This window comes from Metabacillus sp. B2-18 (assembly GCF_021117275.1).
Lineage (GTDB): Bacteria > Bacillota > Bacilli > Bacillales > Bacillaceae > Metabacillus.
Genome location: NZ_CP088245.1, coordinates 2,344,362 through 2,402,032 on the forward strand (window position 1 = coordinate 2,344,362; position 57,671 = coordinate 2,402,032).

The following is a 57,671-nucleotide window of genomic DNA, read 5'->3' on the forward strand; positions in this document are numbered from 1 at the left end:
CAATACCATGATTTAACGACTGTACCTGATGTTTTTCATAGATACCACGAATGACCATCATAGCCTGTAATACTTGAATATCGGTGATGTGACGAGGATCTCGTGTGAATAAGGGCTCAAGTTCATATGGCTTATCTGCAACGACAACAAAATCTATCCAAGATCCGGGAATATCAACACGAGGCAATTCATCTGTTAATTCATTAACCTGTGCAATAACTATTCCATCTCGAAATGCAGCGGCTTCTACAAGTGTTGGTGTTTCTTCGGTATTAGGACCTGTATACAGATTGCCATGCTGATCTGCTTTATCAGCAGCAACTAGGGCGACTGAAGGAATTAAATCGATAAAGAGCCTGCCATATAATTCGATATAGGTGTGAATTTCTCCCATTGTTAATTGGCCATCTTCAAGCATTTGAGCCATTCGCAAGCTTTGAGGACCCGCATAAGCAAAATCTATTTTTTTTGCTATCCCTTTTTCAAATAAATCAAGATGCTCAGGTCTTGAAATACTTGACATGATCATGTGTAAATTAAATACTTTTCCAGGATTTAATTGGGCAAGTGCTTGTGATAGAAAAGATGCTTGTTTTTGGTTATTACCTTCTAAAACAACACGGTCACCAGGTTGGATTAAACTCTCCATAGCGGTTACGATGTGTTCTGTAGGAATCACCCTTCCATCCACTAAACTCTTGACACTCTCCAATCGTTTCTGTTTTGCATCAAAACGCGTTGACCATGATCTTTTTTGACTTACAGAATTTTTTAATGTTTCCATTCGTATTCTCCCCTTCCTCACTTCATTTGCTCACGTAATGCAACATATTGGCAATCATCAAAACCATTTTTCTCTATAGATAAAACTCGAGCATCAGGAAATGCCTTAATAGCTAATTGAGATAAAACATTCCCTGGCGGCATTTCGATAAATAGATTAGTTCCTTTTTCATATAAAACAGTTGCAGCATCATGCCATTGGACCGGAGAAGAAACACTTTCGGCAAGATCTTGACGAATATCATTTGGATCATATAAAAGCCTTGCTCTTCGATTACCTGCATATGGTATTTTAGGTGGATAAAATGGAATTTCTTTTAAAGCTTGCAAAAGTGCTTTAGAAACTGGAGTTAGTAACTGACAATGAGAGGGTGTACGAACGTTTAACATCCTGGCACATCTTATCCCCTTTTTACTTGCCTCTTCTAAAACTTTCTTTATACCAAAAATAGAGCCTGATATTGTTATTTGATCTGGAGCATTTTGATTCGCTATGTATACAGGAAACTTCTCATTGTATTCATCATGAACTATAGCTCTAAGCTGACGAACATCCATGCCAAGCACGACTCCCATTCCATAACCATCTGGATGTGTTTTTTCCATTAACTCTCCTCGTAAACTAACGATATTTAGGGCATCTTTGAAATCAATAACACCTGCGGCAACGGCTGCGCTAAATGCGCCGACCGAATGGCCTGCAACAAAATCCGGTATGACTCCTTCCGTAGCAAATGCTCGAGATACCGCTACACCAGAAACTAATAAACACAGCTGTACCGCTTTTGTAGAAACAAGTGCCGTTTCTGAATGGAGGTTGTATACGCTTTCATTTAGTATTTCAGATGCAGTTTCTATGACATCATTCACTGCATCACACTTTGGTAAATCGTTCAAAAAATTAGGTCTTTGTGATCCTTGGCCAGGAAATAAAAAGGCAACCTTCAACATGTTCACCTCCTTAGACATACTAAGAACGAAGCACTTTTTGAACACTTACTATCACATCTTCATTATGTTTTACTATCAAATCTGATAATTCATCTAACTTTTGTTCATTCAAAAGGTTAATGATAAGCTGATGCTCATTAATAGATTTTTCAATATTACCTTCATTTGCAAAAGATACACTTTGAATCCGTAATAATGGCCAGCCAAGACGTAAATACATATTTTTAACTGTTTCACTTTTACTCATATTAATTAAACACATATGAAATGAATGATTTAATTGCGTGTAAGAATAAACATCCTTAACTTCCTTCATTTGTTTTAGGATATTTTGCATTTCCTCTAACAATTCAGTGTCTATTCCATGTTTTTTAATACGTTCCATCCCCATGTTTTCAAGCATGTTGCGAATTTCTAGAAGATCATATATTTCATGCTCACTATACTCTTTTACTACAGCCCCTTTTCGTGGAATTCTTTCAACAAGACCTTCAATTGCTAGTAAATAAATTGCCTCACGTACTGGAGCCCTGCTTGTGCCATATTCTTCAGCATAGATATGTTCAACTAATTTTTCTCCTGGCTTTAGGTCACCGCTAATAATTTGATCTGTAATATGTTTAGCAATAGAATTAGATAATGCATGATTTTCAAAGTTCGTTTTCATATTGACGACCCTCCTAAATTGAAGTTCGGAATATTGTCGACTGTCGATTTCATTATACGAAATCCAAATGACGAATTCAATGTTTTTAGAAAATTTAAAATAGTATTTGCATTTTCTATCATTACCCTTTATGATAATTTACAGAATACAGTCGACTTTATACTCCTACTTTTGTAAACGCTTACTTACTTGTTCTCATCCTTCTACATACGGCTGTAAAAAAAACAGTGAGGTGTATACATGGTTATTTTTGGTGTAGCGTTACTGGCAATATGTATGTTGTGTGGTATTTTCTTAGGAGAAATTTTTGGTCTTTCTTTAGGAATTGAAGCAAATGTAGGTGGCGTAGGAATCGCAATGTTAATGCTTGTCCTTATTGTTGACTACCTAAAAAAACGTGAGAAATTGAGTCAGGCTGCTCAGGATGGTCTAGGTTTTTGGAGCGCGATGTATATTCCTATCGTTATTGCCATGTCAGCAAACCAAAATGTTGCGGGTGCACTTGATGGTGGTCCTCTTGCTATTGTAGCCGGTATTGCTGTGGTCATTATTAGCTGGATTTTTGTACCGATTTTAAGTAAAGGTAAGTTTCAAGCATCAGGTAATAGTGCTGTTGAAAATAGCCATATGAATGGAGGCGGAAATTCAAATGTTCGAAACATTAAGTAATGTTTTTACAGATAACCCACTCATCGTTTCTTTTGCTATTGTAGGTGTCACTATGTATATCGCATATGCTATTTCAAACAAATTAACAAAAGGTAGGATTCACGGATCAGCAATTGCTATTATTCTTGGTTTACTACTAGCATATGTAGGCGGTATAACAACTGGTGGAGAGAAAGGTCTATCTGATATTAGTATCTTTGCAGGAATAGGAATGATGGGAGGTGGCATGCTACGCGATTTTGCGATTGTTGCCACTGCTTTTGGTGCAAGCTTTGATGAAATAAAAAAAGCCGGAGTAAATAAAATGTACCCTTTGTAAAGGACAGTTTTAAAAAAAGGCATTAAGCAGCCTGAAGAAGATGATCTCTGTATTTTACAGGGGTCATCTTTTTTAGGTTCCATTGATATCTATGATGGTTATAGTAAGTGATGTATTTGTCTATTTCGCGTTTTAGTTCGTCCAAAGTTTTACATGGCTTAATATTTGCTTCGTCTTTAAGGTGGCCAAAGAATGATTCTATTGGTGCGTTATCCCAACAGTTTCCCCGTCTAGACATAGATTGCCGTAATCCCATTTTCTTCACAAGCTTTTGGAATCCTGGATGGGTGTAGTGAGTTCCTTGATCTGAATGAATGAGAGCGTCTTTAGCTTTCTTATAGTTTCGGTTCTTCTTTAACTTGTGCAAGGTGTTTGTAGCTAACTCCATGGTGATACGATCCGATAGATGATAAGCTAGAATTTCACCTGTTGATCCATCTTTAATTACTGATAAATAAGCTCTTTGGCCATTATGGTAATGCATATAAGTGATGTCAGTAAGAAGTACGTTATATGGAATCCCTTGCTTAAATTGGCGGTTTAATATGTTTGGCACAACGCGATGTTCTTGGGTTGCCTTCATCATTCTTTTATATGGGTTAGCTTTTCTAATAGGACAGAAAATATTGTATTTCTTCATAATTCTGCGAACACGTTTCAAATTAAAGACACACTGAAATTGACCCGCCAATGTCATCTTAATTTGGCGTGCCCCTTTCTTTCGACCTTTAAAGTGGAAGGCTTTTAAAATTAATGCTTTAGCTTCTTCATCCCTCACTTCCTGACGTTTCCTTTGTTCTTCGGACTTAGCTGAGAAATAATTATAGTAACCACTTCGTGACACCCCGGCAACGTCACAAAGGAATTTCACCATGTGTTTTAGGTTGTATTTTTCAATAACCTCACGAATAAGAATGTACCTCTGACTAGAAGGAAGCCTTACTTCTTCAGCCCCCTTTCTAACATACGAATCTTTTTTAGGAGTTCATTTTCTGCCTTTACAAGATTCATCTTAGCTTCTAATCTTGCATACTTCTCCTCAAGGGACAGTTCTTTTACTCGCGGTCTTCCAGAATTATTTTTCCTAGTGTCTTTAAGCCCCAACAAGCCTTCAGTTTTATAAGTGTTTCTCCAACGCTCTGAAGAAGATTTAATTCTTTGCATGCCAATAATTTCAACATCAAATCCAGCTTCTTCAAAGATTTGTCTTGAAAGCTTCCCCTTACTGAATTCAGATACAAAATGTTGTTTAAACTCATCCGAGTAAGTAATTCCCTTTGAACTGACCGATTTCACATATGGGTTTTTAGATAATAGTTTGATTTCTTTTTCTGTAAATAGCTTTTTACTCATGATTCTCCGTCTCCAAGTTATGTCTGTAGTTGTGATGCTTACATTATACAAAAAAGCACCCTATAGAGAGAGCACTTTTTTTAAGTGTCTACTCTATAGGGTACATTTTAAAATGGAGTTGCCTCCCTCTTCATCGGTGTTATTCTTTCTTTTATCGTAGGTGTATGTATCGCGCTTGCCTTTGGATACACAGATGCTATTAGCCTGACAACCATAGGTGCGGGCACAGCAACTTATATAGTAGGGCCAGTAACAGGTGCTGCGATTGGTGCTAGCTCGGAAGTCATTACAATTAGTATTGCCGCAGGTCTTGTTAAATCAATTTTAACAATGATTGGAACTCCTTTCGTGGCCAAATATATTGGTTTAAATAATCCGCGTTCAGCAATGGTATATGGTGGATTGATGGGTACTACTAGTGGTGTTGCTGGTGGACTAGCAGCAACAGATCCAAAATTGGTTCCTTACGGGGCTGTAACGGCAACCTTTTATACCGGCTTAGGATGCTTAATGGCACCTTCCATACTCTTTATCATAACGAATGCCATTTTTGGATAAGAAAATATAGATAAATACTATTAGATGTGTTAAATGTAAGGAGATAGTATGAACCTTTTTTGATGTATCCTATTAATAACTAGTTAGATGTCATATTAAACGATAGTCGTTTTATATATGACATCTTTTTTGTGTGAACGGAACATTTTCAACATAGAAGCCAATGATTAACCTTGTATTGATTTTCCTAGTTGATGGGGTTCTGGTTTTGTTTTTTTAATTGCTAACACAAATAAACTACCAAATCCACAAAAAATACCAGCTAAAATAAATGCCCATGTATAAGAATTAAACATCTTAAAAAGCAGTCCTCCCCCATATGCCGCTACTGCAGCTCCTACTTGGTGTGAGGCAAAAATCCAGCCATACACAATTACACTTTTCTCAACACCAAATACTTGTCTTGAAATACTGATTGTTGGTGGAACGGTTGCAATCCAATCTAATCCATAGAACACTGAGAAGATCACTAACAAGGTAAAAGAACCTTCCATTACCGCAAACGGTAGGAATAAAAGTGATGCTCCTCTTAAACTGTAGTACCAAAATAAAAGCCAGCGGTTATCAAAACGATCTGAAAGCCAACCAGAAAGAGTGGTTCCTATGAGATCAAAAATCCCCATAAAAGAAAGTAAAGAAGCTGCAGTCACTAACGGAATGCCAAATCCTATACAATATGAAACAAAATGAGTACCTATTAATCCGTTTGTAGAAAGCCCACAAATAAAAAAACTTCCGGCTAACAGCCAAAATTCTTTTACTCTAATAGCATCTAATAATACAGATAACGCAAGGGATATGGGGTTTTTCTTTTTACCTTGCTCAGGATCTAACACTTCTTTCGTTTGTCCATAAGGGAGAATTCCTAAATCCTTTGGGCTGCTTTTCATAAACAAAATAATCATCATAAACATTAACAAACCTATTGCTAAAATAGCGCCGATAGCAAAACGCCAGGAGTATTTTTCAATAATGAAAGCTAATACGGGAAGTAATAATAACTGTCCTGTAGCCGTGCTTGCCGTTAGAATTCCAACAGCAAGTCCCCTTTTTTCAACAAACCAATGATTTGCTACATATGGGCTTAAAACAGTAAGAAAGACAGCAGAACCAACCCCAATAATAACTCCCCAAATCAATATCAATTGCCAAGATTCTTGCATAACGAATGTTAGTAAAAGGCCAATAATCATTGTGATCATTGAGTAGATCATCATCTTTTTTAAGCCTATCACTTCGACTAGAGCAGCCATAAATGGGCCAGAAATTCCATATAAAAAAAGCCCTATGGCAAAGGCTAATGAAATAAGTGAGCGATCCCAGCCAAATTCTTGTTCAAAAGGATCAATAAACACCCCTGAAGAAGATCTTATAATACCTGCCACAATAATTGAAAAGAACGTGATAATTAATATGATCCAGCTGTAATGAATTCTTCTCGTTTTAACGCACCTCCCCTGTATTTAAGAAACCTTACAAATCATCAGCATATTCCCATCAGGATCTTGAATATTAAACGAATGTCCATGCTCAATGTTTGTCACAATTTCTACTCCTTTCTCTTGCAAAAACTGATAAGCTTGGTGAATATCATCAGTATTAAAATGAAACATCGGTGTTTTTGCGTAAGAATCCTTCATATAGATCTTACTATCTAGTACAATATTTAATCCATTATTGTCCATTGGAATGCAACAAAGATGATCAAACAAAATCTCATATGTAGGCTCTAAGTTTAATAGTGAGCAATACCACTCTCGAGCTTTTCTAATATCACTAACTGGTATAAAAATGGCTCCAACTTTATTTAAGATCATACTCAAACAAATCACTCCCCTATTAGTAATTGGAATTATTTCTTCAGTAACTTCCATACGTAACTACTTATCATATTTAAATAGATCTAGGTACACACTCACACCCAATAGAATTATATTCTCTTTATTTACTTTTTCACCTTTTTTATTGTGTAACTTTATTGTGAAACAAGAAAATTCGGGTAGTGACAGGCACCAAAAAAACAGGGCCTCATGAGAAGCCCTGCTAATAAAATAACTATGTGAGTGTCTATGCACGATTATCTACTGTACTAGCTCGTCTACTGATTGTTTTTCGTGAATTCGTTTAATCGCTTCACCTATTAAAGGAGCAACAGAAAGTTCAACGATTTTATCAATTCTTTTGGATTCTGGAAGTGTAATCGAATCTGTTATAACGAGTTCTTTAATGTTTGAATTTTGAATACGTTCGATTGCCGGTCCTGATAAAACTGGATGTGTACAACATGCATACACTTCTTTTGCACCATTTTCTGTTAATGCGTTTGCCGCTAACGTAATTGTGCCTGCTGTGTCTATAATATCATCGATAAGAATCGCTGTTTTTCCTTCGATGTTCCCGACAATATTCATCACTTCTACAACATTAGGTCTTGGACGTCTTTTATCAATAATGGCAATAGGAGCCTTTAGACGATCTGCTAATTTACGAGCACGTGTTACACCACCATGATCTGGTGAAACGATCACAAGATCCTCTAAATTCTTATCTAAGAAGTATTGCGAAAGGATAGGAACTCCTAAAAGATGGTCAATAGGAATGTCAAAGAATCCTTGAATTTGTGGTGCATGCAAGTCTAGAGCGATAACACGGGTTGAACCTGCTGTTTCAAGAAGATTTGCAACAAGCTTTGCAGTAATTGGCTCCCTTGCTCTCGCTTTACGATCTTGTCTTGCGTATCCATAGTACGGAATGACCAAATTGATTGTTTTGGCTGAAGCACGCTTAAGTGCATCTACCATGATGAGCAGTTCCATTAAATGTTCGTTTACTGGGTCACTGATTGATTGAATGATATAAACATCGCAACCACGAATACTTTCTTCAATATTTATTTGGATTTCTCCGTCACTAAAGCGAGTAACAGAACACTTTCCTAATTCAACTCCAAGGATTTCACTAATTCTTGTTGATAGAGAAGGATCAGAGTTTAGTGAAAAAATTTTCAAATTAGGATCTTCATAGTGATTAGACATGTTAATGAGTAAACCTCCAATAGCCATTCTTAATTTTAAGTTAGTTTCCAATTTACTATTTTACACTATATTTACCTTACATTAATAATTATTTATTAAAAAAAGCAGAGAAATTAATTAGGAAAATCTTCAGCCCCAAGATACGCTTCCTTTATAATCTTAAGGTGATGTAGCTCATGTCCTGCTAAAATAAAAACAAGTGCTTTTGCCGTTACTTCAGAACCAAGTGCTGTACCTTTTCTTTGTAAATCTTCTGAGGTAAGTGTTTTGATAAATTGTAAAGTGCTTTGACGAACAACAGAAAAATCTTCTAGCAACTTTTTAATAGACTTTCTATTAAAGTCAGCGTTTTTAATGTAGGCATCTTTATCATATCTATGAAGAGACATGTCTTCCCCTCTGGCGATACAAAGAAGGGTGAAACTTAAAATACGTTCGGTATCTGAGAGATGCCCAATCACTTCCTTGATACTCCATTTGTTAGGTGTATATTTAAATAACCCTTGTGTTTCAGAATAATTCTTAAGTAAGTCAATAGTTTCGTTATTTTGTTGTTGTAATAATTGGATAATGTCACCTTTAGGCACTATGTCTACATATTTTGCAAAATACGAATTAAATTCATCTGCAGCTGGTTTATTGATCATGTAATCTTATCCTTTCAACTGTAATTTTAGTTCATATTCTATGAAAAATAGCGGATTCCTCCTTTGTTAATTTTATCGAAAAACGAATATTCCGTTGAAAGCACCAAATAAAATGACAAAACTGCCTAATATATCTGTCAATCTTCAAATATCATCAAAAATTGGCAAATATATATGCGAAAACTCCCAATAAAAGGCACAACGTAATGCTGTGCCTGTTCATCTTATAAGCAGCGTCCGCTTATTTTTCTTACAATTTCCTCTTTAAATTCCTGAATAGATACACTTTCCGACTGATGACCTCCATACTTTCGAACATTTACTTTCCCATTTTCCATTTCTTGATCTCCCAATACAAGCATATACGGAGTTTTCTTCATCTGAGCTTCTCTAATTTTGTACCCAAGTTTTTCGTTACTAGAATCAATTTTTACTCTGACCAAAGCATCCTTTAGCTCCGCTTGAATCTGTAGGCAATAATCCAAGTGAACATGTGACACTGGAATAATTTGCACTTGTGTTGGTGCGAGCCAAACAGGGAAAGCACCTGCAAAATGTTCAATTAATATCCCTAAAAACCGATCGATTGAACCGAATATTGCACGATGAATCACAACAGGACGCACTTTTTCGTTGTTTTGATTAATATAAGACAAATCAAACTTATCCGGCATTTGAAAATCTAGTTGAATTGTTGCACATTGATGGCTTCTTTTTAAAGCATCTTTAATATGAAAGTCAATTTTAGGTCCGTAAAAAGCACCATCACCTTCGTTCAACTGATAGCTGACCTCCAAATCTTCAAGAACATTTTTTAATGCAGCCTCAGATATTTCCCATAGTTGATCATCTCCTAAAGAATCCTCGGGTCTAGTGGAGAGCTCAACAGAATACTCAAATCCAAAAGTACGATAAACTTTATCAATTAATTGAAACACCTGTTTAATTTCATCTTGAATTTGATCGTCACGAACAAAAAGATGTGCATCATCTTGACAAAATGTACGAACCCGAAGAAGTCCATTTAATGCCCCACTGTATTCGTGGCGATGAACTTGACCGAATTCAGCCATTCGAATCGGTAAATCTCGATATGAATAAAGACTATTTTTAAAAATAAGCATATGCCCCGGACAATTCATTGGTTTTAAAGCAAACTTTGTTGAATCAACTTCTGAAAAATACATGTTTTCATGATAATGATCCCAGTGACCTGATTTTTCCCATAACTGTTGATTCATCATAAAAGGAGTACGTACCTCGTCATAGTATGCTTCATTTTGAAGTTCACGCGAAAACCTTTCAAGTTCATTTCTAATAATCTGGCCATTTCGTAAATAAAATGGCATTCCTGGTGCTTCCTCTGAGAACATAAACAGCTCTAATTGTTTTCCTAGCTTTCGATGATCTCGTTTTGCTGCTTCTTCTAAATAAAAGAGATAATCCTTTAAGTCGTTTTTCTTTTTAAAGGCCACTCCATAAACTCGTTGAAGCACATCATTCTGGTTATCGCCTCTCCAGTAGGCACCTGATACACGAGTTAATTTAAATGCTTTTATAAAACCAGTTGATGGAAGATGTGGACCACGGCAAAGATCAATAAATTCACCTTGTTGATATAGTGACAGCTTTTCATTTTTCGGAATATCTTTTAAAATTTCTACCTTGTAATTCTCTCCCTTTTCTAAAAAAAGCTTTTCTGCTTCATCATAAGAAACTTCAATTCGTTTAATCTCTAAGTTTTCTTTGATGATGTTTTCCATCTCTTTTTCAATTTTTTCTAAATCATTTGATGTTAAGCTAAGCTCCTCCAGATTCATATCATAATAAAAACCATCCTCAATCACTGAACCAATTCCTAATTTTACATTTCCAAATACTCTTTTCACCGCTTGAGCCAACACATGTGCAGTTGAATGCCTTAGGATTTGCAAACCTTCTTCACTATCAAGAGTTAAAATTGAAACTTTTGCATCTTGTTCAAGTTTGTAGCTGAGATCAACCAAATGATTATTCACTTTCCCTGCTACCGCATTCTTTTTTAAACTAGAGCTTATCGATTCAGCTAGCATACTAACAGGAATACCTTTCTGACATTCTTTTATTTTCCCATCTGGTAATTCAATTTTCACAACATTCATCTTAGGTAAACACTCCTTTAATATAATAAAAAACACACTCATCCCTAGAGAAGGGACGAGTGTGTTAGTAACCCGTGGTTCCACCCAATTTCCCATAAGCAAAAACACTTATGGCTTTGGAGCTGTAACGTAGCCTAGACGATATCAGATACTACTTTTCCCTGATATAGCTCAGAAGGTGGTAAATGATTTTCCTAAGTTAGGAAGGTCACAGCATTTCCTTCCCTCTCTGGAAACCGTAAAAATCATTCATGTCCTCATCGCAGCTTTTTTCTTTAGTAAAATAAAAACGCACTCATCCCTCATAACAAGGGACGAGTGCGTTTTACCCGTGGTTCCACCCAATTTCCCATAAGCAAAAACACCTATGGCTCTGGAGCTGTAACGTAGCCTAAACGATATCAGATACTTGCTTTCCCTGATATAGCTCTAAGGTGGTAAATGACCTTCCTAAGTTAGGGAGTCACAGCATTTCTCCCCTCTCTGAAAACCGTAAACATCATTCATGTCCTTTTCATAGCATTGTATTATTTTTGGAAAACAAAAAACACACCCATCCCTGTACAAGGGACGAGTGTGTTATAACCCGTGGTTCCACCCAATTTCCCACAAGCAAAACACTCATGGCTATGGTGCTGTAACGTAGCATATACGGTATTGGATACTAATTTCCCCAATACAGCTCAAAGGTGGTAAACTACTTTACTGCGTTAGGAAGCTCTCAGCATATCTTCCCTCTCTGGAAACCGTTTAAAGTAACTCATGTCCTTATCATTGCGTTCAAAAGTAAAATTCGGATTTGATTGATTTTGATACTACAATAAAATGGAAAGAAATGCAAGAAATAATTTTCTATTTTGATTGAGACTAGAATAGTTCTTGACGGTAAAAAAACAATCCTGTTATTCTATGTCCATTGCTTACAATTACATATTACTAGTTCATAACGGAGGTTTACTTTTGAAAGATATGTCTAGGCAAATCATTTTTTATACTCTTTTAGTATTTTTCTTTATTGTTTCTATGTTTTTTGTACATAATAACTACTCTTTTTATGATCAACCTATTGCTAAAATTACTAAAACTCATTTAGTCGAAACAACTGAGACGGTCGATCCTCACGAAAATGTTGATAAGCTTTTTACTCAGCATATAGAAGCAGTGATAAAAAACGGAGAACATCGAGGAGAAACTATTTCCTTAACAAATGAGTATTCATCATCTGGAGCATATGATCAAAAATTCGAAGCTGGAAATGAATTGTTTATTTCGATAGATACAGAGGAAAGTTCGACTTTAACTGGAACGATCAAAGATGTAAAGCGTGATAAATATGTTGTATTCATAGCATGGATTTTCATCTTTACTCTACTGATTGTCGGGAAAAAACAAGGGCTTTTTTCAATCATTAGCTTGGCGGTCAATGCTGTTTTGTTATCGTATGCATTAGATGTGTATATGAATACATCAGGAGTTAGCTTGCTAGTAGTTTGTGGGATAAGTGCCATTCTGTTTACGATCATTTCTTTATTACTCGTTAACGGCTTTAATGGAAAAACATATGCAGCTGTTATATCAACAATACTTGGAACGTTTATTTCCCTTCTGATTGCGATTATTGTGATGTGGGTAACTGCTGAAGAAGGACTTCGTTATGAGGAAATGCAATTTTTAACTCGGCCTCCTCAAACAGTGTTTATAGCGGGAGTATTGATTGGGTCATTAGGAGCGGTTATGGATGTTGCTATTACCATGTCTTCATCTGTATACGGTTTGTATGAAGAAAATCATAATATTTCAATTAAAGCTCTGAAAAAGTCAGGAATGGATATCGGAAAAGATATTATGGGGACGATGACAAATATTTTATTTTTCGCTTATGTAAGTGGCGCGATTACTATGCTCATACTATATTTTAAAAACTCATCTCCATTGACTTATACTTTATCTATTAATCTTTCTTTGGAATTGGCTCGTGCTCTAGCTGGTGGAATTGGTATAGTCTTAACGATTCCGATCGGTCTCTATACTTCTATATTGTTCATCAATCTTAGAAAAAGGACAAAATCATGAATGTTTTAGTATGTTTAGCCGCTATTTTATTTTTATTAATGATCCTTATAGGTGGAAAAAAAGGAGCACGTTCTTTTATTGCCTTATTTTTAAACTTTAGTGTACTCTTTTTAGCGACACTTTTTATGACAGATCCAAATGCTGATCCCATATTATTAACATTAATTGCAAGTACAATCATTAGTTGCATTACCTTGTTTTTTATCAATGAAGTAAATATGAAAACGAAAACAGCTTTTCTTTCTACAATTATCACTTTGGCTATACTTCTGTTCTTTATTATCTTCGTGACAGAACATACAATGACACAGGGCTTTGGGGAAGAAATAGAAGAGCTTAGTATCTTTTCTATGTATATTGGAGTAGACTTTGTGAAAATTGGTGCATCCATGATCATCATGAGTACTATAGGTGCTATTACAGATGTTGCGATTTCCATTTCGTCTCCAATGCGTGAAATCTTACTTCATAACCCACACATAAGCAGATACGCATTATTTAAATTTGGACTAAGTATCGGAAGAGATATTCTAGGCACAAACACAAACACATTGTTTTTCGCCTTTTTTGGAGGATATTTAGGACTGCTTATATGGTTTAAAGATTTAAATTATTCTTTTGGGGAAATTGTTAATTCAAAGGTATTTAGTGCCGAGATGATTACAATCCTTTGTGCCGGTATTGGAATCGCCTTAATCATTCCGATTACATCATGGATTACTGCTTTTTTCTTTATTAGATCAAGAGACCATCATCAGGCGAAGTAATCTAATTTATTGGGCAACCAACTATATAATTACCATATTTTCGACATTGTTCGACAAGGACTTTTGAAATATAATAAGGATAAGACATTTGTGTAACCTTGCGAGATTATTTTATATATCTCTATTATAAAAAATGCCCCTCCTTTTGGATGGGCATTTTCTATTTTCTCACATACACATGAAAATAATAAGTATACGGGTTTAGGTCATCCTTTATCCCTTTTTTAACAGATACCTCGTTCCATTCCTTCTCATTAACTTCCGGAAAAAATGTATCTCCTTCAAAGCTATGATGGATTTTTGTCATATACATTTTATCCACATACGGTAAAAACAGTTTATAAATTTGTTCTCCCCCAAAAATAAACATTTCGTTTTCTTGTTTACATAATTCAAAAACATCTTCTGGGGAATGAACAATCTCACAGCCTTCAAAAGAAAAGTCTTTATCTCTAGTTAAAATAATATTTCTTCTATCAGGTAATGCTCTTCCGATTGACTCTGAGTTTTTTCTGCCTAATATAATTGGATGACCCTTGGTTACCTTTTTCACATATTCCCAGTCTCGTGGAATTCTCCAAGGAATGTCATTTTGATATCCTATAACTCTATTTTGATCCATCGCGACGATTAAAGAAACTTTCAAAACTAGACCTCCTATCTTATTCAATATTTTAAATTTAATGCCCTAATAACCCTTGAAACTTGTAAGTCATCCTTCATCTCTACTAATGAGAGCCATTTAACCTCTGATAGAGTTTGCTCACTACCAGCTTCAGGATCAAAACCTAAAGAAGGTTTTTGATCATTTACTGTGCGAACTAAAAAACACCTTTCTTCTCCGTGACTATAGGTTCCGACAAATAAACATGTCTCTACTTCCACGTCCAAATTTACTTCTTCTCTCACCTCACGAATGACCGCTTCTTCGTAAGTTTCTCCTTCTTCTACTCCACCTCCAGGTAATGTCCAAAACGTTTTATCCCGATAAACCTCTTTAACCATTAAAATATGATGATCCTTTATAATAGCAGCACATGATCTTCCTCTATTCATTTTCTCACCTCTAAAGATTGAAAGTTATTATTTATATTCTAACAGTTACAATTAAAATGAGTATTTGTTTTTATTTAACAGGAAATTCACTAGAAAATTCAAGAAATTTAAAGTAGGATAAACATATCAACCATTACTAGCATTAATACAGGATAAGTTTACGGAGAGTGAAATAGAATTGAAAACATTAACAGTTGAAAATTTGGTCAAACAATTTTCATTAAAAGTCTTAACTGGAGTCCATAACTTACAGCAACCTATTTCCCAACCAAGATCACACCGCCCAGGCTTGGAGTTTGTTGGTCATTTTGACTTTTTTCCAACTGAACGTGTTCAAATTCTTGGAAGAAAAGAAATTAACTATTTGCATAAGTTAAGTATAGAAGAACGTCAAATGAGAATTGGAAATATTGTTAAATACCATCCACCATGTTTTATTGTTACAGCTCGACCAGAAGGCTTAACATATTTGACTCAATATTGCATTGAAGAAAACATCCCCTTGTTATGCACAAACGAGCCAGAAACAACTTCTGAATTTATGATGAAGCTTGATTCTTATATGGTAAAAGCACTCGCTGAGGAAATTGCTGTACACGGCGTATGCGTGAATGTATATGGTATGGGGATTTTAATCCGAGGTAAATCAGGTGTTGGTAAAAGCGAAACAGCACACACATTAATAGGTAAAGGTCATCGACTTGTAGCTGATGATATTGTTGTATTAAAAAAGCTTAGTCCCCGAACAATCCTTGGGACTCATGATGAAAAAACAAAGGAATTTCTATCACTTCGTAGTATCGGGCTATTAAATGTTGTCCGCTTATACGGCAGAAAAGCATTCCAAGATGAAACTCGAATTGCACTTGATATTGAATTGAAGAAATGGGAAAAAAATTCACTTAATAATGAATTAGAGCATGAACCTACTTTTACTGATTATATGGGTGTTCAAGTTCCACATATTGAAATCCAGCTTCAACCAGGTAGAGATGTAGCGGGATTAATTGAGGCTGCTGCAAACAATTGGCTTTTAAAGCAACAAGGTTATAGTGCAGCAGAAGAGTTTATGAAACGACTTGAGTCGGAATTTAATTAAATAAGGACTTTCAGGCACAAACTAGTAAAATTAGTTTGTGCCTGAATTTTATTTGAAGCTCTTATTTAGTTCATTATTAATCAATGTTCTTAATGTCTTCAGAGGATTAATAATATTTATCGAGGCCCTATTTTCAACCTGCTGAGCTGCCTCAACCATGGATAATTGAGCAACAGATATGACTCTATTCTTTTCTCTTAATTGTTCTATACAATCAACTACTCTTTGATTATATTCTTCTTTTAATCCATTCATAATCAAGTTAAATGAGTTCTCCACCACAATAACTTCAAGATCAATCGATTTTTGCTGCGCAGAAGCATATTGATAAAGGCGTGATATTGTTCCTTCAACAGTTGCCGGATTGGAGAAAACAATCGTTTGTGGTTCTTTTATCTGACAAATGGATTCAAAAAATGGTTCATCAATCTTAATAATTGGAACTGTTGTTGTTAATACCGCTTCCTCTAGAAGAGCAATATAGTTCGTACAAGAGATTAAAATAGCATCCACCTTGCATTTTGAAACCCATTCAATTTGCTCCCTCACCTTTTCTTGAGCTTCTTCCCTAGATAAGTAATTCCCAGCTTGAAGACAGTGCATTAAACCAGGATCAACAAAATGAAGAAAATCTATATCGGAAGTTAAAAAAGCTTTTTCAAGATAATCTATATTTGAATAATGTGCGTGTATACAGCCTATTTTTTTCAGGACGATTTCCCCTTTGTTTTCTATGATTTTATTGCTTTTAATAGTACAGCTTCTCCAAGAAACGATTCAACTTTATTTTGTTGAATGGTTATACGAAATTTATTTTTCACCTCTTGATTGCTATTAACAATATATTCGTTTAATGCTTCTTTATCGCTCTGTGACATTTTCATTCGATCACACCAACTGTTAAATTCAAACCTTTTTTCAAATCGGTATAATTCTTGTATTTCAAATCCTGCATGCTCCAGCATGTTTATCCACTCTGTTTTCTTCCACGCGCGAAAATGACTATAATCTCTTATTTTTTCAATTCTATTATAAAATTGATCATATTCATTCACTTCAGGTGCGACATTATCATCAAGCAGGAACTGACTGTTAGCTTTTAATACCCGGTGAACTTCATTAACAAATTGTTGGACGTTGGGAAAGTGGTGTGGAGCAATACGACAAGTAACAATGTCGAACATATCGTTTGGAAAAGGTAGTTTTTCTGCATCTCCTTCAACAAATGCTACATTTGCATGGCCATTTCCTTTAATAAACTTTTCAGCAGCAGTTAGCATTTCTGGTGTTAAGTCAACAGCTGTTACTTTGTTAACAAGAGGTGCAAAAGCGTTTGCCGTATGACCTCCTCCTGTTGCAACATCAAGAACATGCTCATGTCCTGTCACACGAGCTATTTCCACTAATTTTTTTAGATCCTCACCCTTGCGATGACCGCTACTCTTAACATACTCATCAGCACTGCGCCCGAATTGCTTTTGAACATCTTTTTTAATATCCATTCCTTCTCCCCCGTTCGTTTGTTAGTAAGATCATCTATCTACTTTAATTATAATAAAAATGGGAGATAAGAAAATGTTGATTGTTTTATGAAATACAATAAGGGAAACTTATTGTTGTAAAAAGAACAGTAATTTATGGTTGCTACTTCAATTTACATGCTCTTCAGTTTTTTTCTTCATAATAGAACATACTAACACCTAAAGGAGGGATCTAAATTACAAATAAACCAAATAAAGGGTCATTGTCTAGAGGATATTCATCACAATCACAAAAATATAACGAAGAAATTAGCATGGAGACCTTAGCAAAACAAGCTCTTGATCAAACAATTAAAGAAGGCGGTGCCTTCGCACGAGAAAATTCTGATCAATTTAAACAATAAAAAAATGGTTAAATAAAAGGTGCCTAACTTTGCTGTAGGATTCCTTTATGTAAAGGACAGGCACCAATAACCTATGGATCAGCTGCCAGGATTGTTTCATGTCTAGGTTTGGTCTTGGTCTGTATCGAGACAAGAATCTGCTCTTGGCTTCGAATAGTGTCTCGATTCAGGAAGTATCGAGACACAAATCTGCACTTGGTCCCGGGTAGTGTCTCGATTAAGGGGGTATCGAGACACAAATTAGCTCTTGGTCCGAATGTGTGTCCCGATTAAGGCAGTATTGAGACACAAACTAGCTCAAAGTTCGAATTTGTGTCTCGATTCAGGAAGTATCGAGACACAAACTAGCTGGAAGTCCGAATATGTGTCGCGATTCAGGAAGTATCGAGACACAAATTAGCTCTTGGTCCGAAAGTGTGTCCCGATTAAGGGAGTATCGAGACAAAAATTAGCTCAAAGTTCGAATGTGTGTCCCGATTAAAGGAGTATCGAGACACAAATCTGCACTTGGTCCCGGATAGTGTCTCGATTAAGGGAGTATCGAGACAAAAATTAGCTGAAAGTCCGAAAGTGTGTCCCGATTAAGGAAGTATCGATACAAAAATTAGCTCTTGGTCCGAAAGTGTGTCCCGATTAAGGGAGTATCGAGACAAAAATTAGCTCAAAGTTCGAATGTGTGTCCCGATTTATTAAAGGAATATCGAGACACAAATCTGCACTTGGTCCGAATGTGTGTCCCGATTAAGGGAGTATCGAGACAAAAATTAGCTGAAAGTCCGAATATGTGTCTCGATTAAGGGAGTATCGGGACAAAAATTAGCTGAAAGTCCGAATATGTGTCTCGATTAAGGGAGTATCGGGACAAAAATTAGCAGAAAGTCCGAATATGTGTCCCGATTAAGGGAGTATTGAGACAAAAATTAGCTGAAAGTCCGAATATATGTCCCGATTAAGGGAGTATCGAGACAAAAATTAGCTGAAAGTCCGAATATGTGTCTCGATTAAGGGAGTATCGGGACAAAAATTAGCTGAAAGTCCGAATATGTGTCCCGATTAAGGGAGTACCGAGACAAAAATTAGCTCAAAGTTCGAATGTGTGTCCCGATTAAGGGAGTATCGAGACAAAAATTAGCTCAAAGTTCGAATGTGTGTCCCGATTAAAGCAGTATCCAGACACAAATCTTCTCTTGTTACCAATTCATGTCTCATTTAGTAACCAACGGCAAGCCGTTAATTCAGTTCAATGATGGTTTCTTCATGCTTTTTCAAGTTAACTCAGAAGCTGCAGCAAGAAATCGATCGTTTATCGAAAATCAGCAGAGGTACTTTTCGGAACATCGTTATTAAAGTTACTCAAGCTTTCCCTTAAAGCACTTATTGCAGTTATTACCTCTTTCACATTTTCTTCACTATTCATATTGTTTCTAGCATGAAGAAGCACAGGTCTTACCGACTCTACAGAACGACCAAACTCATACATCCACTCATAGCGCGGGACCATCCATGTATGAAAATGGTGGGTTGTATCTTCATTATAAAAATAATAAATATGTTCTATACCTAAAGTCTCTCTTTGAGCTTTTCTGATCCTGGATAAAATAGTGATATAATCCATTCTTTCATCCTCGGTTAGTTCATCTAAGCACTTTATATGTCGCTTAGATGCCAAAATAACTAACCCTTTTATCGGATAGGCAACATCTTGATGTGCATGAAAGAACTCAGTTTCAATCACAACACCGCCTTCAGGCTCAATCATTCCACTTGTTAAGGCACAACTTAAACATTCAACTTCTACAATGTTTCCGTTAGACAAAGTTATTTTTCTCATTGTGATCTTCCTCTTAATTAGATGATTATCTATGTACATGCCACAAGTAAATATACAATAACCATTACATTAAGAAAACATGTTTTCAAAGAATCTATCATTACAAAGTGATAGACAGTTACACACACACACCTTAAAACTCCTTCCCCCAAAACACAACTAACGCTAACGGATAAAAAGCATGCCATTTCGTAAAATCAAAACAATATAATTGAATTAAAAAACTATATCTGGTACGATTTAATCGTACACGATTTATATGTTGAAGGAGGAATCAATATGAATACAGTATTTGATTTCACAGTGAAAAAGCCAAATGGTGACACAAAGTCTTTAAGAGAGTATGAAGGAAAAACTTTACTTATTGTGAATACTGCTAGTAAATGCGGATTAACTAATCAATTTAGTGGGTTACAAGAGCTTTATGAAAAATATAACAGCAAGGGCTTGGAGATTTTAGGATTTCCATGTGGTCAATTTAATGACCAGGAGTATGAAAATATTGAGGAAACAACTCAGTTTTGTCAGTTAAATTATGGTGTTTCATTTCCGATGTTTGCAAAGATTGATGTAAATGGTGATCAAGCCCACCCCCTTTTTTCATTTTTAAAAGAACAAAAGAAAGGTGTCCTATCTAAAGAAATCAAATGGAATTTCACAAAATTTCTTGTTGATAAGGATGGAAATGTCGTTAAACGCTATGCACCAACAACCGATCCAGCTAAAATAGAAAAGGATATCGCCCACCTACTATAAGTTTTATGAAGGATGAGTTAGTTGAATGATTTTTTAACCTTAGAAAACCAGCTTTGTTTTGCTATTTATGAAACAGGTAGTCTGTTTACGAAATTATACTCAAAAGCACTTAAAGAATTTGGAATCACTTATCCTCAATATTTAGTTTTATTGGCATTATGGGAGAAAGATGGACTTACGGGAAAAGAGCTGGGAGAGAAGGTAAACCTTGGTACTGGCACTTTAACACCAATGCTAAAAAGACTTGAAGAAAATGGCTGGGTCAAAAAAGAGCGCTCTTCTATAGATGAAAGAAAAGTTAGTATTTATCTTCAAGCTAAAGCAATAGAAGAAAAAGAAGCCATTTCTGAAAAAATAACAAATGAAATGGTTTTATGCAATATTGAGTTGGAAGAATATGAGCAATTGATGAAAAACTTAAAGCTTTTACAAACAAAATTATATAAACATAACAAAAGCCGGCCTTAGCTCGGCTTTTGTTATAAGAATCCCCTCTGAACCTCAGGGCTCAAATAGATAATTTTTTATAAACTCATGAAAACTTCTCACTTCGTTTGTTTCTACTTTTGTTACTAAATATGTTACTGAAATAGGTGGTGAAATTTTATCAGAAACGATTTCTGAGAGGATGTTCTTTTTTATATCATCTTTCACCATAGAATATGGTAAATACGAAACTCCTAATGTATTTTCTATGAATTTTTTTGTTACTTCAACTTGATTCACAACCATTGTTTGAATGATTGGATAATGTCTTTTCACATCATTCAACAAGGAGTCCCAATAATCTGGGTGATTATGTGTAATGAGTCTGTAATGTGATAATGCATGTTTTTCATGCTTTAAGCTGTCTTCCCATTCATTTGGACCAACCAAAATAACCGGCTCTTCGTGAATCTTTTCATTTTTAACATTTGTTTGTACTGGATAAATTCTAGTCAATCCTAAGTCGGCTTTTCCACTACTTATCGCTTCCCCTACATCGTAAGAGTTTACAACATCTACTATGACTTCAATATCAGGATTTGTATGGATAAATTCTTTCAATAACCTCGGTAAAAATGATGAGGCAATTTGCGGTGCAGTGGCGATAGTTAACTTTCGATTATAGCCCTGCTTCCATGTTTCAAAACGGTTCATTCCTTCTTCATAATTGGCTAAAAAATCCTTCGCATAAGGAAGAAATTTATGACCGGCAGAAGTTAGGTAAACTGCTTTTCCCCTTCTTTCAAACAGTTCTATATTTAAATGCTCTTCAAGTCGTTTTATATGCTTGGTGATTGCTGGTTGAGTTAGGAATAGTTCTTCTGATGCTTGTCTAAAATTTTCAAGCTTCGCACAGACAATAAATGTTTTTAACCATTTTATATCCATCGTGATCACCCTTATAACGAACTGTTATTAAAATTTTCCATTTTTGTTAATTTTAATTATACCCTTTATCCACTATAATTCAATTACAACTCATAGTTTTCTAGATTAAAAGGTTGTTATGAAAAAGGAGGATTTTATCATGAAGCAAGTTGTAAAGGATATGTGGGATGCGAGGTTATATGATGGAAACCATTCTTTTGTATCAGACTTTGGCCAAGATTTAATAAACATGTTATCACCCAAAAAAGGAGAAAGGATACTTGATGTAGGATGCGGAACAGGTGATTTAGCAAATCATTTAGTTCAATATGAGGTAGATGTGACTGGGATTGATAAGTCTGAAAATATGATCAACCAAGCATGTCTTAAATACCCACATATACGATTTTTCTCCAAAGATGTATTGGAATTGGATGATAACGAAACATTTGATGCTGTTTTTTCTAACGCAACTCTGCACTGGATAAAAGAACCAGAGCAAGCACTTTACTGTATATTTAATAGCTTAAAGTCCGGAGGTAGATTTGTTGCAGAGTTTGGAGGACAAGGGAATGTACAGGTAATTACGAATGAAATGATCAATCAATTTCAACTTGCAAATATTGAATATAAGGAGAAATTCCCCTGGTATTTTCCGAGTATAGGTGAATACACTTCGTTAATGGAAAGAGTTGGGTTTCGTGTAGCATTTGCATGTCATTTTGATCGACCAACTCCTTTAGATGGAGAAAGCGGCTTAAAGAACTGGATTACGATGTTTGCTGGGGATATGTTTATTGATGTTGAGGAAAGTGAAAAGAATCAAATAATGAATCTTGTAGAAAATAATGTAAGAGAACTTCTCTTTCAAGATGGTCGTTGGGTGGCAGATTATAAAAGAATTCGCGTCGTAGGGATCAAGGAATAAGAAAAAGAAGAGTACTTGGTTCTCTTCTTTTCTTATAGATTTATAGATTTGAAAAACCATATTTCTCTAGAATTGCTAAAGCATTTTCAGATTTCATATAGGTAAAGAAGACCTTTGCTTCTTCTACATTTTTACTTTCATTAATAACTCCTATTGGATAAATAATTGGTGTGTGTGTCCCCGCTTCTGCTGTTGCAATAACATTGACTTTGGAGGAAATAAGAGCATCTGTATTATAGACGATACCTGCATCGACATTTCCCGTTTCTACATAAGTTAACACTTGTCTTACATCTTTAGAGTACACAATTTTATTCTCAACACTGTCCCATTCCCCTATTGCTTCAAGCATTTCCTTTGCGTACTTTCCTGCCGGGACCGTTTCTGGGATGCCTATTGAAATTTTGTCCGCTTTTTCTTTTAAATTACTAAAGGACTCAATTCCTTTTTGGCTGTCTTTAGGGGTTACTAAAACAATTTTATTCCCAACTAAATCAACCGCATTACCTTCATCAATGAACCCTTTTTTTATCAATTCATCAAACTTATCCTCTGCTGCTGAGAAAAATATGTCTGCTGGTGCACCTTGCAAAATCTGTTGTTGTAAAGTTCCTGAGCTTCCGAAATTAAACGTGACTTTGATGTTTTGATGCTCGTTTTCAAACTGAGTTTTTATTTCATTCAGTGCATCTGTTAAACTAGCAGCAGCGGAAACGGTGATCTCTACAACTTCCTGTGAATTTCCTTCCGTTTCCTGTCCTGATGAGCTACAGCCAGCTAAGCAGAATAGAAAAACAAATAATATAAATAGCTTTTTCAAGTTTACTCTCTCCTTGGTATCTTTCATCATACAGTCTATTTTAACTAATTGTATTGATTAAGTAATGAAAAACGACAAAATTTATATAAAATTTTCAATCTATTGTGATTATAAAAACGATGAGTTTTTTGACATCTTCAAAAATATGTTTGTAAGTAGTTTAGAGAAAAGAAAAATAATGCAATAAAATATGAAAAGGTAAAAATAATTCGCCCACTTATGAAGAAGAAAAAAATTGTGCATGACTAAAGTCGGCTTTAATATAAACGATAAAAATAGTGATAAAACAATAGAATATAAATAGAAGTTTTTATTATGATTTAATGTCCATTGGTAAACTAGAATAAACAGAACCGGAATTAATGCTGTATCTAAAGACAAATTTCCAGGTATATATGGTGTTAGTTCATATGGATATCCCCATAATCCTTGTTTGTTTCCCCACGTATCTATTAGTCCGAACCATGTGTTGATATTAAAGCCATAAAATCCTAAGAGAAATATTTTTTTTCGATCAATAGTGAAATATAACACTAATAATGGAGTCAAAAACATTAGGACGAATATAAACCAAAATTGCCAAGATTGAAAGTTTGAGTATTGGTGCCAATATTCAACCCTTAAATCTGTAACATCTTTCATCATTGAATTAATTTTTTCATAAGTTTCCATTTGTTGTTGTTCCATATTAATTTTCAATAGTAACACTCCACTCATCGTCATTAATTCTATTTTTTGTAAAGAATAGGAAATAAATTCAAGAGTGGAAAAAAAACTTTTCATGACTACTTTTTTTATATCACTCCCTACCTACGGTAATAAAGAGCAATATCTTATTCCTTAAAGAAAACAGGTGCAGAATCAACATTTTTTAACCATATATTTTCTTCTCCATCTACCCCTTTTTTAATCCAAACATCGCCACGAGAGTCCTCGGTTGATTTTTTACGAACCCAAGTGATATAGGTAGAAACCGTTTGAGGGTCAATATCAATCTCATTACTTTTAGGATTAGTTATTTGAATTTGCTCGCTTGATTTTAGAGAAATAAGATAAAGGGCTGTATACATTGTAGGAACTGGTCCTTCTTCCCACTCTTTATTTTCTTTGGCACGAGCGACAATCATTCTTTCAGGAGAGTACCATTCTAAATCGAGATCGACATAACCTTTAGGTGTATATTCTCTTTGCTTTGTCGTGGTAGGCATTTCTTTTATCTTGAGATTTTTGTTTTCAACAAAAAATCTTCCTTCTCCAGAAATATAAGCTAACTGTTCAGATGATGGTGCCCACTTTACCCAATCTGAATACCCTAGCATTTTCCCAACATGTTGGAATTGTTCTCCTTGCTCGGAAAGTACACATAAAGTGTTACTGTCCATAGACCATGATGCAGTTGGAACTCCTATGAAGCTAACCCATTTTCCGTTATAACTCCACTTAAAATAATCAGCATAAATGGCAAATAAATCAGGGATTGTTGTATTAATTGTATAAAATGATTTTATTTTATTTGAGTTCAGATTTGCATCTATAGGCATTCTAAAAAGCTGTACAGGTCCCCATCCTGTAGGAAGTAAGTTGGCCTGTGAGGAAACGATAAATTCTTTTCCATTTGGAAACCAGTCAAAACCGTTAACTCCTACTGCAACATTTTCAAAGCCTTGCGGACGACCCTCCTTCATTTTCGTTACATTTAACACGCCACCTGATGTATAGGCTAATTGATTTTTAATCGGTGACCATTTAAAATCAGATGTTTCGACAACTATGTAAGGCTTGTAATTTTCTTTCTTTTTTATATCATAGATGAACAAATTTGATGACTCACCCAGCTTATTGCTCTTGGTATATGCTATAAACTGTCCATCATATGACCATTGTGGCGAACTTACGCAGCCGCTATTTGTAAGTTGGATTTCTTGGCTACCATTCTTAATCCACAGTTGATGGTCCCTAACAAATGCTGCTTTTAGTGGGGCTTCAGCACTTGCAATGCTTGAAAAAAGAATACAGTGTAAAATAAGAAAAAATAAAATACGAAAACCCATGATGACTCCCTCCTTTTTAATAGGTTGTCCTAATCAAGTTTGAGAATTCGCATAATAAAAAACAGTAAGGAACCATTCCTTACTGCCTATTTGATCATAGTTTTAAATAAAGAAAATAGGTGTTATGAACACAATCAATAGCAAAATAAACGGATACATTACAAGTCGTGTGATCGAATTTCCTTTAATATTAAGTAGATCTATCGGGCTTTTTACAGGTGCATAAATCCAGTTTGCTATGCGGTCTACCTTACTTTTTGTAAGCGGGATATCCGGTACGTCAACTTGAAATTCCTCCAAATGGTTTTGAAGCTCCTTTGGAATCTCGTTTCTACTCATTCTTTTACCTCCAATAAAACCTTTAATTTTTTCAATGAAGCATGAAGTCTTGATTTCACAGTACCTATTGGAATCTCAAGAATATTAGCAATTTCCTTCTGTGTTTGATCATGATAGTAAGTTAAAAGGATAACGGCACGTTGGTCATCGGGGAGCTGTTGTATGGCTGATTGAATTGTTAGTTTATCTTCTACAGATAATTCTTGTTGTTCGTTTTGTTGATATAAAAAAGGCAAAAGCTTTTTAAAGCGACTCCGACGTTTCAAACGATTAATCATAATCTGATAAGCCATACGAAATAAAAAGGTTTTTAAACTAGATTTACTTTCATCAAAATTTCCCTGATACTTATGAAACCTTATAAACGTATCTTGCACAATATCAACGCTAAGTTGTTCATCTTGACAATATCGATAAACAAATTGATAGATTGAAGCTTTGTAGCTAACAAATATTTCTTCGATCGAATGTTTATCTCGCTTACCGTCATCATCAATTAAGAATTCTTTATTTAAACTCATGTGACCACCGTTCTTTTATCCCTTTAAAAACAAAAGCGATTCTTGTGATAAACCAAATAAATGTAAGTAAAGAAAATACAAATGTTTGATGCACAAAAAACTGGATCCACGGACTATCAATGTTATCGCCACGAAGTAAAAAAACAAAAAGCCCTGTAATACACAAAAATGTGTAAGCAGCTGCTAAAATAATCGTATAATCCCATCTCGTCCAGTGGAAATAGATGTCTGACTTACTAAAATCAATATCACCTTTTGATTTTCTAACTACTTTTTTATTCATCGTTGCGATTAACATAGCAAATGTCGTACCGAGTAAAACAGCAATAATAGTACCAATAAGCCAACCTAACGCCATGTGTTCCCCTCTCCTTTTCATTCTTTTACTAACTTATACAAGTAAATAGATGAAAAGGTTCATTTAATTTTGTAATAAGTAAAAATATTTTCTAAAAGTAATTGTACATCAAGTAATAATTTGCAGCTTGAATATTTGCATTAGTGAACCTAATGCTTTTAGGACTAATACAGCCGTCCAATCAAAGCCAAAATTAAATCATACTATACATCAACCTCATGTAAAGGAGGTGTAAGATATGAGTGGCGGATATGGTTACGGTGCAGGTTTTGCACTAATCGTTGTCCTATTTATCCTTTTAATCATCATTGGTGCTTCTTACGTTGGTGGAGGCTATGGTGGTTACTAATAAATAGGTGATTGAAGGCAGGCTATTTAAATAGTCTGCCTTTTTTATGTTGTCAGACAGAATGAATATTTAGTTATGGATGAACACCTACTTCAACTTTATTTATCCGTTCATCCGAATAATTACCTCGATCATATAAAAAGATAACGGTGAAAGGGGAATTGGTATGAAAGATCATAAAGAACCACAATTTAGGAGCGGTGAGCTTGCGCCCGATAAGTTAAAAGGCTATTACGGGATGGATCCAGAAATGAGTCTTCTGTCTGTAAACTTTGCAACAACTGAAAATCCATATCTTAACGAACATTACCAATTAGATTCTAAGGAAAATGAAAAAGAATAAAACACAAAAAGTCAGGCATTAGTTGAACTTAGCTCATGCCTGACAGTGTGAAAAACGTTATCCTATTCATTTAACAATTTCAATGTCTCTAACCCTATATTTTCATAGTGAACTTCCCCAAATTCACCAGACTTTGCATCTAAGTTAATTATAATCCGATCTGCTCCATCCTTGTGAACAGCACGAAAAATAACTGTCCACATTCCATCGTTTAAAATGCTGTCCTCTGATTCTATAGACATCCCTTCACCTTGATGTTCTTCAAACCACTTCTTCACTTCTTCCTTTTCCTTTGCTCTCTCTTTCGCTTGCTCAACAGTGAATATTTCAGGTTCTTGATCATTGTTCAGCTCTAAAGGAATTAAGGATACAAACGGTTCATTTTCATGTTTTTGGAAAGAAAAAGACACCTCATACATACCATTTAGTGCTTGAACCGTACTTTGATTTGTAAAGTTTACTTCACGCTTAAAGGTTACTTGTTTCTCAAAGGTTTCATTAGGCTCCATCTTCTTTAAATCTTTAGGGTCAAAAACACTTTCACAATTCACTTCGTCTCCATTACTTCTCACAAGATATAGATGTGCATCTTCTTTTTTTATAAAGATCATAAAAGGAATACCACATCGACCATTATAAATAATTGATTCTTTACTCGTATTAGTGATTGACGCGTTTAGTTTTATCTCTTTATCCACCTCAATAGTAGCTTCTAAAGCAATTCCATTCTCTTCAAATTCATGTGTGAGCACCTGCGTGTTACTTGATGATGGCTCATTTATACTACAAGCACTAATCAGTAGAACTAATAAGACAGCTGCTAATTTTTTCATTTCATCCCCCCTTCATTTATGAACAAATACTCTTTCCCCTATATTAAGATAAATGGTAATAATAGGTAAGTGTTTGTGTGAAATAATTGACAAAAGAATCAGTTTAACAAACTTACTATCAGTCTTTGTCCACATTTTCTTGAAAAAATAAAGACTTAAAAACTTATATTCTTTATTTTAAAGTTAAATAGGGGAATAAATCAAAGTTCAGAAAGGGAATTTTATAAATGAAAATTGAATCACCTAAAATACAAAATCAGCATGATTTACCATTGAAACATTTTACTGATATTTTCTATGAAGAAGATTTAGAATTAGAAATGTGTCAAATCAATGATGCATTATTTGAAAACGAAGTACTTCCTAAAGTGCGTTTATATAAGATGCTCTTTAAAAATTGTAAATTTAATTCTACAGACTTTTCAAATATTGATATCACAGATGTTACTTTTGAAAACTGTGACTTTTCCAACGCAAAAATGAATTCTTCTTCTATACATAGAGCTGAATTTATAAATTGTAAACTTCTGGGTGTGGATCTAACAGAGTCTAGCTTTGGTAATGTTCACTTTCATCATACTTTACTTAATTTATCAGGTTTTGGAAATTCTAAATTAGAAAAGGTGATTTTTCAAGATACATCATTAGAAAGCTCTGATTTTTATGAATGCAAATTTAAGAAGGTAGATTTTACAGATTGTAACATTAATGGTGCAAGCTTTGAAAGTACATCTCTTAAAGGTATAGATATTAGCACGTCTTCCTTTGAAACGCTAACTGTGTCATTATCAGATCTACAGGGGTGCAAAGTTTCTTCCTACCAGGCTGTTCAGTTTGCAGCGATATTAGGATTAGTTATTGTTGACTAATTTAATTGAATAATAGTTATCAGCAAAGCCATTCTTTTATGTGGCTTTGTTTTTCTTTGCAAATTTAATTTAGGACAATTAACCCAAGACTTTGCCCTTCATTTTTTTAGAGTAATATTTTAAAATATATAAAGGAATAAAGTGTCAACAACATACAAATATGGAGGAACTTTCAATGAAATTTAACTACCTAGATTCATATGAATTAAGAGATCTTTTTGAGAATAATTTAAATAATTTTGAAGAGTTACTTCTTTCTGAGGCTGTTAATGTTAAAGATAAAATTCAAGAAATCTTACAAATAGGGAATATTGACCTGGTAAACAATGCTAAAAAGCTTGTTATTTATATAATTGATGGCAAAGAAGAAGAACTTCAACAGTTTGCGAAGCAAGAAGGAATTGCTTGGGCAACTCATTCCATTGACTTATCCTTTAAATTAGAGTGGGTGCAGGCTATTCGTAGGACAGTTTGGTATCTTATTAATGAGTTTAATAAATTAACGAAAGAACAGCTGAATGTTAATGAATTTTTCACTCTTGAAAAAGAAATAAATAACCACATAGATAATTTTTTAAATGCCTTCTTTATTAGTTATTCTACATACAAAGATTCATTGATTAATGCACAAAGAGAAATGGTTGAAAATCTATCTGTTCCAATAATACCAATAAATTCTTCTGTTTGTATTTTGCCACTTATTGGCACAATCGATGAATTCCGAACAGTTATTTTAGAGGAAAAAGTACTAACTGAAATTGGAGAATCACGTATTCAGACTTTGATTATTGACCTATCAGGAATCGCTGATATGGAAATTGAGGTGATCGACCACTTGTTAAAGATAATCGATGGAGCCGAAATGATGGGATGTAAATCAGTAATTACCGGATTAAGAGCAGAGGTAGTACGGAAAATGATACATCTTGGCATCTCATTTAACAAAAAGACAGATACATTAGGTACATTACAACAAGCTTTAAACGATTATTTACTTAAATAATAAGTCAAGAAAGACCCTATTATACAGGGTCTTTTTATTTTCTTTAAATTTTTTGTTAAATTAAACTAGAATCAATGCAGTCTTTAAATACCTTCTTCGTATGTTTCATAAGATAATTGACTATCTTTGGATTGAAATTTTATTTATCAATCACCCTTATAAAATTACTGTATATAAACAATAGTAACGTTTCCTTCAATAAAAAATAGAGAGATTTACTACAAAATGCGAGTAGTCTTTCCCTCCCTTAACTTTATATGAATATTCATTGAAGTTCCTGAGCTAATATGGTTAGGTACATCTGTTAGATTAAGTAACTGTTTTACTTCAATCGTTTCTTTACTATTTCCTTGTATTGTAAACTTAAGGGGACCATTTAAATTCATGAGCGATTCCATTCGGACTTCTTCTTCAGGGGAAAATGAATCTAAAAATTCTAATTCAAATGAAACAGATTCACTGCTACGATTATGTAAAACAAGAGAGCATTCCCCATTTAATAAATCTTCACTCACACTATCAAAATGACAGATTCCATTTCCATCATAAGAAATAGCTGTTATCCCCTTAGCAAAGGTTTCTTGATACATTGTTATCAAAAGTGTTGGTAAAAATGAATAAATCAATACAACGAATACCATCGTTCTGAGATGATATTTCTTTAAGCCAATTACGAGTAAAATTAAAGCAATCACAAACAATACTGAACCAATAATACCGAGTACAATGTATCCGTCTTGATTTCGAATTGGAAGCATCATGAATGTAGCTCGTGCGTCTAGTGTTTTGTTATTAGGAAACGGGAAATAGAAACTCATACATATACATAAAATTACAGCTGAAACAATGAGTGCTAGTTTGCTTCTTACCATCTTAACCCTCTCTAAATAAGTATTCATTACATTTATTTTTATCGGTTTTTCTCATCGTTTCTTTTACTCCATATTCTTAAGTTAAAATTACTACTTTATTTAAAGACAATCAACTTTATGAATAAGACTGCTTCTCCACTTTATTTGTTTCAGCCAACTTCTCTTTCATTTGTTTTCGATCAATTGTAGGTGGGGAACCAAACATTCGAGAATATTCACGACTGAATTGTGACGGACTTTCATAACCTACCCGAAATGCTACATCAGCAGCATCTGTTAATTCAGTCATTAACAATCTCCTAGCTTCCTGAAGTCTTATTTGCTTTTGAAACTGAATTGGGCTCATTGTTGTCATCTCTTTGAAGTGCCTATGAATCGAAGCAACACTTAGATTTGCTCTTTCCGCCAGTTCCTCAATTTTAAATGGCTTGTCATAGTGCGTAATAATATGTTCGATAATGTCGCGAATATGATAGGCGTGATTCCCTTTTATAGTCAGTTGTTTAATAGCATCCCCATGTGGACCTTGTAACAGTTTATAGAGAATTTCCTTTTTAAATAATGGTGCTAGAACAGGGATATCTTTCGGATTTTCTAGTAATCGTGCTAGCCTAACTACCGCATCAAACATTGAGGTTTCCAATTTATCAACAAATACAGCACGTTTCGCATTTTTTCTCGGGTTTGCTTTAATGTCAGCATCACTTAAAAGCTCTACTATATCACCAGGATCAAATTCAAGTTTAAGAGACAAATATGGTTTGTTAGGATTTGCTTTTATTACTTGTCCTGTAATTGGTAGATCGACGGATGCAACAAAATAATCACCAGGACGATATCTAAATTTTTCTTGTGCAAGCATGTATTCCTTTTCCCCTTGAACGATCACACAAAAAGAGGGCTTAAAAACTCGATATCGCGGTTCAGTGGTTTGAGATTCATTGTAAAAAAATAAAGAAGAGATTTCAGTTTCATGATGACTATTTTGTTCTGAATACCTTTTTATCAGGCTAGCGAGCTCTTGCTGTTGATGATGTAATTGTTCAATCATAAGTTTCACCTCATAGTTTTTGACCTAATAGGCTCATTATAATACAGGCAACTCGTATTGCGTAAGTGCTTGTGATAGGATTAGGCAATTATGTGATACGTATTTTTATTCAATACTCATCCGTAGGTGTGATACGACTCCCAGGAGTAATAGTAACGAACAAACCGTTTTTTCAAAAGTTGTTCTTACTAATTGTTGTAAAAAACCAAAAGACCATAATATAACAAAAAAACAACTTATAACAGTCATTACTTTATTATATTTATAAAGTTTGTTTCCACCGATCTTTATCGTAAAGACTAATCCAATTATACAAATGAACATATTCATAATAGATATTGAAAACTGAGCTGCAAATGAGTCCGAACGTCCACCATTGACCCATGTATAAGGGATAATACTGCTAATAATAAGAACATGGATTAACATTGATAAAGAGTAAAAACAAATCCCCATATATAGAGCTGTTTTCAGTTTCATCTTTCTAAGTTTACCTACCATAAATCAGCCTCACTTTTTCATGTATTGGACGATTTTAGTTGCTTAGAAAATGAACAAGATAAAATAATCTCATTTCCCCTTAATCCGAATAGTTGTTCTGATGTTGAGGGGCCTTCGACACACGTACACGCTTCCTTCCTAATAAAGTCTATTGAAGAAAGCAAGTATTCATTCCATCTTGCAAATTACAACCTTATATACACTTTATTCCAAGCTCGTTTCTTTATAATCTACCATAAATAAGAAAAGCGCGAATGTTAATTATTCCACATTCGTGCTTCTATGTTGGAGACATTATAGAAAGCTATTTTTTAGCTAAAGCAGCCTGTACTATAGCTGAATGAAAAGTTTAATTTGCACACTTTCATTAGAAAAACATTTTTGCTAATTCCTCACGGTTGCCAGAAACTGAGCGTTTTAAAACAAATCCAGCTTCATTTAGATGAATTAGTAAATCATCTTGAAGCATGACCAAGTTTAGACGCGTAAATATATCATTTGCATTAAGTCTAAAGTCTTCAGTGATTGGGACAAAACCAACATGCATATGAGGCGTTTTTTCATCGTAATGAACGGTAGCATAGATGATATTTTCAGCTCCGTATCTTTTTTGAAGAAATTCTAATCCTTTCATAAAAAATCTCTTGATCTCTTTTTCTGATAACTTATTAAAGAAATCTTTTTCAGAACTAATCAGGATTTCACAAAGTCTCACAGCATCTTTTCGGATTTTCTTTTTAGAAAGAATGGCTTTCTCTATCCTTTTTTCCACAGCTTCTTGATAGTCTATCCTTTGAGGATTTAGGATGTCATAGTTTAAATGGGACTTCTCCTTATCAATATAAGGATTTGTTTTACTTACCCCTTCTCGTTGATTATGAAATTGAGCCTCAAGAATTTCAGAAGCTTTTAATTTTTGCATTTTTATAATAAAGAAATAACTCAATGGGTAAAACCTCTCCTCTCTGCAAATGAATGGTAAGGGACAAATCTTAGTGTTTTATGCTAATCTTTCAATATATAAATTTTCTCTTCTATAAATTGTAAATCTTTACACTCGTCAAAACCTTTCTTTGGACTTTTTCTCTTTATTATGGAGCATGTTAAAAAGTAAACGTTATCACATTCCTATCAAGTTTTTGCCTAATCCTATCAAGAGCATAAACAGCTAACCGTCGATCACTTAACAAAGTTAATTCATAGGAAATGTCTTGTAAACTTATGTTAATTCCTAGAGTTAACTAGAGGTCAAGTGAGTTCTTAATTTCCACTGCCACAGAAGTTACAATGTTCTACTTATCATTTATCAATCTGACCTAAATAAAAAAGCACAATCCAAGTTTAAAGTGAAATGGAGAAGGACAATGTGATGTAACTCCAAGAGGAGATGCACCTGGATTTGTGACGGTATTAGATGAACATCATTTATTTATTCCAGAACGACCAGGAAATAAAAGAATGGATTCCGTTCATAATATCATTTCCAATCCAAACATTGGGCTGCTTTTTTTCATTCCTGGATTAGGAGAAACATTAAGAATCAACGGGAAAGCTTATATTTGTCGTGATCCTGAACTTCTAGAAAAAAGTATGGTAAATGGAAAAAGCCCTTTATTTGGTCTATTAGTAGAAGCGCAAGAATGTTATGTCCACTGTGCGAAAGCTTTTATACGATCACAGCTATGGGATGCTGATTCGTGGTTAGCGAAAGAGGCTCTTCCCTCAGCTCCACAAATGTTGGTTGCGCACTCCAAATTACCAAATGTTTCATCAGATCAAGTTGCAAAGGAATTGAATGAAAGCTACACACAACGGCTTTATTAAATCATTTAAACTAGTTTGCTAGTATTTATTTCACTAAAATGAGGGTGACTCAAAAGGTTGTTAAATAACGACCTTTTGAGCACCCTTTCTTTATTTTTTGCATAGAAACCAAATAAGTAGGATTTTTTAATGAAAAAGGGGTATTCCTCCCCCTTATTGGCATCCAATTTCCTCTTTTACTTTATTTCTTTTTATTGCTTTCTGCATTTTTTTACAGTTATGCGCAACGCAAAGAAGCCCCCATTCAATTGTATTTTTTTGGAGGCCACGCATCGAAAAGCGTCTGAACTGCTGATTATGTTTTATTTGTCCAAATACACTTTCCACATCACATTTTCGTTGACTATATAATTTTCTTCCTTCTTCACTCTGAAGACGTTCACGAATCTCTTTTCGTTGTCTTTGATTTTCTAGAGATATTGTAATTGTTTTTTGTTCTTTTCCTTTGGCACAAGTTTTTTGGAAAGGGCAGCCGGCACATTCAAAACATGAATATTTTCTTTTAATTGAAACATATTCATTTTCAGAAGTTTTTGAGGTTTCATACTGGAAAACAAGGCTTTGCTTGTTTGCACATATAAACTCATCTAGTTCCTCATCGTACTCCATATTTTCTACACGTTCGATTTTCTTTTTCCAGTTTCTTTTTTGTTCTTGATCAAATGTATTATATTTTATGTACGCTGTTCGTCCTTCTCTTTCTAAAAAGTCATAGTTTTCCTCACTACCATAACCAGAATCGGCAACTATTTTTTCTGGTTTCACTCCGTGCTCCTCCAGGTGTTGAAGATGAGGGATCAAGCAGCCTGGATCACCTGCTCTTTGATGTAGAGAGAAACCTGTAATAAATTGACCTTCTGTTCCTGTTTGTACATTATATCCTGGTTTTAACTGCCCATTTCGCATATGATCTTCCTTCATTCTCATAAAGGTTGCATCATTATCTGTTTTCGAGAAACTGTTTCTTCCATTGAAAAGTTGATTTTGTTCTTCATATTTCATTTTTCGAGGAAGATAGTCTTTCTTTAATAATCGAACAGCTTTTTTTGCCTCTTTATTTTTAGGTTCTGTCTCTAAATGCTTTTCTAACTTTTTAATACTTTCTTCAATCTGTTCTGAAGTAATAGGAGTTTCTTTCAGCTTTTCTTCTAGCCCCATGGAAGGGGCCGTCTTTTCCTCATTTTCAAGGATGTGCTCAATTTGTAAAGCGAGTTGACGATATTTATCATCTAAACTTTTTTCATATTTCTCTGTCGCTTTCCGCCAAACAAAAGTATACTGATTTGCATTTGCTTCAATCTTAGTCCCATCTACAAAATAGTGCTCCAGCTTGACTAATCCTTTTTCACGTAGTAACTCTACAATTGAGAAGAAGACTTGATAGATAATGTCTTTCATTCGCTCTGATCGAAACCGATTGATCGTACGAAAATCAGGAGTTTGACTACCGCTTAACCACATAAAGTAGATATTTTCGGTTAGTAACTTTTCCATTTGTCTTCCTGAATAAACTTTTTGTGTATAAGCATATATGATGACTTTAAGTAACATTTTTGGGTGATAGGATGGGCGTCCACCACCTTTGTAGGGTTGAACCAACAAAGTATCGTCTAGCTTTTCTACAGCTTCGTGAACAATGATAGATAAATGATTTTGAGGGATGAGAATTTCAAGGTCTAATGGAAGAACTAACTGATTCATGTTATAATTAACGAAAGAGATATGATCATATTTCATAAAAAAATCGTTCCTTTCTTGTATAAGGTGGTGTGGTAACTTCATTATACAAAATTGGACGATTTTTTTGTTTTAATTTTGTCTTTTAAAAAGCTGTTTTCGTAGATTGATGCAGATAAATATTATTTTAAATGGATAGTGGAATGGAGCGGAAGACACTTGACTCCTGCGGGAGGTAGAGGAAAGGCTGAGACCCCGCAGGCGAAGGCGAGGAGGCTCAGCTTCCTCCCCGCGGAAAGCAAGTGTCTGGAGCGCAATGTAACGAACCAGTTTTTATATTTAACTTTATTAAAAACACTTTTAAAAAAAGGCTAACCCAAAGGTCTAAAATCTAGACTTTTGGGTCAGCCCCATTTTAGTTTCACTTTCAATGTCTCTTCCCTAAACTTTTTTATCTAATTTCTAAGTTTCTCAGCAAGTTCCTCTAGTTCCTTAGGCTTTTGTATAAGATAGTGTCGTCCGTCCTTCTCCAAATATCCCCTCTCACAAAATTGCGAAAGAACATGTAAGAGATGTCGATAGGATACACCTAAAAAGTCACAAACAGTAACATGCTTTTCTTTATAAATTCCTTCATCTGCCGTTTTCATAATGAAATCAGCTAGTCTATTTTCAAGTGGGAATGCAAAGCTTTGAGAGGATTTGGCGGCCATTTTTGTTGCTTTCGAACTGAGAAATTTGCATAATTCACGTAAAAATGCTGCATCTTCCATCATCTGTGATCGGCATTGCTGAAAAGGAATGGCAAAGCATACCGTTTTCGTTGAGGTTTGAATTCCCTTTGTATAATAAACTTTGTGCAATAATTCCATTTCTCCGATGAAATCATTTTCATGAATAAAATTTAGTAAAGAAACTTTACCATTTTGATGTGTAATATAAATTTTTGCATTTCCTTCAATCACATAAAATAAAAAATCAGGTCTATTTCCTTCTTGGATAATCCATTCCCCGCGTTTATACTCACGGACTTCTATAAACTCTTCAATAGGAAAAGAAAATAAATGTGTAATCGAATAATGATCTAAGTAGTACTGTCTTTGCTCTTGTTTATAAATTTTCATTCTACACCTCAAAATATGAGATTTCTCATATTATTGTACCTATCTCCATGCTAACATGTAAACATTGGAGGGAAACAAAATGAATACATACCAATGGATGAGTAAACGTTTTTTTATTTTTTATATGACTTGGGGCATTTTTCTTCCATACTGGACGGGATGGATGATTATTGAAAAAGGAATTACAGTTTCTCAAGCTAGTTTAATTATGAGTCTCGGCCTTGTGGCTAGAGGGCTTTCAACATTATTTGCCTTTCCTTATCTATCTGAAAAATTTAGTGCAAAGACCATACTAAATGGAATGGCGATCGGAACACTTATAGCAATTTTATGTTATATTCCTGCTGATTCCTTTCCTAGCTTACTTGCTGTTACGTTTTTTCTACATGTTTTTTATCCAACCTTAATGCCTGCTTTAGATAGTGCGGCTGGATACCTTGTACAAAGTAAGCAGTTAAAGCATTATGGAAAAAGTCGTTCATGGGGATCGATCGGATTCGTAGTAGCGGGTCTTATCTTAACGGTTTTAACTGGGGCTTTTGGAGATTCCGTTATTTTATGGGTATTGCTAATTGGAATAATGGCGTTCATTGTTCTGTTAGTTTTGCGCGCACCAGATATTCTAACTGAGAAACCAAAAATTGATCCTACTAAAAAAGGTGGCATTCGTGAATTATTTCGCATCAAGTATTTTGGATTAGTGCTGATGATCGTGATCCTACTGCAAGCAGCTCATGCCTCTTATTACAATTATGGGTACATTTATTTACAAGAAATAGATGCACCAAAATATTTAATCGGTGTGATTATCAATATTGGCGTCATTGCAGAAATTATTTTCTTTCTACTTGCAGACAAGAAATTTCAAAAATTTTCAGTTGGCTCCTTACTAGCAATGGCAGCTCTTGGTTCAACCGTTCGATGGATTTTAGTATTTGCCTTCCCAAATGTGATTGTCTTTAGTTTTGCCCAAACATTACATGCCTTCTCTTTTGCAATGGGTCACTATGCTTTTATGAAATACTTAATAAATAATATTCCGCATACAAAGATTCCAATGGCACAAGGTGTATATTCTGCCCTTGCACTCAGCTGGAGCACGGCTGTATTTACGATTTTTGGCGGCTATTTATACGAAATTGAACCAAGATACGCGTTTATTGGGATGATTATCTGTACAATTCCATCCATGCTGTTTGCCCTTTTGTATCGTCATTTAGCGAATAAAAAGGAAGTGACGATTGTTCGTAATGAAACGATGGTTGATCATTAATCGATACTTTTCCATTTTGGGACATCTCTTACCTTTTAGTGAGAATGTCCCTTTTTTATTTCCGCAAAACGCCAAACGAGCAAAGCTATCATCTTCCTTCTACTATTTGAGCAAAATCGTCAATAGTAGTTGAATACTTTACATAAATTCGCGGTAAAAGATAAAGTTCATTTTTAATCCCTTTATTAGAAAAGTATTCAGGAGTTGTTGTGAGTCCAAAAGAATAATATTTCTTCGTTTCATCTACAACTTTGTTATTTGCATTGCCATAGGGATAGGCAAGTGCAATAACTGGTTCTCCTGTTATGTTATAAATTTTATCTTTTGAATCTTTGAGTTCATGTTCAAATTTGGTTATCTTCGTTAAATCAGGATGTGTTGCCGTATGAGATTGGATGGAAATGATACCAGAGTCAGACAACATCTTTAAATCTGCAGATGATAAACGGTTAGATCGTCCGATAAAGTCACTTATCACAAAAATAGTCGCTGTTGGCTTAAAGCGTTCATTCTCTAGCTTTTTAAAGATAGCAAATGCATGTAAATTATTTTTGTATCCATCGTCAAAAGTTATAAAAATCGGCTTCTCTACTTTATCAAGATCTTGCCATCGTTCAAAAGTCAGTAAGGTAAACCCATTGTCTCGTAGATACCTCATTTGGTTTTCAAAATTTTCAGGTGTAACGTACAACTCCTTGTCACCAAGTCCTTTAAATTCGTCAATGGAATGATAAATTAAAATCGGAACTTGTTGTTGAGCTGAAATATGTATTGGAAATACTAATGTAACAAAGCACAATAACATTGTTATGATTGGTTTCATATTTTTCCTCGCTTTTCATTCTTTTACCTTTATTGTTCCGAATAATACAAAGTTAATGAAAAAACACCTCTTCATTAAGTTTAATGAGGAGGTGCACAATACTTATGTGAGTTAAAAATAAAGATACAGCATTTTCTTTTGTCGATTTTCCATGCTAGCTTTTAAGATAATAGCAACAATGACTAATAAAATGAAAAGTACGGCAATCAGAATAAATTCTGAACAACGCTCATTTCTTTTATTTAGATAAAGAACTGGTTTCGGGAGTTCGGAAGTAGGTCGTTTGTGAACATTTAATGTTCGAAGAGAAATGAACCCAATGATAATAAGCAAAACAAATAAAATGATAACAAGAACCCATCCAATATCTTTAGAAACTTGAGGATATTGATCAAGCATTTTTTCTTCCCCCTTTTATGTAAAGGGCCCTCTAATCAGCATCGTATGACGAAAATGTCAGATTGTTTACTGTATCATATGATTGAAACGTTTATTATGTATGGACTTTAGAGCTTGTTTGAAATATTAAAACAGAAAGACTCCTTTATAGGAGCCTCCTGTATAAAACCGATTGTTTTTATAGTCTTAGTACCAAGGATTTCCGTACCCATAACCACCGTATCCTCCATGTCCATAACCACCAGTTGTATAACTTGCTCCAACAATGATTAGAAGGATAAACAACACAACAATAAGTGCAAAGCCTGCACCATAACCGCCTACTGCTTCACTCATTTTCCTTCACCTCCCAAATTTCTCAATTCTCATAGTATGTTGCACTAGTAAATTCGTTTGGGCTTTTGCATTAATTTTTTGAATGAACTAATAAAACTGGGCCTATTTCTAAGTGCTAATTCCGCCTAAGTGCTACAGTATAGCCCACTCTTTGATTTTCTTGAAATACATTAGAGTTAAGAAAATGTAAGCAGTGAATAAACATGAATTTTCCGTTTGAATGAAACTTACAGAAATAAATAGCATTTTTATATCATTTTTTGGTAATTCATCTTAAATTAATATTGGTTTAATCTCATTTTGAGATATATAATAAAACCAAGAAGTTCAAGAAAGGTTTACATGCGTAACTTCTAAATAAGGAGGATTTCAAATGAGCCAACAAGTTAGAGATTTCAAAGTGAATGATTTACTAAAAAAACACAAATTTAACGAAAAAGAAATTGCTGAAATGGATGATTCACAAATTGAATATTTTCACTGGCTCTATTTCGAAGATTCTGTATACGATTATATGTAATTATTAATATAAAAAATATATAAGCTATTGTGCTAAGAGCACAATAGCTTTTTTAGTGTTAAATGAATAGTTTTGGTTTTCATTAAATTTATGAACGACAGTTAGCGTCAGATCATAACTAGTTTTGTTGTTCATCCACCTCATGAACGACAGAACGTATTCCGTTCCGGCCAGTTTTGTCGTTCATCCACCTAATGAACGACAGAACGCATTCCATTCCAGTCACATTTGTCGTTCATTCACCTTATGAACGACAGAACGCATTCCGTTCCGGCCACTTTTGTTGTTCATCCACCTAATGAACGACAGAACGCATTCCGTTCCGGCCAGTTTTGTCGTTCATTCACCTTATGAACGACAGAACGCATACAATTCCAGTCACTTTTGTCGTTCATTCACCTTATGAACGACAGAACGCATACAATTCCAATCACTTTTGTCGTTCATCAACCTCATGGGGACAAGAAACCTGTCCCCACGGCCCTTTCCCCACGGCCTTTTATTTCATTAGTTCTTGTGTGAATTGAATGAGATAGGTAGCTTGTTCTGTTGTTAGTTCTTTGTCTGTTTTAGCTTTAACATGGTTGATGAAAGCATTTAATTGTCCGTTTCTGGCTTTTGTATTATTTTTTTCAGCTGACTTTTTAGCAGCTTCTAATTTTTTAAGATATGGTTGGAAATTAGCTTCCTTTCCATTTTCTATGAGAAATTGTTGTGTTAAGTTTGCTAAGCTATCATACTCTACTTTTATTAAAATTGAAATGGAGCTATTTGTTTTGTTGCCGGCTAGGTCGATTGCTTCAGCAGTAAACTCATGATTTCCTACTCCAAGCTGGTAGGCTGGCTGTGTGTTCTCCTTACAAGTAGAAGAATCTATGCCAGATAGAGCGTCAACAGCTTCGCAAGTAACATTTATTTCTTCATCGATACCAAATTCTATTCCATCTTCAAGGTTAAAGGTAATGACCGGTGAAGTTGTGTCTAGATTTATGGCTACTTCTTTCTTATCTTCAACATTACCAGCTTCATCCTCACTCCAATAGTGAATAATATGCTTACCGTCTTCTTGAATTGTAACAGTATTTCCTGATTGTTCAGAGCCATTATTTACTTTAAAATACGTATTCTCTACCTCAGACTCATTGTCAACTGCTGTAAAGTTAATTTTTACAGCTTCTTTGTACCAATTGTTCTGAGCTGCTCCAGTTATTTCATGAGTTGTTTCAGGTGCATTTTCATCATTTTTCCCACCAGACACTAAATAAATATTAGGTGATGGTGGTTCTTCCATTCCTTCACCAATATAAAAACTAGGGTGTGGAGGTTGGTTGTAGCCAACATTTTGCCATGCGATGGATTGTCGATATTGAGCATCATGCATGAGAGTAAAAATTTTATGATCGGTTACAGCTGTTGTTGTGTAAAGGCGTAACGCACTGCTGTCTTCTGTTCTCCAAATCGCTTCTTCTCTCCAGTCACCTAAAAGATCAGCCTGTAAAGAAGGAGTACCCTTTGTTGAGTTATTGGAGTAAGTACCTTCAGCAAGTAATAGATTCTCAAGTTTTTTGTCTTCGTGATTCCATTTTGCGATTGTACCTGTTCCTACTCCTTTATTAGCATCCCATTTATGATCGAGCAATTCTCGTAAAAGATCTCCATCCCACCAAATACCGAAGTTTGAAGATGGAATATTTTCAGAGATTTTCTCACCAGTAGCTGAATACAAACCACCAGTTGTACTATTCCATTCACCTGAAATAGCCCATGCCTCAGCACCATCATAAGTAGGATCAATATCAGCCGTCATACCACGGCCAGTATCTTCACCAGTTTTAACGCCCCAGATGAATTCACCTGTTTCAGCATCACGAAGATCATAGCCATATTTTGCATCGGTATGCTCTTGTACGGAGAAAATTTCAAGTCCTGGACGATTAGGATCTAAATCACTAACATGAAGGGCGTCACCATGACCTAATCCAGAGTTATAAAGACCAGAGCCATCATCATCGATCGTCATTTGACCATAGACAATTTCATCTTTTCCATCATGGTCAACATCAGCGACGCTTAAGCTATGATAGCCTTGACCCGCCCAGCTACTATAGCCTTCATTATTCGTATCAAATGTCCATTCTTTTGTTAGCTTCCCATCTCTAAAGTTATAAGCTGTCACAACGGTTCTAGTGTAATAGCCTCTGGCCATAATAAGACTAGGTTTCTCACCGTCTAGATACGCAACTCCAGCAAGGAAACGATCGACACGGTTACCATATGAATCACCCCAAGATGAGACATCACCACGTTGTGGGTCATAGTCAGTTGTGACAAGTTCCTTACCAGTTTCACCCTCAAATACTGTGAGATATTCTGAGCCTTGAAGGATATAACCTGATGAATTTCGATGATCCGCATCTTTCTTACCAATGACGTTTCCTTGTCCATCCACTGTTCCATCGGCCGTTTTAAAAGCAATCTCTGCTTTGCCATTTCCATCAAAATCGTAAACGATGAACTGAGTGTAATGGGCTCCTGCGCGAATATTTTTACCAAGATCAATTCTCCACAGTTTTGTTCCATCCAGCTTGTATGCATCGATATACACATTTCCAGTGTAACCAGCTTGTGAATTGTCTTTTGCATTTGATGGATTCCATTTTACAATGATTTCATACTCGCCATCACCATCTAGATCTCCAACACTTGCATCATTCGCTGAATACGTGTAAGGATCTCCTAATGGTGTGACACCATCCTTTGGCTTATCAAGTGGAATGTCTAAGAAGTTATTGCTTAAAACATTTGCGCGATCTTTTGTTTTCTTTTCTTTCCTATCTAAAACAGCGCGTACCTCGTAAACGTCATCTACGGTTCCTTCTTTGTCAACAAAGTTTGTGCTGTCTGAAAGAGGTGAAGTGTTAATTTTCTCATCGTTGCGATATAAGTTGAATGACACATCCTTAGGATCAGTTCCTAATAATCTCCAACCGAGATAAACGCCTTCATCGGTTTTAACAGCTACGAGACTGCGATCAATTGATTCCATTTGTCTATTTAGTACTGTTACTGCCGGTGTTTCAAGGCTATCAGATTGTTCAGAGATTCCACCAGCATTTACCGCAGCAACTTTGTAGTAGTATTTAATAGTGGTTAGAACCGTTTTATCTGTATATTTCGTATCACTTGTTTTACCAACTAATTGATACGTTCCATCTTTCTTTTTAGATCGATAAACATTATATGTTTTAGCTCCTTCCGTTTTATCCCAGCTAAAGGTTAGATCATTTTTATTAACATCTCCAAGCTTAAGGTTTACGGGTGCATTTGGAACAGAAACAGATGGATCAATCATCGATACAGCTAATGGCATAGAAGGAACAGTTTCGATATTCGCACTGTCAATTGTAGTAACTGTGTACTCATATTCCATACCAACATCGATACTAGTATCTTTGTAAGAATTCGTTGCTGATGTACCAATAAGCTCTACCTTATTAGTTCCTGCAACTTTTCGGTAAATATTATATTTTGATGCACCGTCTACTGCTTTCCATGATAAATTAACAGACGGATTTTCAGGATCAATCGTCACTTCCTCAGCCTTCAGTTCTGATGGTGCGAGTAAAATCGGCGTAAGCTCAAGACCATTTGCAATTCCAGTAGATCCTTTGAAATTCACATTCATTTGACCATCTGTTACAGAAACATCAGAAAACACCTTTGACGTATAATTTCGACTTGAAGCATTTACAGGACCTAAGTCTTTACCCTCTATCGATACGTCTGTTCTAGCACTTCCAAGGAAATCTGCAACATGAACCTTCACAGCATATAGTCCATTTGGTACATCCACTTTGAATTCCCAACCAACGTTAAAATATCCTAGCCAATCACGTGTTACGTCTCGAAGTGGTGTATCTCCATCTCCACGGTCACGTGTGATCATGCCTGTATTATCTTTAATTCCATACCCTCTTTCTTCGGTATATACAGTATTAAGATCAACATTCGTAAAACCCTCGGCAACAGGACTGCCAACCGGCCCGAAGTCAAACTTAAGAGTTGCTTCTTTTGTTTTTATTTCAACAACATCTGAACGATCGGACTCTCCTTTTCCATTTACAGCAACCACATGCAGATGATAGGTATTTCCTTCATCCATACCTGATAAGCTGATTCTAGGAATAGTTGAGGTACCAGCTAAAACATAATTTTCTTCAGTTGAAAGTTTACGATAAATTTTATAAATATCCGTATTCTCAACTACATCCCATGTTAACACTGCCCCGGCATTACTGATGCTGCTTGCCGTTACACCAGTAGGCTTGTTTGGAACATTTGCTGGAGGCTCAACGTCTGTTACATACGAAGCTAGTGGACTACTTAACTCTTTTATTCCAGACGATAAAAGGCGTGCAATTTGAATTGCTCCATATTCCTGGAAGTGCGTATCATCTTGTGAACCATTTGGAAACGCTTGATAAATCCCTGGCTCTGTATGAAGGAATATAGAAAGAGTCCCAATAGGACCAATTGAGTTATAATATTCACGGCTAAGTGTACTTAAATCAACCAACTCAACATCAAGTTCAGCTGCCACTTCTTTCATACCTTCTACATATTCTGGAAAACTTACATTAAAAATGCCTGTTTCTGAATTAAAATCACGTCGACCAACAGGTGTAACTAAAATTGGAGTGGCACCACGTTGTCTTGCTCCATTAATATAGGTTTTTAAATAATTTTTATAATCTGGAACTGATGCATAACGCTCAGGTCTGCTGATGGTAGCATCGTTATGTCCAAATTGAATAAGAAAATAATCATCAGGACGGATTTCTGTCAAAATATGATCTAATCTTCCTTCGAAAATAAACGACTTAGAACTTCTTCCACCTATAGCATGATTGTCAAAAAGAATGTCATCATTAAAGTATCGTGGAATCATCTGTCCCCAACCTGCTTCAGGCTTCCAATATTCATCATATGTTTGCACAGTAGAGTCACCTGCAATATAGACAGTTGGCTTCTCACCTGCATCACGTTTAGCTAGTTCTGTAATAATAAGTCCGTTAATTTTTGGATTACTGCCAGTAAGCTCAACATTCAATTGTCCGTCTACTAATGCAATAGAAAAACTACGATCAATGAATTCTCCTGCGGCAACAGCTGTATCCTGAATCTTTTGAATGGTTTCAGCTTTCACACCTATATTTGTAGCTTCCTTCGAATCTCCCGCAATAACTGATACAGAATAATCACCATTTGGCAAATCTACATTAAAACTTGTTTCCTTTGTTGAAATAAAATCAGACTGCAATGCGTCAGTTGCTCCATTGTCTCCTGAAACGACCTTTGATGGATCTTGAAAACCATATCCAACGTCTTCGCTATAAGCAGATTCCTCTGAGACTTTGCTATATCCTTCTTTTACTGCACTTGATGATGTTCAAAAATCAAATTTTTTCGTTAATACATTTTCCTCTGCCTTTGCAGCTTGAAAACTAATAGGAAAATTAGATAGCACTAGCATGGCACTTAATAATATTGCAGCATGCTTCCTACCTTTTCTCATACCTTTCATAAGTTCACTACCTTTCGTTATTGAAAATAGTCACCTTATGCCTTGTCGAGTTGAATGTATCCCTCCCTTCACCATTTTTGAAAACCCTTACAAAAGTACATAATAGATGTTGTCAGAATATTTAGATATATAAAATTCAGACATTCTCGTTTAAAAAACAGATATGATTTATAAGTAGTTCTTTTTGACTATCCAAATTTCTCTGGGTTATAAATCCTTTTTCTTAGTAACTTTGCAAATGTCATGACAAATGGATTAGTAAATCAGTACACTTATAGGAATTTTGTTTACATCCCTTTTTTATATCATTTTCTGATAAATCATCTTAAATTAATATTGGTTTAATCTCATTTTGAGATATATAATAAAACCAAGAAGTTCAAGAAAGGTTTACAAAGCATAACTTCTTTATATTAGGAGGATGTAAAATGAGCCAACAAGCTAGAGACTTTAAAGTGAATGATTTATTAAAAAAACATAAATTTAACGAAAAAGAAATCGCTGAAATGGATGATTCACAAATCGAATATTTTCACTGGCTCTATTTCGAAGATTCTGTTTATGATTATATGTAAGTGTTAAGATAAGAAATATAAAAGCTATTGTGCACATGTTGGCACGATAGCTTTTTTAATAGTTAAATATTAATAAGTTTTTTCCTTCATAGTGGCTATGAAGACCATTAGTGGTGGTTTTGGTAGGAGTTTTGGTCTTCATCGGGGTTATGAAGACCATTGCCGGTGGCTTGGATGAAAGAGTTATTCTTCATCGCAATTATGAAGACCATTAGTAGCTGTACCGCTAAAAGTATTAGTTATCATTTAGTTCATGATCAACAGTACGGGCTCTTTCCTTCCCACTTTTGTCGTTCATGAACCGACATTGCCTTCTTGCCTTTTTAGCTTTAAATTTAACGAAATCTACTATACTCTTTAATGAAATAATAAAAAGACCAGACCCCCAGTTAAGTAGATAACTAAGATTCTGGCCTTAAAAATATTCATCCTCTTAACTTCACATCATGCTTTTCTTCATACATCCTTTTATCTGCTACACTATATAGTTCATCCATGATTTCTCCATCAAGAGGATAACGACTAACACCAATACTAGCAGAAAGAGTCATTTGTCCTGAACCTGTTCGCTTCATCGGAATAGCTAATTGCTTGCGAATTTGCTTGATAATGGTTTCTGTTTTATCAATATTTAGTAACAAAACAAATTCATCACCGCCTAGTCTTGCGGTATGATGTTCAGCTCCAGCTGCTTCTTGTAAGATTGTTGCAAGGTATCGTATAGCATGATCGCCTGCTTGATGTCCTAATGTATCGTTTATTTTCTTTAATTTATTAAGATCTAGCAAAACAAGGTCAAACATTTCTTTTCTACTTATAAGCTCTTGAATTTTTATTTCAAAAGCAGCCCGATTGGATAATCCTGTTAAAATATCGTGGTATGCGAGATAATACTCATGTTTCACCTTATTTTTGGCTTCTGTAACATCTTTTACCATAACAAACTGAAGTGTCTTTCCTTCTAGTAAAATAAAGTCGGAATCAAACGACAATATTGTTTCTTCCCCTTTTATATTCACAAAAGAAAGTTCTTCGTCAGTAAGCCTAATTCGATTTTGAAAAAATGTTTGATGTGCTTTTATAAACTTTTCTTTATCAACACCATTTAAAAAAGACAGAATCGAATTTTGAATAAGTTCCTTATTGCTAACACCTAGATAATTGGCTACCTGAGGACTAGCCTCATGAACAACCGCATCTTCATCCATAAGGAGGATCCCTAGTGGAGATCGCTGAAACAAGATGTTATATCGTTTCTCATACGATGATAAATAATCATATTTTGACATACTAAGGAAAATGGCGTATGCCCAAAATAATGAACCGTGCGGAATTAAGAAAGTGATAAATGATAAATTCGTATTTTGTAAAAGGATGGAGCCTACCAACATCGTTAAGGTCCATACAAAAAATAAGATCATACCTTTGAACCATAATACTGCAGCTTGATTTCCCTTTTTCATTTCCTTTATGGTTAAAAATACGTTTACTATAAGATACGCAAAATCCACAATCCATAACAAGATCAGACCGGGACCTGGAATAAACATAGGTTTTAATGCGGTCTCATCAAATTCGTTTAACATCCATGAATCAAAAGGAATCGTTGCAATCACAACGATTCCTGGAATAAATAATAGCTTAAATAATTTCCCGTTTTTCATTTTATACATATTAGCATTGATTAAAAAAAGATGCAGGGATAACAAAGCACTAACGGCAATTGACCCATTTATCCAGTAAACAACAATTTTATCAAGATACTTAGGATAAATAAGGCTAGATGTAAATACCCCAAAAAACCATAGAGACGACGATAGAAAAAATAAACTACATGTAATATGCTTCCGACACTTTCGATTATGACCATAAACCATACCTGCCAAAAAAATAAAAATAATCGCAGGAATCAGATACATGATACTGAAAAAGAAAATTTGCAAAACCCTCACCTACTAATTAACACTAATATGTTATAATTTCTCGCTTATATTTTGGAACCCAATTTCATATAAAGAATACTGACAAAACACAAAAAAACTGCTTACACAGCAGTTTTTTGACATGATTTGTAACCCGGCTATCATGCTGTGCGTAGACCCGTGGCTTTGCGTCCTATGCTTTCACATAGTTTGCCAGAAATATATGATTAACTTCATTATAGTCTATTTTTACTAGGAATAAAATACTGTTAGATAGTAATGGGTTCTGCCAATTTATGACTTCTACATAAAAGCCTGAGATGTATATTGAGTATTGGTATATTACCCATTGAAAGAAGATTAGGCAAACTTCTTTAATTACTATTAATGAACCAACGCTTGACTCATTAATCATTGTAATTGAAACAGGACTTGAGCAACAAAACAAGGATTGGTCGCAAAAAAGCAGTACATTGAGATTGACGAGATCACCTCGTTAACGTTTAAAACATTTTTAAGCAATATGAACTGCAATTAGTTTTTCTCCAATCGTTAATTGATGTTTAGGAGAAGAAAAAGTAAGAAAGGAAAGAATGCACTCTTCCCTTTTTAATGTGGTTCAATATGGATATGAACTCTTTCGATATTATAAATGTCTCGGAGTCTTTCCTCGATTTTATCTGTAATACCATGTCCTTCTACTACGGAAAGAGTAGATTTCACAAACACGATCGCATCTACTGTTGTTTGATTTCCTGATACGCGAGCCTTTATATCTTTTACAAACGTAACTCCTGGTGTATTTTTAATCGTTTCTTCTATCTCTTTTAACTTTTCCGCATCAAAGCCATCTGTTAAATCATGAACAGCTTCTCTAAAAATCCCATATGCAGTATGAATGATAATCAGCCCGACAATACCCGCAACAATTGGATCTAAAAAGCCCCAGCCTAAATATGCTCCAACAATCCCAATTACGGCACCTATACTAACTAACGCATCAGAACGGTTATCCTGAGAAGCTGCATATAGTGCCTTACTTTCAAGTTTTTTGGATAAATTGCGGTTATATCGATAAACAAAAAACATAAAAATAGCACAAAATAACGCAACGAATGCCGTAAACAGCTGTGGTGTAGTCTCTGCCGGAGATCTTAGATTATTAAAAGCATCAACAATAACTTGTATACCAACTGTAAACATAATGATTGAAGCAATTAATGAGGCAATCGTTTCTGCTCTTGAATGACCATATTTATGATTTTCATCGGCAGGCTTTTGGGCAATCCTTAATCCGACTAAAACAGTTACAGATGCAATTACGTCTGTTAAGTTATTTAACCCATCAGCTTTTAATGCATCTGAATTCCCAATATAACCGGAAATTAGTTTAACTGTAGATAGAAAAACATAAGCGGCTATGCTAATCCATACACCTTTCTCGGCTTTCTTTAAATTTGTATTTTCCATCATTTCCTCCTACTACGACCTGAAACTTATGTAAGTATAGTAATTAGCTTTTATTGGGTATTTTATTACTGTGAGGAAATGGAGCATTAAAAAATAAAAAAAAGCAACTATCATATCATAGTCGCTTTTTCAACATCTTTTCCTCTTCCAAGATAAATTCAACGATTTCCTCAAGTGTTAATTTGTCACTATGCTGAATGGAAATCCCCTTTTTCATTAATTCACTGTCTAGGTTAGAAAACTGATTTGTTACAACTTCAATCGATGTGCTATTAATAGTGTTCACACTCACTATACTAGGATGATTTTTCAACTCATTTGGTAATTCAGTAATCCACAATCTCGCCCATTTTTCATGAATTTCATCTTTTTCAAAAGAATGAAGAATGTTTCCTTTTTCTAATATCGTAATATAATCACAGATTTGTCTCACATCGTCCATATTGTGAGTTGCCAGAACAATGCTTTTCTCTCCATCCTCCATAAAGTGAATTAAATCTTCTTTTAGCTTTCTTTGTGACATAATATCTAGGTTTGCTGAAGGTTCGTCTAATAAAAGGATGTCTGGGTTATGACAGATAGAGAAAACAAATTCTACTTTCTTTTTTGTCCCTTTTGAACATTTACCAAATTTCTCATTTTCGTTAATGTTATATCTGTTTATGAAATGAGTATAACGATCATGATCCCAATTTGGATACCAACGTGAAATTAGTTTAGCAAGCTCTTTTACTTTAAGAGAAGAGAATGGTTCAAATAAATCACCAATATACCCTATTCTTTGCTTCGATTCTGTTTATGTTCTCTCCAAACATAGAGATTGTACCTGCTTCTGTTTGCAAAATATTCATTAACAATCTAAAAAACGTGCTCTTACCTGATCCATTACCACCTAATAACGCTACAGCCGTTCCTTTTTCCAAAGTGAAATTAAGAGGTCCTAGCTTAAAGTGTTTAAACTTCTTTTCTAATCCTTTTACTTCTAAAACTGAGGTATTCATCTTTCATTCCCCCGTCTAAAAATCTTTTAACACTTCTTCAAAAATAATCCGAAGCTCTTCCTTTGTTGCCCCTAATTGCAATCCCTGTTCAATTGCTTTCTGTAGTGCATCATAGACAACTTTTTCTCTTGTTTCTTTTTTATGTGGTTCCTCTATTTCTCTAACAAACGTCCCCTTACCTTGGACTGTTTTAATATATCCGCTTGTTTCAAGATTTTGGTAAGCTCTTCTGGTTGTAATCACACTGCATGATAGTTCACTGGCCAATACTCTAATAGATGGCAGAGGAGTGCCTGGTGGTAGCTGGCCACCAACAATTAATGTTTTTAGCTGGTATTCAATTTGATGATAAATGGGTTCTCGACTATCCTCTGATACACGAATAGGAAGCTTCATGCCTACCCCTCCATCCTACAAATAATCCTTAGTAGATAAGCGTTTTGTTAACAAAGCATGCCATAAAACGCATCCTACCATTCCGATGAAAAGAAAGAGAAAAGCGATTGGCCAACCTATATGGATTGAAAGAGATATGGTTAATTCAACAATTCCTTTTTCAATAATTGAATAATAAAAGTAAAAAGCAAATACTAGGATAACAAATAAAAGATAAGGAAAAAGATGTAGTACTTTTCCGCTCGTCCCATATTCCAAATAAGTGTGAAATCCTCCTAAGGCCAGAGCATAGCCTAACCAAATAACGATAAATATGAGGTAATCATTTATCGTGAAATAGTTAAATAAAAGGTCTGCTAAAGAGTAAGTAATCGTAGAATAAAAAACGATGCTCAACAGAAATAATGTGATAAGCATTAAAATCGTCCGGCTTAAAGCGAGAACTTTGATAGGAATTGGCAGTGAACGATAAACAGCCATGCGCTTATTAAAAGGATCATCTTTTATTGCCTTATAGTTCAAATATGGACCAGACATAAAGATCGTTGCTAACGCAGGTGTAATCACAATAAACATAAAATCGATGAAAAAGAATCTGTCATTCATACTTTCTGTATCCATTACATTCATAATCGACTGTTCTAAACTAAGAGAAGAAATACCTCCAAAAAAGATCGTTACTAAGATGGAAGCTCCTAACTGAAGTTTATTAAACTGTAATTCTTTAAGAGCTAACCAAAGGGCATCTTTTAGCAATTTCATCTCTCCTTTTTATCAAACTACGTATCAGTTATTTTCAATTAAGTCTTCAAAAAAGCCTCTGTCCTCATACCCTAAGATATCTACGCCGAAAAGAGATAATACTGCAAACACTAACCCCCAAACGACAATACTAGCAACCATCCAGATAGACGTTTTTTTCTTTGTTCCGCCAAATGAAATACTCATAAAAGCTGTTAAATGACTACCAACAAATAAAGGGCCAATGAATGCTAAACCTGGTAAACCATATTTTTTCCATAAGTTTTGAGCACGTAATGCCCTTTTACTTGGGTTTTTCTCCTCATCTTCACCTTTTCTTTTTCTTCTCCACTCTTTAATTTTGTTCACAAAAAGAATTAGCAATAAAACCGTTAAGATGTTACCAAGTAATGCGATTAAAATGGAAGGCACTGCCGGTAATCCAGCAATAATCGCTAATGCAATCACTCCGTACCCTTCAAAAAATGGGACTGCAGCTAAAACAAAAACAACTAAATATGCCCAAAGCAACTCCATAAATTCCATAATAAATAATCCCCCTAAACTGTTAAAGTGTGTATATCTATATACACACTTTAACACCAAAACAAACAAAACACAAGGAGAATCAAGGGGACAGGTTCCTTGTCCCAGCTGCTTATTAATTCAGTTCTTAAACTCATCTAACCTCGCAAAAAATTCAATCAGAAACTCATAAAATAACTTTTCTGTTGGTAAAAGCACCCGATCTTTAGGAGTAATCACTCCAACTGTCCTAGTCACATTTGGTTCAGCTAACGGTATTTTGACTGTTGATCGTGGTAAGCTATCAACCAAGGTAACTTCTGGCATGAGGGTAACCCCTAACCCTGCCGAAACAAGTCCCTTCAACGCATCAATATCATCCCCCTCAAAAGCAACATTCGGCTTAAAACCAAGATTTTGACATGCTTGAACAACCATATCGCGGAAGACGAATCCTTGTGGTAATAAAACAAAAGGCTCGTCCACAAGCTCTAGTAATTTTATAGACTTCTTTTTTGCAAGACGATGATTAATTGGCAACAATGCCACGACATTTTCTGTAAATAGTGCTTTTCGATTAATTTTCTTCTCTTCTAGAGGTAAAGGACCAATTAGAGCAAGATTAAAATCCCCTTTCACCACACCTTCGATTAAATCACGATAAAGAGCTTGTTTAAGCTGAAACTTAGCCTCTGGATAACGCATTCGAAATGCATAAATCACTGTTGGTAAGGTGTACGCGGCTAAACTAATCGGAAATGTAATCCGGATCGTCCCTTTTTCGGGATCTAGGTATTCCTCAACTTCACGCCTCGCTTCATCCACAACATTCATCGCATGCTTCATCCGTTCATAGAATATCTTTCCAATCGGTGTTAAATGAACTCTTCTTCCCTCCCTAATAAACAAATCAACACCAAGCTCACTCTCTAAATTAACAATTTGTCTGCTTACAGAAGATTGGGCAACATGTAAAGAATCTGCTGCTTCGGTTACATGCTCACGATTAGCAACTTCCATAAAATAACGGATTTGTCGAAAATCCATCTTATATCCTCCCTCTATAATCAATGCAAAAAACGCATTAATATTATCGTTTCTTTATATTGATTCGATTATTTCTTTAATTATAAAATATTTCATAATAACAATTCTTTAAATATTAGGAAAAAAAGAAAATAATTTATACGGAAAAAGGTGAGTAAACCATGAAAACAATTGAAAAACATCAAGAAGCGTTTACTGAAAGTGTTCATCATTACGTCGATCAAGTATTTGAAACAGTAAAAAGGCGTAATCCGAATGAAAGTGAATTTCATCAAGCAGTCAAAGAAGTATTCGATTCTTTAAAACCAGTTCTTGCGAAGAATCCACAATATATTAAGCAAGGAATTCTTGAAAGAATTGTTGAACCTGAAAGAGTGATTTCTTTCCGTGTGCCATGGGTTGATGACCAGGGAAATGTAAAGGTAAACCGTGGATTCCGTGTTCAATATAACAGTGCAATTGGTCCTTATAAAGGTGGATTAAGATTCCACCCTTCTGTTAATGCAAGCATTGTTAAATTTTTAGGCTTTGAGCAAATTTTTAAAAATTCCTTAACAGGTCAGCCAATTGGTGGAGGTAAAGGTGGCGCAGACTTTGATCCTAAAGGGAAATCAGATGGAGAGATCATGCGTTTTTGTCAAAGCTTTATGACAGAATTAAGCAAATACATTGGGCCTGATACGGATGTTCCAGCCGGCGACATCGGTGTTGGAGCTAGAGAAATTGGCTATTTGTTTGGGCAATACAAAAAAATTCGCGGTGGATATGAAGCTGGCGTGTTAACTGGAAAAGGAATTGGTTATGGCGGTAGCCTAGCTCGTAAAGAAGCAACAGGATATGGAACAGTATACTTTGTGGAAGAAATGCTACAAGATGAGAATTTAAGCTTCCAAGGCAGTACAGTTGTTGTTTCAGGCTCTGGAAATGTATCAATTTATGCAATGGAAAAAGCGATGCAGCTAGGAGCTAAAGTTGTCGCATGTAGTGACTCTAATGGCTATATTTATGATCAAAACGGAATTAACTTAGACACAGTGAAACGCTTAAAAGAAGTTGAAAAGAAGCGCATTAGTGACTATGTAGTGGATCATCCTGAAGCAATTTACACAGAAAATTGCTTTGGCATTTGGACGGTTCCTTGTGATATTGCCCTACCTTGTGCCACGCAAAACGAAATTGATTCAGCTTCTGCTTCTCTATTAGTTTCTAATGGTGTAAAAGCCATTGGTGAAGGTGCAAATATGCCATCAACATTAGAAGCGGTTGAAATTTTCTTAGAAAACAACGTACTTTTCGCCCCTGCTAAAGCAGCAAACGCTGGAGGTGTGTCTGTTTCAGCGTTGGAAATGGCGCAAAACAGTGCAAGATTATCCTGGACCTTTGAAGAAGTTGATCAAAAATTACAGGATATTATGAAAAATATCTATCTTAATAGTAAAAAAGCTGCTCAAGATTACGGCACTCCAGGCAACCTTGTTGTTGGAGCGAATATCGCCGGGTTTGTTAAAGTTGCAGACGCGATGATTGAGCAAGGTGTGATTTAATTTTTTAAGTCTTGTGGTCATGTATTTCATCACTTAGATGTGATGAAATACATGACTTTATTAATTTCTACACCTCCTTTCCCCTTTAAATGACTACTCGAACAAATCTATTTAACAAACAGAAATTTTCCCTTTAGAAAGTAAAGTTTTTAATGTTACACTAGAAAGGCATAAATGGAAATATCAGGAAATGAGGATTTTTATATGGAAGAAATTATCTTAACAATTATGGTGTAAAAACTGTCTTAAATGGGGTGTCTTTTCAAGTAAAACGTGGCGAAATCATTGGATATATTGGTCCAAATGGAGCTGGAAAAAGTACAACTGTTAAAATCATGCTTGGGATAGTTGTAACTTATTTCCCTTATATTCTACAAAGACCTTAGCTAACAATAGACCATCTTCTACTCTTAACTCCATTTACGACCTCTTACACCAATAACAAATTTTTCAATAACTTCTGGTTTCTCTTTAGAAGTATGAGAAGCTAGGGGGACAGGTTCCTTGTCCCAAAATATAAAGTGTAGTTCCACATCAATAAAGTAGGATTGTAAAGCACTTACATGCGTAATATGAATTAATTCATATTAAAGCCCAATGAAAGACTGAGATATTCCTCTGTCTTTCATTGGGCTTTTAATGTAGACTCCACAGCGATTACCCACAACATTTCTTATACTTCTTCCCACTTCCACAAGAACACCGGTCATTTCTACCCACTTTTATTACTTCCCCACTTTTGCTATTGTTCTTATTTCCTGGTAATGGTTGTAGATGTTTCTTTTCTACTTTAGATAATTCTGTTGAGGTGTGGCCTTTGAGAAACCATTCTCTTGTGTTGTTCATTAGAAAAATAACTCTGTCAACTAATTTATGGAGAGTTTCCTCATTTTCAAATTCAAGCATCTTACTTAAATATTGTAGAACATCATTAGGAGAATCACCGTTCTTTGTTGCATATACACACTCTTTTGCAATTTGATCTGCATCTGCCTTATTGATTTTGAAGTTTTCTGTTAGAAAGCTAACTAATTGAACATAACCTTTATTTCGCTCAACAAATTCATATTCACCAGCTGTTAAAAGTTGCTCTTTTGTAACCGGGTAAAATGGAACACGCTTTCTCAACGTGTGTTCCTGCAACACTTTCTTTTGATCAAACACTCTTAAGTGAGAGAAACCATCTTCATCTATATAAAATTGCTTGTGAAAATCATTTGCATCATGGATAACTTGAAAATAATCCCGAAGATTCAGAGGTTCTTTTGTATACTTTTCAAGCATTTCTATTAATTGATCCACATCTAATGTTCCATAATAGTATAATAGACCGCTTGTAAGCTTGATCCAATTCGTATTCCTTTTAATTGTCGTCCTTGCTTCAAGATTACCTTTTAATGTTGTAATTTGTTCAATAAGTTCAGTTGGAACAGCAAGAATCTTCTTTCCTTCATGAACTCCCGTATAAATTAGTCCATTTGCACGAAAATATCTGATTTGTTCATCCTCAATGTTCAGTGCTTTGCTTCGACCTTCTTTACTAGCAATATTCGATAATAAATTAAAACGCTCATTATCCCATAACAGATAGATCCTCTCTAGATAATGAGGAATTTCTTCTACAAGCAAATCAATAAGCTTGTCCTTTTTCAAGTTACTTACATTTTTAATTTGCAAGGTTTTTCTTATCTCATCAAGCTCATATTTTGTATATTTACCTAGGCCTTCCTTTAATGAAAACGGAACCTTTATTTCGCTCCAATACTTTTTATACTGTTTTTCCTCCTCCTGTCTTCTATAATCCTTTAACCCCGCTAACATATTTAGCATTGCATCTTCTAATTTCTTATCTGTTTTGTTGTTCATGTTACACACCTACTTTCTATAATTGTCCTATAAATAACCAAACATTATGTTAAGAAGATGATTCTCTTCTTCTTTCATTCGTTTAGAAATAATAGCTTCAATCTCAGTAATAAGTCTAAGATATTGGTATTCCTTGTCAGTTGGTTTATATCCATACATGTCATTGACCATGTATTCTTCATCTTCAATACAGATAGCATGCTGATATTTATTTTCAGTTTTCATCATCAATGCTTCAAAAAC

General features: G+C 34.9%; 55 protein-coding genes, 7 pseudogenes, 1 riboswitch and 3 other annotated features (2 of these 66 cut by a window edge). Of the genes and pseudogenes, 19 read left to right on the forward strand and 43 right to left on the reverse strand.

What is annotated here, in order from left to right:
* The 3 genes in view from mdcA to LPC09_RS11830 are tightly spaced (at most 22 nt apart) and all read right to left on the reverse strand, a layout consistent with a single transcriptional unit that may run on beyond the window.
* A protein-coding gene (gene mdcA / locus LPC09_RS11820) for a malonate decarboxylase subunit alpha (RefSeq protein WP_231309559.1) crosses the window boundary here: on the reverse strand, window positions 1-784 show its start. It extends 878 nt beyond the left edge of the window; only the first 784 of its 1,662 coding nucleotides appear in the window; its start codon is at window positions 782-784; its stop codon lies off the left edge, out of view.
* A 17-nt stretch (window positions 785-801) separates the two neighbouring features.
* On the reverse strand, window positions 802-1,731 hold the full coding sequence (gene mdcH, locus LPC09_RS11825; protein ID WP_231309560.1) for a malonate decarboxylase subunit epsilon: 930 nt from the start codon (window positions 1,729-1,731) through the stop codon (window positions 802-804).
* 22 nt (window positions 1,732-1,753) lie between these two features.
* Entirely contained in the window at window positions 1,754-2,401 is a 648-nt protein-coding gene (locus LPC09_RS11830; protein ID WP_231309561.1) for a GntR family transcriptional regulator, read from the reverse strand.
* Between the two features lie 240 nt (window positions 2,402-2,641).
* Between LPC09_RS11830 and madL the strand changes: the two genes are divergently transcribed.
* Window positions 2,642-3,070: a malonate transporter subunit MadL gene (gene madL / locus LPC09_RS11835; protein WP_098797569.1), complete on the forward strand. Its 429-nt coding sequence runs from the start codon at window positions 2,642-2,644 to the stop codon at window positions 3,068-3,070.
* Window positions 3,051-3,371, forward strand: a pseudogene (locus LPC09_RS11840) (malonate transporter subunit MadM); the annotation flags it as partial. The gene madL and the pseudogene LPC09_RS11840, both read left to right, overlap by 20 nt.
* A gap of 40 nt (window positions 3,372-3,411) precedes the next feature.
* Here LPC09_RS11840 and LPC09_RS11845 read toward each other — a convergent pair.
* Window positions 3,412-4,742, reverse strand: a protein-coding gene (locus LPC09_RS11845; RefSeq protein WP_231307539.1) for an IS3 family transposase whose coding sequence is annotated in 2 segments (ribosomal slippage) — window positions 3,412-4,370 and window positions 4,370-4,742 — 1,332 coding nt in all. Because the reading frame shifts where the segments join, the coding sequence is not laid out codon by codon here.
* A gap of 114 nt (window positions 4,743-4,856) precedes the next feature.
* Between LPC09_RS11845 and LPC09_RS11850 the strand changes: the two are divergent.
* A pseudogene (locus LPC09_RS11850) lies at window positions 4,857-5,300 on the forward strand (malonate transporter subunit MadM); the annotation flags it as partial.
* A 167-nt stretch (window positions 5,301-5,467) separates the two neighbouring features.
* On the opposite strand, the gene LPC09_RS11855 reads toward LPC09_RS11850, so the two are convergent.
* From LPC09_RS11855 to thrS, 5 genes are all read right to left on the reverse strand, one after another.
* Window positions 5,468-6,763, reverse strand: coding sequence for an MFS transporter (locus tag LPC09_RS11855; RefSeq protein ID WP_231309749.1), 1,296 nt, complete (start codon window positions 6,761-6,763; stop codon window positions 5,468-5,470).
* Window positions 6,764-7,117 (reverse strand): VOC family protein, encoded by a 354-nt coding sequence (locus tag LPC09_RS11860; RefSeq protein WP_331275810.1) that lies wholly within the window; start codon window positions 7,115-7,117, stop codon window positions 6,764-6,766.
* Between the two features lie 264 nt (window positions 7,118-7,381).
* Window positions 7,382-8,335: a ribose-phosphate diphosphokinase gene (locus LPC09_RS11865; RefSeq protein WP_098797565.1), complete on the reverse strand. Its 954-nt coding sequence runs from the start codon at window positions 8,333-8,335 to the stop codon at window positions 7,382-7,384.
* A gap of 113 nt (window positions 8,336-8,448) precedes the next feature.
* Entirely contained in the window at window positions 8,449-8,982 is a 534-nt protein-coding gene (locus LPC09_RS11870) for a DinB family protein (RefSeq protein WP_231309562.1), read from the reverse strand.
* A gap of 224 nt (window positions 8,983-9,206) precedes the next feature.
* Window positions 9,207-11,123: a threonine--tRNA ligase gene (gene thrS, locus LPC09_RS11875; RefSeq protein ID WP_231309563.1), complete on the reverse strand. Its 1,917-nt coding sequence runs from the start codon at window positions 11,121-11,123 to the stop codon at window positions 9,207-9,209.
* A gap of 48 nt (window positions 11,124-11,171) precedes the next feature.
* Window positions 11,172-11,396 (reverse strand) — a binding site (T-box leader).
* 34 nt (window positions 11,397-11,430) lie between these two features.
* Window positions 11,431-11,650 (reverse strand) — a binding site (T-box leader).
* A gap of 36 nt (window positions 11,651-11,686) precedes the next feature.
* Window positions 11,687-11,907, reverse strand: a binding site (T-box leader).
* A gap of 185 nt (window positions 11,908-12,092) precedes the next feature.
* Here thrS and LPC09_RS11880 point away from each other — a divergent pair.
* On the forward strand, window positions 12,093-13,196 hold the full coding sequence (locus tag LPC09_RS11880; protein ID WP_231309750.1) for a YibE/F family protein: 1,104 nt from the start codon (window positions 12,093-12,095) through the stop codon (window positions 13,194-13,196).
* Window positions 13,193-13,963 carry a YibE/F family protein gene (locus LPC09_RS11885; RefSeq protein WP_231309564.1) on the forward strand — a complete coding sequence of 257 codons (771 nt, stop codon included), beginning with the start codon at window positions 13,193-13,195 and terminating at the stop codon, window positions 13,961-13,963. The genes LPC09_RS11880 and LPC09_RS11885 overlap by 4 nt, the downstream gene beginning before the upstream one ends.
* Before the next feature lie 160 nt (window positions 13,964-14,123).
* Here the strand turns inward: LPC09_RS11885 and dfr are convergent, their stop codons facing one another.
* Window positions 14,124-14,609 (reverse strand): DfrD/DfrG/DfrK family trimethoprim-resistant dihydrofolate reductase, encoded by a 486-nt coding sequence (gene dfr, locus LPC09_RS11890; RefSeq protein ID WP_231309565.1) that lies wholly within the window; start codon window positions 14,607-14,609, stop codon window positions 14,124-14,126.
* 20 nt (window positions 14,610-14,629) lie between these two features.
* Window positions 14,630-15,019, reverse strand: a complete 390-nt coding sequence (locus tag LPC09_RS11895; protein ID WP_231309566.1) for an NUDIX domain-containing protein — start codon at window positions 15,017-15,019, stop codon at window positions 14,630-14,632.
* 178 nt (window positions 15,020-15,197) lie between these two features.
* Here LPC09_RS11895 and hprK point away from each other — a divergent pair, with 178 nt between their 5' ends.
* The gene (gene hprK / locus LPC09_RS11900) at window positions 15,198-16,118 is read left to right on the forward strand and encodes an HPr(Ser) kinase/phosphatase (RefSeq protein WP_098797561.1); all 921 of its coding nucleotides are present in this window, start codon (window positions 15,198-15,200) and stop codon (window positions 16,116-16,118) included.
* A gap of 48 nt (window positions 16,119-16,166) precedes the next feature.
* Here hprK and LPC09_RS11905 read toward each other — a convergent pair whose 3' ends face one another.
* From LPC09_RS11905 to LPC09_RS11915, 3 genes are all read right to left on the reverse strand, one after another.
* The gene (locus LPC09_RS11905) at window positions 16,167-16,721 is read right to left on the reverse strand and encodes a hypothetical protein (RefSeq protein WP_231309567.1); all 555 of its coding nucleotides are present in this window, start codon (window positions 16,719-16,721) and stop codon (window positions 16,167-16,169) included.
* A 128-nt stretch (window positions 16,722-16,849) separates the two neighbouring features.
* Window positions 16,850-17,620 (reverse strand): class I SAM-dependent methyltransferase, encoded by a 771-nt coding sequence (locus LPC09_RS11910; protein ID WP_231309568.1) that lies wholly within the window; start codon window positions 17,618-17,620, stop codon window positions 16,850-16,852.
* A 1,686-nt stretch (window positions 17,621-19,306) separates the two neighbouring features.
* Entirely contained in the window at window positions 19,307-19,834 is a 528-nt protein-coding gene (locus tag LPC09_RS11915) for an HIT family protein (RefSeq protein ID WP_231309569.1), read from the reverse strand.
* A 279-nt stretch (window positions 19,835-20,113) separates the two neighbouring features.
* Between LPC09_RS11915 and LPC09_RS11920 the strand changes: the two genes are divergently transcribed.
* Entirely contained in the window at window positions 20,114-20,590 is a 477-nt protein-coding gene (locus LPC09_RS11920; RefSeq protein ID WP_098797558.1) for a glutathione peroxidase, read from the forward strand.
* A 21-nt stretch (window positions 20,591-20,611) separates the two neighbouring features.
* Window positions 20,612-21,058 (forward strand): MarR family winged helix-turn-helix transcriptional regulator, encoded by a 447-nt coding sequence (locus tag LPC09_RS11925; protein WP_098797557.1) that lies wholly within the window; start codon window positions 20,612-20,614, stop codon window positions 21,056-21,058.
* A gap of 33 nt (window positions 21,059-21,091) precedes the next feature.
* Here the strand turns inward: LPC09_RS11925 and LPC09_RS11930 are convergent, their stop codons facing one another.
* Window positions 21,092-21,964: a LysR family transcriptional regulator gene (locus LPC09_RS11930; RefSeq protein ID WP_231309570.1), complete on the reverse strand. Its 873-nt coding sequence runs from the start codon at window positions 21,962-21,964 to the stop codon at window positions 21,092-21,094.
* A 139-nt stretch (window positions 21,965-22,103) separates the two neighbouring features.
* Between LPC09_RS11930 and LPC09_RS11935 the strand changes: the two genes are divergently transcribed.
* Complete coding sequence (locus LPC09_RS11935) at window positions 22,104-22,871, forward strand: class I SAM-dependent methyltransferase (protein ID WP_098797555.1); 768 nt, start codon at window positions 22,104-22,106, stop codon at window positions 22,869-22,871.
* 40 nt (window positions 22,872-22,911) lie between these two features.
* Here LPC09_RS11935 and modA read toward each other — a convergent pair whose 3' ends face one another.
* From modA to LPC09_RS11965, 6 genes are all read right to left on the reverse strand, one after another.
* Window positions 22,912-23,691, reverse strand: a complete 780-nt coding sequence (gene modA, locus LPC09_RS11940; RefSeq protein ID WP_231309571.1) for a molybdate ABC transporter substrate-binding protein — start codon at window positions 23,689-23,691, stop codon at window positions 22,912-22,914.
* A gap of 108 nt (window positions 23,692-23,799) precedes the next feature.
* Entirely contained in the window at window positions 23,800-24,390 is a 591-nt protein-coding gene (locus LPC09_RS11945) for a CBO0543 family protein (RefSeq protein WP_231309572.1), read from the reverse strand.
* Window positions 24,391-24,524: 134 nt separating this feature from the next.
* Window positions 24,525-25,742 carry a TolB family protein gene (locus LPC09_RS11950; protein WP_231309573.1) on the reverse strand — a complete coding sequence of 406 codons (1,218 nt, stop codon included), beginning with the start codon at window positions 25,740-25,742 and terminating at the stop codon, window positions 24,525-24,527.
* 102 nt (window positions 25,743-25,844) lie between these two features.
* Window positions 25,845-26,081, reverse strand: a complete 237-nt coding sequence (locus LPC09_RS11955) for a hypothetical protein (protein WP_098797552.1) — start codon at window positions 26,079-26,081, stop codon at window positions 25,845-25,847.
* Entirely contained in the window at window positions 26,078-26,602 is a 525-nt protein-coding gene (locus LPC09_RS11960) for an RNA polymerase sigma factor (protein WP_098797551.1), read from the reverse strand. Before LPC09_RS11960 ends, LPC09_RS11955 begins: the two co-directional genes overlap by 4 nt.
* Complete coding sequence (locus tag LPC09_RS11965) at window positions 26,589-26,960, reverse strand: hypothetical protein (protein WP_098797550.1); 372 nt, start codon at window positions 26,958-26,960, stop codon at window positions 26,589-26,591. Before LPC09_RS11965 ends, LPC09_RS11960 begins: the two co-directional genes overlap by 14 nt.
* Before the next feature lie 238 nt (window positions 26,961-27,198).
* Here LPC09_RS11965 and LPC09_RS11970 point away from each other — a divergent pair, with 238 nt between their 5' ends.
* On the forward strand, window positions 27,199-27,309 hold the full coding sequence (locus LPC09_RS11970; RefSeq protein WP_098797549.1) for a YjcZ family sporulation protein: 111 nt from the start codon (window positions 27,199-27,201) through the stop codon (window positions 27,307-27,309).
* A 166-nt stretch (window positions 27,310-27,475) separates the two neighbouring features.
* Window positions 27,476-27,652, forward strand: a complete 177-nt coding sequence (locus tag LPC09_RS11975; RefSeq protein WP_176551094.1) for a hypothetical protein — start codon at window positions 27,476-27,478, stop codon at window positions 27,650-27,652.
* 62 nt (window positions 27,653-27,714) lie between these two features.
* On the opposite strand, the gene LPC09_RS11980 is transcribed toward LPC09_RS11975, so the two are convergent.
* A complete protein-coding gene (locus tag LPC09_RS11980; RefSeq protein WP_098797548.1) occupies window positions 27,715-28,485 on the reverse strand; it encodes a hypothetical protein in 771 nt (256 codons plus the stop codon).
* A 227-nt stretch (window positions 28,486-28,712) separates the two neighbouring features.
* On the opposite strand from LPC09_RS11980, the gene LPC09_RS11985 reads away from it, so the two are divergent.
* Entirely contained in the window at window positions 28,713-29,354 is a 642-nt protein-coding gene (locus tag LPC09_RS11985; protein ID WP_098797547.1) for a pentapeptide repeat-containing protein, read from the forward strand.
* A gap of 175 nt (window positions 29,355-29,529) precedes the next feature.
* Window positions 29,530-30,357, forward strand: a complete 828-nt coding sequence (locus LPC09_RS11990) for an STAS domain-containing protein (RefSeq protein WP_231309574.1) — start codon at window positions 29,530-29,532, stop codon at window positions 30,355-30,357.
* A 218-nt stretch (window positions 30,358-30,575) separates the two neighbouring features.
* On the opposite strand, the gene LPC09_RS11995 is transcribed toward LPC09_RS11990, so the two are convergent.
* The 4 genes from LPC09_RS11995 to mobV form a co-directional block, all read right to left on the reverse strand.
* On the reverse strand, window positions 30,576-31,229 hold the full coding sequence (locus LPC09_RS11995) for a hypothetical protein (protein WP_231309575.1): 654 nt from the start codon (window positions 31,227-31,229) through the stop codon (window positions 30,576-30,578).
* A 115-nt stretch (window positions 31,230-31,344) separates the two neighbouring features.
* A complete protein-coding gene (locus LPC09_RS12000; protein WP_098797545.1) occupies window positions 31,345-32,280 on the reverse strand; it encodes an AraC family transcriptional regulator in 936 nt (311 codons plus the stop codon).
* A 105-nt stretch (window positions 32,281-32,385) separates the two neighbouring features.
* Window positions 32,386-32,781, reverse strand: coding sequence for a hypothetical protein (locus tag LPC09_RS12005; protein ID WP_098797544.1), 396 nt, complete (start codon window positions 32,779-32,781; stop codon window positions 32,386-32,388).
* 367 nt (window positions 32,782-33,148) lie between these two features.
* Window positions 33,149-33,727 (reverse strand): MobV family relaxase, encoded by a 579-nt coding sequence (gene mobV, locus LPC09_RS12010; protein ID WP_098797543.1) that lies wholly within the window; start codon window positions 33,725-33,727, stop codon window positions 33,149-33,151.
* Window positions 33,728-34,131: 404 nt separating this feature from the next.
* On the opposite strand from mobV, the pseudogene LPC09_RS12015 reads away from it, so the two are divergent.
* Window positions 34,132-34,605, forward strand: a pseudogene (locus tag LPC09_RS12015) (MSMEG_1061 family FMN-dependent PPOX-type flavoprotein); the annotation flags it as partial.
* A gap of 153 nt (window positions 34,606-34,758) precedes the next feature.
* On the opposite strand, the gene LPC09_RS12020 reads toward LPC09_RS12015, so the two are convergent.
* A complete protein-coding gene (locus tag LPC09_RS12020; RefSeq protein WP_231307734.1) occupies window positions 34,759-36,342 on the reverse strand; it encodes an IS1182 family transposase in 1,584 nt (527 codons plus the stop codon).
* Window positions 36,343-36,737: 395 nt separating this feature from the next.
* Window positions 36,738-37,406, reverse strand: a complete 669-nt coding sequence (yeiL, locus tag LPC09_RS12025) for a transcriptional regulator YeiL (protein WP_098797541.1) — start codon at window positions 37,404-37,406, stop codon at window positions 36,738-36,740.
* A gap of 79 nt (window positions 37,407-37,485) precedes the next feature.
* On the opposite strand from yeiL, the gene LPC09_RS12030 reads away from it, so the two are divergent.
* The gene (locus LPC09_RS12030) at window positions 37,486-38,679 is read left to right on the forward strand and encodes an MFS transporter (RefSeq protein ID WP_098797540.1); all 1,194 of its coding nucleotides are present in this window, start codon (window positions 37,486-37,488) and stop codon (window positions 38,677-38,679) included.
* Between the two features lie 88 nt (window positions 38,680-38,767).
* On the opposite strand, the gene LPC09_RS12035 is transcribed toward LPC09_RS12030, so the two are convergent.
* From LPC09_RS12035 to LPC09_RS12045, 3 genes and pseudogenes are all read right to left on the reverse strand, one after another.
* Window positions 38,768-39,502, reverse strand: coding sequence for a polysaccharide deacetylase family protein (locus tag LPC09_RS12035; protein WP_098797539.1), 735 nt, complete (start codon window positions 39,500-39,502; stop codon window positions 38,768-38,770).
* Between the two features lie 111 nt (window positions 39,503-39,613).
* The gene (locus tag LPC09_RS12040; RefSeq protein ID WP_098797538.1) at window positions 39,614-39,901 is read right to left on the reverse strand and encodes a hypothetical protein; all 288 of its coding nucleotides are present in this window, start codon (window positions 39,899-39,901) and stop codon (window positions 39,614-39,616) included.
* Between the two features lie 249 nt (window positions 39,902-40,150).
* Window positions 40,151-40,237: pseudogene (locus LPC09_RS12045) on the reverse strand (YjcZ family sporulation protein); the annotation flags it as partial.
* Window positions 40,238-40,610: 373 nt separating this feature from the next.
* On the opposite strand from LPC09_RS12045, the gene LPC09_RS12050 reads away from it, so the two are divergent.
* Window positions 40,611-40,757: a hypothetical protein gene (locus LPC09_RS12050; RefSeq protein WP_162987328.1), complete on the forward strand. Its 147-nt coding sequence runs from the start codon at window positions 40,611-40,613 to the stop codon at window positions 40,755-40,757.
* Window positions 40,758-41,256: 499 nt separating this feature from the next.
* Here the strand turns inward: LPC09_RS12050 and LPC09_RS12055 are convergent.
* Both LPC09_RS12055 and LPC09_RS27355 read right to left on the reverse strand, forming a co-directional pair.
* Window positions 41,257-46,194 (reverse strand): annotated as a pseudogene (locus tag LPC09_RS12055) (rhamnogalacturonan lyase family protein); the annotation flags it as partial.
* Window positions 46,195-46,206: 12 nt separating this feature from the next.
* A complete protein-coding gene (locus tag LPC09_RS27355) occupies window positions 46,207-46,341 on the reverse strand; it encodes a hypothetical protein (protein ID WP_269217430.1) in 135 nt (44 codons plus the stop codon).
* A 428-nt stretch (window positions 46,342-46,769) separates the two neighbouring features.
* Here LPC09_RS27355 and LPC09_RS12060 point away from each other — a divergent pair, with 428 nt between their 5' ends.
* Window positions 46,770-46,916 (forward strand): hypothetical protein, encoded by a 147-nt coding sequence (locus tag LPC09_RS12060; RefSeq protein WP_162987329.1) that lies wholly within the window; start codon window positions 46,770-46,772, stop codon window positions 46,914-46,916.
* A gap of 425 nt (window positions 46,917-47,341) precedes the next feature.
* On the opposite strand, the gene LPC09_RS12065 is transcribed toward LPC09_RS12060, so the two are convergent.
* The 8 genes and pseudogenes from LPC09_RS12065 to LPC09_RS12100 form a co-directional block, all read right to left on the reverse strand.
* On the reverse strand, window positions 47,342-48,859 hold the full coding sequence (locus tag LPC09_RS12065; protein WP_141549690.1) for a sensor domain-containing diguanylate cyclase: 1,518 nt from the start codon (window positions 48,857-48,859) through the stop codon (window positions 47,342-47,344).
* Between the two features lie 124 nt (window positions 48,860-48,983).
* Window positions 48,984-49,063: riboswitch (cyclic di-GMP riboswitch) on the reverse strand.
* 384 nt (window positions 49,064-49,447) lie between these two features.
* On the reverse strand, window positions 49,448-50,308 hold the full coding sequence (locus tag LPC09_RS12070) for a cation diffusion facilitator family transporter (protein WP_098797534.1): 861 nt from the start codon (window positions 50,306-50,308) through the stop codon (window positions 49,448-49,450).
* Between the two features lie 115 nt (window positions 50,309-50,423).
* The gene (locus LPC09_RS12075; RefSeq protein ID WP_231309577.1) at window positions 50,424-50,831 is read right to left on the reverse strand and encodes an ATP-binding cassette domain-containing protein; all 408 of its coding nucleotides are present in this window, start codon (window positions 50,829-50,831) and stop codon (window positions 50,424-50,426) included.
* 75 nt (window positions 50,832-50,906) lie between these two features.
* A pseudogene (locus tag LPC09_RS27610) lies at window positions 50,907-51,309 on the reverse strand (ATP-binding cassette domain-containing protein); the annotation flags it as partial.
* A 15-nt stretch (window positions 51,310-51,324) separates the two neighbouring features.
* On the reverse strand, window positions 51,325-51,705 hold the full coding sequence (locus LPC09_RS12085; RefSeq protein ID WP_231309579.1) for a GntR family transcriptional regulator: 381 nt from the start codon (window positions 51,703-51,705) through the stop codon (window positions 51,325-51,327).
* Window positions 51,706-51,720: 15 nt separating this feature from the next.
* Complete coding sequence (locus tag LPC09_RS12090) at window positions 51,721-52,461, reverse strand: hypothetical protein (RefSeq protein WP_098798506.1); 741 nt, start codon at window positions 52,459-52,461, stop codon at window positions 51,721-51,723.
* Window positions 52,462-52,491: 30 nt separating this feature from the next.
* The gene (locus tag LPC09_RS12095; protein WP_098798507.1) at window positions 52,492-52,992 is read right to left on the reverse strand and encodes a small multi-drug export protein; all 501 of its coding nucleotides are present in this window, start codon (window positions 52,990-52,992) and stop codon (window positions 52,492-52,494) included.
* Between the two features lie 120 nt (window positions 52,993-53,112).
* A complete protein-coding gene (locus LPC09_RS12100) occupies window positions 53,113-54,018 on the reverse strand; it encodes a glutamate biosynthesis transcriptional regulator GltC (RefSeq protein ID WP_231309580.1) in 906 nt (301 codons plus the stop codon).
* 161 nt (window positions 54,019-54,179) lie between these two features.
* Here LPC09_RS12100 and gdhA point away from each other — a divergent pair, with 161 nt between their 5' ends.
* A complete protein-coding gene (gdhA, locus tag LPC09_RS12105) occupies window positions 54,180-55,562 on the forward strand; it encodes an NADP-specific glutamate dehydrogenase (RefSeq protein ID WP_231309581.1) in 1,383 nt (460 codons plus the stop codon).
* Between the two features lie 224 nt (window positions 55,563-55,786).
* Window positions 55,787-55,921, forward strand: a pseudogene (locus LPC09_RS12110) (ATP-binding cassette domain-containing protein); the annotation flags it as partial.
* 298 nt (window positions 55,922-56,219) lie between these two features.
* Here the strand turns inward: LPC09_RS12110 and LPC09_RS12115 are convergent.
* Window positions 56,220-57,428 (reverse strand): SEC-C metal-binding domain-containing protein, encoded by a 1,209-nt coding sequence (locus LPC09_RS12115; protein WP_231309582.1) that lies wholly within the window; start codon window positions 57,426-57,428, stop codon window positions 56,220-56,222.
* Window positions 57,429-57,455: 27 nt separating this feature from the next.
* Window positions 57,456-57,671, reverse strand: partial view of a hypothetical protein gene (locus LPC09_RS12120; RefSeq protein WP_231309583.1) — the end only. 363 nt of this gene lie beyond the right edge of the window; only the last 216 of its 579 coding nucleotides appear in the window; the start codon falls outside the window, past its right edge; the stop codon is at window positions 57,456-57,458.

Excerpts from the sequence above, each read along its gene's own strand:
- LPC09_RS11830 (WP_231309561.1), bottom strand. The coding sequence starts at position 2,401 with ATGAAAACGAACTTTGAAAATCATGCATTATCTAATTCTATTGCTAAA.
- madL (WP_098797569.1), top strand. The coding sequence starts at position 2,642 with ATGGTTATTTTTGGTGTAGCGTTACTGGCAATATGTATGTTGTGTGGT.
- LPC09_RS11860 (WP_331275810.1), bottom strand. The coding sequence starts at position 7,117 with ATGATCTTAAATAAAGTTGGAGCCATTTTTATACCAGTTAGTGATATT.
- LPC09_RS11865 (WP_098797565.1), bottom strand. The coding sequence starts at position 8,335 with ATGTCTAATCACTATGAAGATCCTAATTTGAAAATTTTTTCACTAAAC.
- LPC09_RS11870 (WP_231309562.1), bottom strand. The coding sequence starts at position 8,982 with ATGATCAATAAACCAGCTGCAGATGAATTTAATTCGTATTTTGCAAAA.
- thrS (WP_231309563.1), bottom strand. The coding sequence starts at position 11,123 with ATGAATGTTGTGAAAATTGAATTACCAGATGGGAAAATAAAAGAATGT.
- LPC09_RS11880 (WP_231309750.1), top strand. The coding sequence starts at position 12,093 with ATGTCTAGGCAAATCATTTTTTATACTCTTTTAGTATTTTTCTTTATT.
- LPC09_RS11885 (WP_231309564.1), top strand. The coding sequence starts at position 13,193 with ATGAATGTTTTAGTATGTTTAGCCGCTATTTTATTTTTATTAATGATC.
- LPC09_RS11895 (WP_231309566.1), bottom strand. The coding sequence starts at position 15,019 with ATGAATAGAGGAAGATCATGTGCTGCTATTATAAAGGATCATCATATT.
- LPC09_RS11905 (WP_231309567.1), bottom strand. The coding sequence starts at position 16,721 with ATGCACTGTCTTCAAGCTGGGAATTACTTATCTAGGGAAGAAGCTCAA.
- LPC09_RS11910 (WP_231309568.1), bottom strand. The coding sequence starts at position 17,620 with ATGGATATTAAAAAAGATGTTCAAAAGCAATTCGGGCGCAGTGCTGAT.
- LPC09_RS11915 (WP_231309569.1), bottom strand. The coding sequence starts at position 19,834 with ATGAGAAAAATAACTTTGTCTAACGGAAACATTGTAGAAGTTGAATGT.
- LPC09_RS11920 (WP_098797558.1), top strand. The coding sequence starts at position 20,114 with ATGAATACAGTATTTGATTTCACAGTGAAAAAGCCAAATGGTGACACA.
- LPC09_RS11930 (WP_231309570.1), bottom strand. The coding sequence starts at position 21,964 with ATGGATATAAAATGGTTAAAAACATTTATTGTCTGTGCGAAGCTTGAA.
- LPC09_RS11935 (WP_098797555.1), top strand. The coding sequence starts at position 22,104 with ATGAAGCAAGTTGTAAAGGATATGTGGGATGCGAGGTTATATGATGGA.
- LPC09_RS11950 (WP_231309573.1), bottom strand. The coding sequence starts at position 25,742 with ATGGGTTTTCGTATTTTATTTTTTCTTATTTTACACTGTATTCTTTTT.
- LPC09_RS11955 (WP_098797552.1), bottom strand. The coding sequence starts at position 26,081 with ATGAGTAGAAACGAGATTCCAAAGGAGCTTCAAAACCATTTGGAGGAA.
- LPC09_RS11960 (WP_098797551.1), bottom strand. The coding sequence starts at position 26,602 with ATGAGTTTAAATAAAGAATTCTTAATTGATGATGACGGTAAGCGAGAT.
- LPC09_RS11965 (WP_098797550.1), bottom strand. The coding sequence starts at position 26,960 with ATGGCGTTAGGTTGGCTTATTGGTACTATTATTGCTGTTTTACTCGGT.
- LPC09_RS11970 (WP_098797549.1), top strand. The coding sequence starts at position 27,199 with ATGAGTGGCGGATATGGTTACGGTGCAGGTTTTGCACTAATCGTTGTC.
- LPC09_RS11975 (WP_176551094.1), top strand. The coding sequence starts at position 27,476 with ATGAAAGATCATAAAGAACCACAATTTAGGAGCGGTGAGCTTGCGCCC.
- LPC09_RS11980 (WP_098797548.1), bottom strand. The coding sequence starts at position 28,485 with ATGAAAAAATTAGCAGCTGTCTTATTAGTTCTACTGATTAGTGCTTGT.
- LPC09_RS11985 (WP_098797547.1), top strand. The coding sequence starts at position 28,713 with ATGAAAATTGAATCACCTAAAATACAAAATCAGCATGATTTACCATTG.
- LPC09_RS11990 (WP_231309574.1), top strand. The coding sequence starts at position 29,530 with ATGAAATTTAACTACCTAGATTCATATGAATTAAGAGATCTTTTTGAG.
- LPC09_RS11995 (WP_231309575.1), bottom strand. The coding sequence starts at position 31,229 with ATGGTAAGAAGCAAACTAGCACTCATTGTTTCAGCTGTAATTTTATGT.
- LPC09_RS12000 (WP_098797545.1), bottom strand. The coding sequence starts at position 32,280 with ATGATTGAACAATTACATCATCAACAGCAAGAGCTCGCTAGCCTGATA.
- LPC09_RS12005 (WP_098797544.1), bottom strand. The coding sequence starts at position 32,781 with ATGGTAGGTAAACTTAGAAAGATGAAACTGAAAACAGCTCTATATATG.
- LPC09_RS12020 (WP_231307734.1), bottom strand. The coding sequence starts at position 36,342 with ATGAAATATGATCATATCTCTTTCGTTAATTATAACATGAATCAGTTA.
- yeiL (WP_098797541.1), bottom strand. The coding sequence starts at position 37,406 with ATGAAAATTTATAAACAAGAGCAAAGACAGTACTACTTAGATCATTAT.
- LPC09_RS12030 (WP_098797540.1), top strand. The coding sequence starts at position 37,486 with ATGAATACATACCAATGGATGAGTAAACGTTTTTTTATTTTTTATATG.
- LPC09_RS12035 (WP_098797539.1), bottom strand. The coding sequence starts at position 39,502 with ATGAAACCAATCATAACAATGTTATTGTGCTTTGTTACATTAGTATTT.
- LPC09_RS12040 (WP_098797538.1), bottom strand. The coding sequence starts at position 39,901 with ATGCTTGATCAATATCCTCAAGTTTCTAAAGATATTGGATGGGTTCTT.
- LPC09_RS12050 (WP_162987328.1), top strand. The coding sequence starts at position 40,611 with ATGAGCCAACAAGTTAGAGATTTCAAAGTGAATGATTTACTAAAAAAA.
- LPC09_RS27355 (WP_269217430.1), bottom strand. The coding sequence starts at position 46,341 with ATGAAAGGTATGAGAAAAGGTAGGAAGCATGCTGCAATATTATTAAGT.
- LPC09_RS12060 (WP_162987329.1), top strand. The coding sequence starts at position 46,770 with ATGAGCCAACAAGCTAGAGACTTTAAAGTGAATGATTTATTAAAAAAA.
- LPC09_RS12070 (WP_098797534.1), bottom strand. The coding sequence starts at position 50,308 with ATGGAAAATACAAATTTAAAGAAAGCCGAGAAAGGTGTATGGATTAGC.
- LPC09_RS12075 (WP_231309577.1), bottom strand. The coding sequence starts at position 50,831 with ATGTCACAAAGAAAGCTAAAAGAAGATTTAATTCACTTTATGGAGGAT.
- LPC09_RS12085 (WP_231309579.1), bottom strand. The coding sequence starts at position 51,705 with ATGAAGCTTCCTATTCGTGTATCAGAGGATAGTCGAGAACCCATTTAT.
- LPC09_RS12095 (WP_098798507.1), bottom strand. The coding sequence starts at position 52,992 with ATGGAATTTATGGAGTTGCTTTGGGCATATTTAGTTGTTTTTGTTTTA.
- LPC09_RS12100 (WP_231309580.1), bottom strand. The coding sequence starts at position 54,018 with ATGGATTTTCGACAAATCCGTTATTTTATGGAAGTTGCTAATCGTGAG.
- gdhA (WP_231309581.1), top strand. The coding sequence starts at position 54,180 with ATGAAAACAATTGAAAAACATCAAGAAGCGTTTACTGAAAGTGTTCAT.
- LPC09_RS12115 (WP_231309582.1), bottom strand. The coding sequence starts at position 57,428 with ATGAACAACAAAACAGATAAGAAATTAGAAGATGCAATGCTAAATATG.